This window comes from Algibacter lectus (assembly GCF_900112395.1).
In the GTDB taxonomy this organism is placed as follows: Bacteria; Bacteroidota; Bacteroidia; order Flavobacteriales; family Flavobacteriaceae; genus Algibacter; species Algibacter lectus.
The window spans coordinates 57,672-115,342 of record NZ_FOLN01000009.1; the positions used below are offsets into that span (position 1 = coordinate 57,672).

Sequence of the window (57,671 nt, forward strand, 5' to 3'; positions counted from 1 at the left end):
GTCTTTAGCCGTGTACAGTAGGCTTTGTAGTAATTCATTTTGAACTTCATTTGGGTATTTTAGGAACAATTCTATTTGATGAAATCGTTTTTTTAAAAACCAAGAAGCAATTGAATTTACTATAGGGATTGGCATAATTATTTTTATCTTTAATTTTTTAAAAATAAGACTTTTTTTTATGACTTACCAAGGTGTTTTGACAAAAATGGAAACCGAATTTTCTAACCCGATTCAGTATTATTTGGTTTTTGATTCTGATTTTATAAATATGAATCAATTACTAGGAAAAACGATATCTATTGAATTTGTAAAATATCAATGTTTAAACTGTGGATTAGACAAACCAATATTCCGCCAAGGCTATGATAAGCAATGTTTTTATAATACCGCACAAACTGGAGATTGGATTATGCGACCGGAATTAAGCACAGCGCATTTGGGGCAAGAAGATCGCGATTTGGAATATGAAAAACGTGTGCAATTACAGCCACATATTGTTTATTTAGCGAACTCTAGTAATGTGAAAGTAGGGGTAACGCGAAAAACGCAAGTACCTACACGTTGGATCGACCAGGGGGCACACGAAGCATTGGAAATTGTAGAAGTGCCTAATAGGTATTTAGCGGGCGTTACAGAGGTTGCTTTAAAGTCTTATGTAGCAGATAAGACAAACTGGCGTAAAATGCTTAAAAACGATAATGAAGACGAGAATTTAATAGAATGGCGGGATCGTTTAAAACAATACATTCCAGATGAAGCTGCTCAGTACTTTATTGAAAACAATACTGAAACTCATTTAGACTTCCCAGTAGATAAATATCCGCTTAAGCCTAAGAGTCTAAATATTAAAAAAGATTTAAAATATACAGGGAAGCTAGTTGGTATAAAAGGTCAATATCTCATTTTTGAAGATGAAACCGTGTTTAATATAAGATCTAACGAAGGTATAGTAGTAAAAATATCCGTTTAATTAAAAAATCCCATTACGACATAATCGAATGGGATTTTTTATAAGCTTCAAACTAAGCAAAGACTAAATTTCTTCTTGGTCTCTTAAGTTTTGAATGTAAGCTGCTTTCTTTACTTGACGACGTCTTTTTACAGATGGCTTAGTGAAAAACTGTCCTTCACGTAAATTCTGCATCACTTTGATGTTACGGTGTTTTCTTTTGTAGCGTTTTAAGGCACGCTCTATATTTTCACCATCTTTTACAATAATCTTTAACATAGATACTCTTTTAATTAATTGATTTTAAGTTTTAGGCTTATCCTAAATACGTTTTTAATACTTTACTTTTTGAGGTTTGTCGTAATCTACGAATACCTTTTTCTTTTATTTGTCTTACACGTTCCCGTGTTAAACCAAAAGAGTCACCAATTTCTTGGAGGCTCATAGGTTGTTTTTTACTAATACCATAATAATGACGAATAACCTCTGCTTCTTTTTCCGAAAGGGAATTTAAAGCACGGTTAACTTCTATATTCAAAGCGTCTTGCATTAAACCAGAATCTGGTCTAGGCGATTCGCTAGAATTCATTACATCATACAAGTTTGATGTTTCACCTTCTTGAAAAGGAGCATCCATAGAAACATGGCGCCCAGATATTTTCATAGACTGTTTAACATCGGTTAATGAAAGATCTAATTTGCTTGCAATTTCTTGCGCACTTGGTGGTCTTTCATTCTCTTGTTCTAAAAATGAATAGGCTTTATTAATTTTATTAATCGAGCCAATTTTGTTCAAAGGTAATCTAACTATTCGAGATTGTTCAGCTAAAGCTTGAAGAATTGCTTGACGAATCCACCAAACGGCATAAGAAATAAATTTAAATCCTCTGGTTTCGTCAAAGCGTTTCGCCGCTTTCACTAGGCCAGCATTGCCTTCGTTGATTAAATCGGGTAGAGTTAGCCCTTGATTTTGATATTGTTTTGAGACTGAAACTACGAACCTTAAATTAGCGGTTGTGAGTGTATCTAGAGCTTTTTGGTCGCCATTTTTAATTAATTGGGCTAGTTCGACCTCTTCTTCAGCAGTGATTAGTGGTATTTTACTAATGTCTTGAAGATATTTGTCTAGGGATTTTGACTCGCGGTTGGTAACTTGTTTCGTAATTTTTAATTGCCTCATGTAGTGTTTTTAAAGTTATACTAAAGGATAATATAACTAATTTGACGAGAAAACCTAATTGTTAGAGGTTTATCTTTAATTATGATGAAAATTGTAAAGTTTTCATTTGTTTTAACTTCGCTGCTGCTCAAAATTATTACTAGCGGATCGGAAGTTAAATATGGATCAAAAGGAATCGTTACCCTAGAAACTATTTTATAATTGGATAAATTTTGAGTTGAGATTATAGCTAAACCTTGAGCTTCAATGATTTTTTTAATTCTAATTAGTAAACCAGACGTGGTGTTATATTTACAGAATGATATAAATTGAAAATCCCCAAGAGTTTCAAACTCTTGAGGATTTTTAACTTTAACCATTATCGGTTATTTATAGCAATGTGCTATAGCTAATTAGTTGATAAATGGATTGTTTTGTACTTCTAATAAAGGAATTTCCAAAGTAAGACGATCGTCATTATAAGGAATTACTTCGCCTGCTAAGTATAAATGGTTAGTACCTCTTACAACATTCGCTTTGTTTCTTTTAAGAGCAAGTAAACTTTTTCCTTCGGCAAAAAACTCAATACGTGTTTGTAAGTATATTTCATCTATTAGTGCTTGTCCGGTTAAGGTGTCAACATAAGCATAGTCAGCTGCTGAGTCAAAACGTTCAGCTAAAATTTGCTTTAAACGAGTTTTAGCATCTTCTTCAGCTCCTATTTTTGCATTCATTTCGGCAGATAACATGTATAATTCATCAATACGCATGTAGATGTAATCATCTTCAATAACTCTTTGACCACCTCTAACTCTTGCAGCATTGTAAAACTTCTTGAAAGGAATTAATATATCTGAATCTTGTAATTGGTTTACCTCATCGTCAATATCTGCTTGAGTAGCAAATTGAATTTTACGTTGATCTGTATCTTTAATTTGATCGTATAATCCTTGATCAATTGCTTTTTTATCACCTGCCCATTGGTAGCTATATGTGTAGATATCCATTTGGCCCCACCATGATATCAAATCTAAGCCAGTATCTGTTGTGATATCTGCACCCCATAACCAACTTGGAGTTTCTACAGAGTTGAATCCTCCAATAGTTTCTGCCTTTGTTGTAATAGGAAGACCTGAATTTGCTATAACTTTTTCAGCTAAATCTCTAGCTAAAATATCTGTAGCGTTAGTATCCATAGATCCGTAAACATAAGCTAATAATGTGTTTGCAACATCTTCATTAACTTCAAATAATTCAGCTCTGCTGTAACCTTCTAAAAGTGTTGCTGCTTGTTCTAAATCATCTATCATTTGTGCATAAACCACTTGAGTTTCGCTTTGTTCTAAAGCATCTCCATCTGTGTTTATGTATAATGGCAATACTTTAGAAGTCGGATTGTATTCTGGGATATAAAGCTGAGTTAAGTAAAAGTACGCATACGCACGCATAGCTTTAGCTTGCCCCATTGTTGTTTTATTAGAGTCTGTAATAGTGGCATCGTTACCTCCTAATGCATCAATAATTTTGTTTGCAGATCCAATAATTCTGTAGTAATATCTCCAAGCTGAATAATTTGCTCTTGTAAACGTGTTATCTACAGTAATTAATAATGGTGCAAAATTGCTATATCTGTTATAGTTATTTGCTGTTAGAGCTAAATCTCCTGAAAGGAAATCTGAATAAATGTCATTACCTTTTTGCCCAAAATCGGCATGGTCAGTTGTTCCTCCAGTTCCCGTTGTGTACATAGAATTGAATAGACCACTAAGTGTACCGGCTAGTATGCCTGGGTATATTTCTCCAGTTTCACCAACATCCGAAATGGAAACGTATTGTGTAGGAGTTTCTTCAAGAAAATCTTCTCCACAACTAAAGGTAAACGTAGCAACCGCTACTACCAAAAGTGATTTTATATATTGTGTTTTCATATTATTTTTTTTTAAATTAGAATTTAATTCTTGCTCCTACCGTAATTGTAGATAATGGTGCGTAAGTATATGACGTTGTTGCTCCAGTCTCAGAAGTATTAGGATTAAAACCTGCTCTAGCACTGTTAATAAATAAATTATCACCCGAAACCCATAAGTTGATAGATTTGATTGTGTTATTTACTAGGAAGCGAGATGGTAAGTTATATCCAATTCTAGCATTGTTTAAAGATATGTAATCTGTTGAAGTAATGAAACGAGAAGACGTTGAGTTTACTTGAGTATTTACATCACTTATTAATTTAGGAACGTTAGTAACATCACCAGGAGCTTTCCAGCTGTCTCTAATATCTGTAGACCAGTTGTTAGAACCTGCTTGATCATTACTTACTAATCTAGCATAAGCAGCATCATAACCGTAACCACCTAAGCTATATGCAAATTGCGTACTAATTGTGAAATCTTTGATTCTTGCATTAAGTCTAAAAGCACCTCGGATATCTGGTATTGCAGAGTGTCCTGTGTATTTTTGAGTAGCATCGGCGTAAACATTTGTTGTTGTTTTCTTGATGTCTGTGTTGTTTGGATTATCATTTTGGTATTGAGATAAACTAGCGATAGATTCACCTGAATCTACAACGTCATTACCATTAGCATCAAAATAATATTGATTCCAAAGTGGATCTCCATTAGCAGTATCTACACCAGCCCATTCTCTAATATAAAAATCATATAAGCTATGTCCTTTTGAACGACCATAATTTCCACTTTGATCTAGCGTTTTTTCAAGACCAGTTGCTGTTTCAATAGGCATTTGTGTTAATTCATTATTTAATATCTCACCGTTAAAAGCAAAGTCTAAACTGTAGTCAGCTTTGTCAATGATATGTGTAGTGATATCAAATTCTAATCCTCTATTTACCAAAGAACCGTCATTAACTGTAATTAAAGATTCCGAAGAAGAAGGAGCTAATCGCTTATCAAATACTAAATCGTCAGTATTCTTAACGTAGTAATCAATGTTAGCATCAACGACATTATTGAAAGCTGTAAATTCAATACCTGTTTGGAACATTTTTGATGTTTCCCAGGTTAAATTAGGATCTTGAATAGAGTTAGGCACTAAAGAAATACCACCTAATAAGTTGTTTATTTCATAAGTGTTTTGTCCACTATAGTAATCAGCTCCAGCTTCATCACCAACTAAACCGTAACTCGCTTTTACTTTTAAAAAGTTTATTGCATTAGAACCCTTTAAGAATTGCTCATTACTCATTACCCATGAAGCTCCTACTGAACCAAATGTGCCCCATTTATCTTTAAAGAATCTTGAAGAACCATCTCTTCTGATAGACCCTGTTAAGTAGTAAGTATTGGCGAAGTTGTAGTTTGCTTGCGCGAAGTAACTTTCAATAGATCTTTGTAATCTGTATCCTGTAGGAGGAGAAGAACTTACAACATAGTTGTTTGCTTGATCAAGTCCGTTTTGAAGGTTTACAACATTAGATTTACTTACTGTAGCATATTCGTATTTGTTCTTGTTTGTTTCGTGTGCAGCTAAAATGCTTATGCTGTGAGATCCAAAAGTATTAGAATATCTAAGTAAGTTTAATAAGTTTTGTGTAATATCGGTTGTGTTCACTTTAAATAAACTACCGCTTTGTCCGGCTGCTGATCCATAAAAAGGATTGTTTATTACATTTCTAACTCTATTGTAATATTGAACACCATAACGTGTTTCATAAGTAAGGTTCTTAGTGATATCAAATTTCATTGAGAAACTACCATTTACCGAATGACGATTGTTACCATCTTGGTCATATTGAGAATCTGCAATAGCATTGGTTAATCCACCAAAACCTCTATTTACACCGTAATCATACTGGTTTCCACCATATTTTGTGTCTGGTATTGTATTACCATCAGCATCTCTTGTGAATAATGGGTAGATTGAAGGAATGTTATCTGAAAACCAAAATACACTACCTGAATCTTCAGATTGTCCGTTTGCTAAAGTTTCACCATAAGTATATCCTAAATTAGCAGTAGCTGTTAACCATTCTTTCGGTTTATGGTTTACGTTTAATCTTGCAGAGTAGCGTTTGTAAGATGAATTTTTTAAGAAACCTTTTTGATCTAAATATCCAAAAGATGAAAAGTACTTTGTTTTCTCAGTACCACCACTCATTTTTAAGTTAGCTTCAGTTAAGAAAGATGCTTGGAAACCATAATCAGCCCAGTCTTCAGGAGTGTATTTCGTTGTTACACCAGCACGAACTTTTCCAGTTGCAGGATCAATTAATTCTGAAACGTTATTTACGTTATAGTTGTTGTATTCTGAGTTAATACCTCTAGCAGAGTATAAATATTCATTCGCATAAGCAACAGCATCATTATTTGGGTCAAAACTTAACGTTCTGTTTCCCATAGCCATCCATGATAACTCTACATATTCGTTAGCGCTATCGATAACGTCATATCTAGGAATTAATTGAACATTTACACCAGTTTTTACATCAACTTCCACTGAAGAAGTTCCTTTTTTCCCTGATTTTGTAGTTATCAAAATAACTCCATTTGCACCTCTAGCTCCGTAAATAGCAGTAGCTGTAGCATCTTTTAAAACTGTTGTAGTTTCAATATCGGAAGGGTTTATTGAGTTTAAACTCCCGTTATCAAAACGATCTCCATCAGAATCAAAAGAAGATGTTGTCATTGGAACACCATCAACTACATATAAAGGATCTCTGTTTCCGTTAACAGAACCAAAACCTCTAATACGTATTGTTGCAACAGTACCTGGTTGACCTGAAGTGTTAATTACATTTACACCAGCAACCTCACCTGCAAGGGCTTGAGATACATTTGAGAAGGTTTTAGCTTCTAATACACCCGCTTTGATTTCTTTAATAGAACCAGAAAAGGCTTGTTTTGTACTTGTACCGTAACCAACAATTACAACTTCTTCTAAAGCTGCTGCATCTTCTTGCATTGTTACATTAACGGTGTTGGACTGTCCAACCTTTACTTCTGTGCTAGCATATCCAACAAAGCTAATTACAAGAACTGCTCCTTGATTAGCCTTAATAGCATATGCTCCATCGAAATCTGTTGAAGTACCTGTTGAAGTACCTTTTACTAAGACTGTAGCTCCTGGTAACGGTAAACCAGAATCATCTGATACTGTTCCTGAAATTGTCTTTTCTTGTGCAAACGTTAGTTGCACAACAAACGCTAATAGTAGCGTTAGTATTCCACTAAACTTTTTTTTCATTTTATAATTATTTGAATTAGTCGGTGCCAAAAATCACTATAAAAAGTTAATAAAACAATAAATAATGGTTAAAATTCTTGTTTTGTGTTATGATTTTGTAGAAAAACTTGTAAAAGAGTTGAAATCTGTAGTTTGACTGAAGGAAAGTTAATATTTAAGAGATTTATTTGGTAATTTGTTAATGCCTTTTAGTAAATTTTTAATTGTTTGAATAACTTTTTCTACTATTAGGGTTAAATATTTTTCTTTCAAATTTAAAGAGAAAAGGTTTCGGTGTCTTACTGTTTATTATTAAATAATAGTAAATGGTTTTAAAAGATAAGTAAGTGTTATTTTTAATAACGAATAATAATGTTTAATCTTAATTAATGGTTTAAATCAATCTCCTTTTTAAGTTTACTTAATTGAAAACTTGAAATGAAGCTGAACCTCTTAAATTACCTTCTCTTTTAAGTATAGTTTGTATTTTTGCGAGTTAAAGTAGATGCTTCTGGTCTGGCTAAATCATCTCCGTATTCACTATATACTACTAAGCTGTAACATCGCCCATCGCATAATGTTATAGAGATGCTAGTTGAAGCAGTTTAATCTAGAAAAGCTGTACTCGTACTGGGAACAACTATGACCTTCAACGTCAAAAATCTCATAAGATATTTCACTTCCATAGCTATCAAAATTAAAATTAAGAGTACCACTTACTTCTACGGTGCAAGTTTGCTTGGTTTGGATATTAAGTTGAAACTGATGTGTTAACTGGATTTACACCATTAGTAGGCATTAAATTAAAAACTACATCATTAAAGGAATTTAAGGTAATAATCTGCTATGGCTATAGTAAATATTCCTTTATTACTGTTTGCATATATAGTGAATGATGTAGGGATATTGTAAAACATTAATTGTTTGTTTTTTAAAAAATACTGTATAAAATAAAACGGTCGGTAAACATTTTGTTTACCGACCGTTTGGATACTAAATATAACTTTATTAAAAATTAGTTTTGTCTCACTAATTTTTCTAAGAATTCTCTAGTTGCACCTGTTCCTCTGTCATAACCTGTAGTTAATTCTACAATATGTTTTCCATCAGACATAAGTGTTTGTTTGTTTGTTGTATCATCACATGTAACCATTTCAAATACGCTTTTTGCACAATTCATGATTGGAGACCCGTTTAGTAACGTTGGTTCTCCTGCAAGATCAGTATCCAAAACAGTAATAACGTTTGTATCTGGATCTACAGTAAAGTAAAAATCATTATCATCTGGCCAAAATGCAATACCAACATGTTTGTATAAATCTGGAGATACGGCAGCAATAGATACAGTACCTGAATAGTTTGCAATAAAAGATCCAGAATTCCAATATTCACCTACTTCAACATCATAAGTTCCTGCTAAAGTAGTTTCAGGAAGTGCTTTTAATGTTAAAGCGATTGAGTTAACATCTGATACAGCTTCTGAAGATTCAACGATTTCTAAAACGATGTCCTTAAAATCGAAAGGAACAAGATTACCTGTTAATACAACTATCGATGCATTGGCAGTTTTTTCACCTGCAGGAATTGTAAATGTAGTTTCACCTAATTCAAACTCAACACCTTCTTTTGCTGGAGAATCTGGGCTAGCTGCAATAGTAACCGTTACATCTCTGTCTAAAGGAACATTTTTTCCTCCAAAGAAAGTAATTGGAATTTCATAATCTATTGATGTAACAGCAGGATCTAAAATAATGTTTAGTTCATCTGTTGTGTTTTCAAATTGAGCCAATATTGGACCTTGTCCAAAATCGATTTTTGTGTCGTCTAATAACGCATCACAAGAACTTAGGGTGATAAGACTCCCTAGAGCTAGGACAAAAAATGTCCTGATAAATTTAATTTTTTTCATTTTTATATTTTTTATTTCCAAAATGGAGCGTTAGTAAATACATCGTCTGCAGTTTGTGTAGGTACGTTGTTCACGTTTCTTGCGTATTCTGAAGATGGGTATAATAATCTTATTGGTCTAACACCATCAGATTCAGCAGGAATAGGTAATCCAGCAGGGTAACCTGTTCTTGTTAAATCAATCCAAGATTCGATAGAAGATGTTCCATTTAATGCTACCCATTTTTGAGTGATGATAGCTTGGATTTTGTCTGTTGAATCATCCCAACTAACATTAATGATATCTTGGTTATAATAGGTTTGAGCTTCATTTTCAGCATCTTCAACACCTAATTGTACGAAAGAAGCAGTAATTGCAGCTTCATATAAAGCTTGAGCAGCAGCATCTCCACCTGGTAAATATCCTCTTACAGTAGCTTCTGCTTGTACAAATAGAGCTTCAGCTTCAGACATGACAATTTGATCTTGGTCTGCACTTACTAATAATCCAGGTCCTACTTTTGATAAATCATCAGATGTAAATCCTACACCAGGTAAAATAGTAGACTGTTCAGCTCCTTTATAACCACCATTAGCAGCTTCTTCATAAAGTCTTTCTAGTCTTGGGTCGTTTGCATTTGTTAAAAAAGCAAGAGCATATTCTGAAGCAACAGTAAAATCTTTTCTGTTTTGTTGTGCTCCGTTTGGCTGTACAAAATAATCGAAGAATGGACTCTGTTGATTGTCACTAGCTGTATAGCCAGGGTTAACACCTGCAGTAGCATGTATAAAACCTCCACCATTAGCAGTAATATCTGCTATTTGAGAAGCGATGTAAGCATCTTGACCAGTGTTGCTCATTCTTACAAGCATTCTTAATCTGATACTGTTAGCAAATTCTACCCAGTAATCCATGTGACCTTCAAATAAAATATCTTGAGTTCCAGGGTCTTCTGCTGCAGCAGAATTATTAATTAAATCTACAGCAACACCTAAATCTTCGATTACACTTTTGTATATGGTCTCAGCGTCATCATAAGCAGGAGTTGTATTGTCTCCTCTTAAATTAGCTTCAGTATAAGGTACATCACCATATAGGTCTACTAACATTTGGTATTGAAAACCTTTTACAATTTTAGAAATTGCTTTGTAGTTAGAATAGTCAACAGCTCCAGAAGGATCTTCGTAATTTTCAATGTAAGTAAGGTTTTTGAAAATTGTAGCGTACGAAGTTTCAAAAATATTTGAAAAGTCGTCAGCACTAAAGTTATATCTACTGTATATAGCATTCGCAGACCAGTTAGAAGGTGTAGCCCAGTTAACAACTAACTGATTCCCTAAATAGGTCATTGTACGTCCGTTTAATTCTCCGAAATCTTCAAGAGCAACTGGTAGTGTTAAACTAGGAGTCGATATTGATGGATCATTAGGATTTTCGTTGACATCTAAAAAGTCATCGCAACTCACACTAACTATCGCTAGAGCAAAAAGGGATAAAATTGCTTTTTTCATTTTTATATTTTTCATTTTTATTTTTTTAGAATGTTAAGTTTACACTCATACCAAACTGTCTTGTAGGAGCTGTTTGATTTTGGTCACCTACACCAACTGCATTACCAGTGGTAAAGTTAAATTCAGGATCTGTAGTAACATTTGAAGCTGGTCTCCAAGTCACTAAATTTCTACCAAAAAGTCCGATAGATAAATCATCGACACCCATTGCTTTTAAGGCATCACCATCGAAAGTATAAGATAATAAAACTTCTCTAAGTTTTAATGTCGTTGCATCAGAAACATAGTTTTCTTTGATTTCACCATATGAATCCCAGAAAGCGTTACCACCACCACTTGTTAATCTATTATCGTTAGCTACATAACCACCATTACCATCAGAGTAAGAAGAGTTAGGGAAAACGAAAGGTTGTCTTCCTGCAGTAGCACTGTGTTGAGATAAACCTGTAAATTCGATAGCATCTACAATAGCATTGTAAAATACGTGACCTGTTCTATAATCTGTAACTGCATATAAGTTCCAGTTTTTATAGCTAATGTTTGTGTTAAGACCTAATATGTAATCAGGAGTTGTTTTACCTTGGATTTGGTTTGTTGGATCTTGAATTGGATCTCCATCATCACCAACAATAATTCTTCCTTGATCATCTTTTAAGTAAGATGTTGTTCTTAATTGTGGGTAAGGTTCTCCTACTTTAGCAATAACTTGAGCAGAATCAAAACCTCCAAGACTTAATTCATCAACACCATCAGCTAAAGAAATAACTTCAGACTTAATTGCTGCATAAGTTAAACCAACATCCCATTTAAAGTTGTCTGACTTTAAAATGACTCCGTTCAAGTCTAATTCTATACCTAAGTTTTCAATTTCACCTACGTTTACTACAGCTGTAGATGCTCCAGAGGCATAAGATATACCTGCATTTACGATTTGGTCTGTAGAGTTTGTTTTATATCCTGTTATGTTAGCAGTAAGTCTGTTTTTGAAAAAACCAGTTTCTAAATTTACTTCTAAAGAAGTTGTAAATTCAGGGTTTAAAGCAGGACTTGGCACTGTACTAGATTGAGATAAACCAACTGTTGTTCCATAAGGGAAGCCTGTTGGAGCAAAGAAGGTACCTTGAGTTCTGTAAAGCCCTGGATCGTTACCAGTTTTTGTTAAGTTAACACTTGCTTTTAAGTAGCTTAAGCCTCTGTCAGATGTAATATCGAAAGCATCTGTTGCAGCAAATGATAAACCTGCACCATAGTAAAAGAAAGAGTTACCATCTTTAGGTAAGGTTGAAGACCAGTCATTTCTACCAGTAGCAGATAAGAATAAGTAATCTTTAAAGCCTAAAGTGAAATCTCCATAAACACTCATTCTTCTATAGTTACGTGTTCTTTGGTTGCCAGAACCAGAGTCAGGGAAATCACCAGCTAAAATATTACCTGTAATTGTTGAAATGTTATAGAAATCAGGGATAATTAAGTCGTTTCCTGCAACTGCTATAGCGTTATCATCTTCGATTCTTGTGTTTTGTCCAGTAGTTAATTGAACATTGAAATCTTCAGAAATATCTTTGTTAAATTTTAACATGAAATCTGAGTTTAATCTAGAGCTTGTTAGCATAGCATCTGCTGTACGTGCACCATACTCATCCATTCTAGCATACGTATTTTCTAATTCGAAAGCGTATGTAAATGCTCCATATTCTCTTTTAGTAGTAGTATTAGATCCTGTATAACCAACATTTAAAGATGCAGTTAACCAATCTGTAATTTCATAATCAGCGAAAGCAAGAACGTTAAATTCATTGATATCACTTTTCAATCTTTGCGTGTCTACAATAAAGTAAGGATTTTCATAGAAAGCAAAGTAAGATGTTTCATTTCTTGTAAACTCTCCTGTTCTCCAGTTTTTCAATTGCTCCATTGGTAAGTGTAATGGAGTGTTTATAATATTCCAGTATAATGGTCTATCTTGACGTCCACCTGCTCCAACTACGTTTGAATGAGATCTAAAGAAAGATAAGTTACCACCAACACTTAGTTTGTTGTATTTTTTACTTCCTTTTAATCTAAAGTTTGTTCTGTTGTAAGCATCGTTAGGAACAATACCTTCAGTGTTTGTTTGATCTAAAGACATTAAAAATGTTCCATTATCATCACCACCACTTACAGTTATACCATGTCTCACTGTGCTACCTTGTCTGAAGAAATCTTTATGGTTATCTTCAATTGGTGTAAAAGGCACTTGCCATACATCTCCATTATCTAAAGTTTCACTAGCGTCAACTAAACGACCATCAAAACGAGGTCCCCAAGCAACATTTTCTAGAGGGAATAAAGTTCCATCAGGAAATCCACCAACACCAAATTCATTTTGGAATTCAGGTAAATAAGCAGCGTTTTCTACTTGGTAAGATCCGTTGTAAGTAACTTTTAATTTTCCTTTACCAGTTTTAGTTGTTACTAAAACAACACCGTTTGTTGCTTCAGAACCATAAAGTGCAGCTGCATTTGCTCCTTTAAGAACACTTACATTTTCAATGTCGTTTGGGTTAATACGGTCTAAAACACCTCTGTCTGATGGGAAACCATCAATAACAACAAGTGCTTCGTTGTTTCCTAATAAAGATCTGTTACCCCTTAATACAATTCTAGTACTTGGGTTAACACCGTTATTAGTTGTGTTAATTTGTAAACCTGCAACTTTACCAACCATTGCAGTTGTTACATTAACTGCTTTAGTTTTGGTGATGTCTTCATTTTTTAAAGTTGATACAGAGTAGGAAAGCTCTTTTGCATTTCTTTTAATACCTAATGCTGTAATTACAACTTCATCTAAAGCAGCGGCATCTTCTGCCATTGATACGTTAATTGAATTGGACGATCCAACAGCAATTTCTTTCGATGCATATCCAACAAAACTAAAAACCAAAGTAGCGCCTTGATTTGCTTTAATTGCATATTTTCCATCGAAATCTGTTGAAGTACCTGTTGAAGTACCTTTAACTAAGACTGTAGCTCCGGGTAACGGTAAACCAGAATCGTCTGATACTGTTCCTGAAATTGTCTTTTCTTGTGCAAACGTTAGTTGCACAACAAACGCTAGTAATAGCGTTAGCATTCCACTAAACTTTGTTTTCATTTTATAATTATTTGAATTAGTCAATGTCAAAAATCATAATAAAAAGTTAATAAAACAATAAATAATGGTTAAAATTTGCTTTTTAGATGTCAATTTTACTGAAAATTGTGGTGTTTGTTAGGAAATTGTAGTTAGATTTAATGAAATGATAAAAATATACATGCTAAATTTAGTATTCTGTAATTTGTTTAGTGTGAAGATTAAAAGATATTAATAAGAGTTTCTTCAAAACGCAGTCTTTGTGTAAGATTTTAACTATATAACAGCTGGTGTTATGGTGGTTAGCTATCAGTTTTTATTGAAAAGTTTTAATTAGCGAAATTTTATTCATGTTTGATTTGATAAGAATTACCTATTTATAAAATAGTTTGGTACCTATTGAAAAGGTATTAATTTTGAAAAGTCGATCACAAAAAAAAGAGACTATCTTTTCAGATAATCTCTTTTTAACATTTTGCAATTAAATTGTACTATTTTATTTCGGCTTCACCAAATTCAATATTAAGTTCAGTTAGGCTTGTTCCTCCGTTCGTTGAAACAACATCTCCTATTTTTATCATACCGTACTCCGTAACATCACGTGTAATTTTGTAGATATATAAATCGCCATTTGTAGCATCGGTAACTTCTGTTTCTTTTGTTCCAGCGTCATAAAGTCTTTGGGCTATTAGTAAATCTTTTTCTGCAAAAAGTTTGTCTATAGTATTATAGTATTCACTTTCACCAGATAAATCTCCAACTTTTACAAAATCTATATCAGTTGTTCCCTCTTTTTCAAAACCAGTAGGGCTTTTAAATTTAATTTCCGCATCTTCATTATTAGTGTCTGTGTAAAAAGTAGCAGTGTCTAAGTTTAATTTATTCTTGGTAAGATCTGAACTTAATATAACTTTTGAACTTGTATCAAAAGTTTGACTTATTATAGGTATATAGGTTTCTAGTGAATCTGTAAGTGTTCCACTGGTAGCTATAAATCTATAATATAATGTGTCTTTTACAGCAAGATTGTATCCGTAAGATGTATCTGTGAAATTGGTGAAAATAATAGTGTCACCATCTACATTTAAAGGAGAGCCAAGTGGAGTAGTAGGAGCGTAAGTTCCTTCTTTTCCTTTTTTCCACTCTAGAGATATGTTATCTATTACTGCAGATTTTGTAGATGCTTCAAATATTAAAGTATCTTCCACTGCTGTGTCATAAATAATGGCGTCTAACCCTTTTTCTAAAGAAAGTGCTTTAGTTATTTTTACAGTAAAATCTTTTGAATAAGGATTTCCATTAGAAAGTGTAGAAACAACGTTAATATCAATTCCGTCTTCTTCATTTCCAATTAATGTGCCTAGAAGAGACGAGTTGAAGGTAGCTGTTTCTGCAGAAACATTTGCATTAACAGTATTTGCTCCTTTTGTCACCGCCATATCTGTAACAATAACATCATCTGCTGTGATAATCGAAAATTCCATAGTATGATTTTCGTCTAGATTACTTATGCTAGACGTCTTTAATATTACGTTAGCGCCTAAATCTGCATAGTCAATTTCTCCCTCGTCTTCGTTACAAGAAATTAGTACGCATATAGGTAAAATAAAAAATATTTTAAGTTTTTTCATAATTTATATTTTTATGACTGTTTTAATTAAAGTTTATCAAAAAATAGTTTCGTTTCTAATTCATCTCCACCAATACTTGTGCTAGCGGCGTTTAAATTAGCTCCGTTCAAAGAAAGTTCAACCGTTGGATATGTAAATCTGTAAGGGGGTTGATCGTTATTTGTTTCAGCATCTGCAGGCGCTGTTAATACTGGAAAATCTAGACGTCTCCATTCAGTCCAGGATTCAAAACCTCTATTGTAAAGCGCTAGCCATTTTTGAGTTCCAATTTTCTGTTTATAATTACCTGCAGCGCTACTGTATGCTACGCTTCCTTGACCTAAGTAAGTGTCAACTTCTGCATCAGTTCCTCCCCAATATTTAATAGAGGCAGCGATTGCGTTATTGTAATTTGTTTCTGCAGTTCCTGTAATAAAGCCTCTTTCAATAGCTTCTGCTAATAAAAATTCAACTTCAAAATAAGTCATTAATGGAGCTTCCAATGTTGGATCTTTTCCAATTTTGTCAGACACGTGAGAGTATTGACTGAATGAGTTTAATTCTCCAGAAATACCACCTTTATAAACACCGTTATATAATGTGAAATAATCATCTCTGCGAGGATCGTTTAATGTAGTCATCATATCCACAATAGTATTTGTAGGAACATAATCATCACGACCAGATAATACTAATGCTGCGTAAACAGGGTTTGTATATGGTGCGGCAGTTTCAAAAGCTATTTTCATGTCATCATCAGCAGAAGTGAAAACACCCGCAGCAACTGCAGCGCTAACCACTGTTTCTGCTTTTGCAGGATCTGAATCGGCTATTAACATACCCATTTGAAGTTTCAATGAGTTCGCAAATTTTAACCATTTTTCAATATCTCCGTTGTAAACAATATCTTCTGATGCTGAAAAACCAACTTCATCAGTTATAAATTTAGAGATTACATTTGTATCTAGTCTGTCTAATAAATCATTGAAAACAGTTTCTTGATTATCAAAAACAGGATTTAAAATATCGATGTCTAATGCCTCTGTATATGGGATGTCTCCAAATGAAGTTACTAAAACGTAGTAAGTATAAATCTCATAAAGTTCTATAGTTGCTATTTTATTTGTTTGCACATCTGGAAGACCTGAAACTAAACTTTTAGATTCTTTAAAGTTTTTTAAAACATCACGATATAAAGTTTCCCAATGAAACTCGTCAATATTTCTTGTTTTTAAATCATAATTAGCTTCATCAGTATACGTTGTTTCTGTCCAGTTTTGAACAATAAGACGAAAAATGTTCTCATTAACACTTGTTTCCGTCATTTGATTAAATAACTTGTACTGTGCGCTTGTAAAAAGAGATGCATCAGTGGTTACTGCAAAATCTTTTTTGTTTACGTTAAGCTCTTCTAAATCTTTAGTACAAGAAAGTGCGACTAAAGCCAAAAGTGCGATTATTATATTTTTTTTCATTTTTCTATGTATTAAAATTGAAGTTTAACATTAAGTGCGTAGTTCTTCGTTGTAGGCAAAGAACCAGATGAAAGACCTTGAATATTACCAGCCCCAAAACCTGTTTCAGGATCTGCATCAGGAATGTTTTTGTGGATAATCCATAAGTTAGAACCTACAAGAGTTATAGATAGATTATCTAATGATAACTTAGATGTAATATCTTTTGGGAAGTTATAAGATAAACTAGCCTCACGTAATTTCACAAAAGAGGCGTCGTAAACAAATTCACTTAATGGTAGTGTTTGGTAACCTGTGCTTCCAAAACCACTAGCGTCTAACCTTGTTGTATTTGGTGTTCCATCTTCTAAAACACCTTCGTAGATAAACCCACCACCATTAGATAGTGTGTTTCTTACAGGGTTACCTAAATCGTTAATAAAATCTGAACTAGCTAAAACTCCTGTAGCTTGCCCATAACGTTGATCTAAAGAGAACATGTCTCCACCGCTTCTAATATCTATAAAGAAGCTAAATGTTAAGTTTTTATAAGAAAGCGTGTTTCTTATACCTCCTAACCAATCAGGATTACCATTACCGATAATTTGATCTGAAGCAGTAGCTAATGGTACGCCATCTGCATCTATTACTTTTTGACCATTTTCATTATACGTATAATCGCTTCCTTTTAAAGCTCCGTAAGATTCACCTATTCTTGCTACAACCTGAGCGTTAAAAGAACCTAATAATAATTCGTCTAATCCTTCAGCTAAAGACACAACAGTGTTTTCGTTCTTAGACCAGTTTACATTAACTTTCCATTTAAAATTGTCTGTTATATCAAATTCGGTAAAAGCGGATAGTTCAATACCTTTATTTTCTAATTCTCCGGCGTTTATAATCTTACTTAAGTAACCTGTAGTTTCACTAACAGAAACAGGTACAATTTGATCTGTTGTATTTGTTTTATAATAAGCAATATCAAAACCAAGATTTGCTTTTTCTAAAAACTTCATTTCTAAACCTATTTCATAAGATCTTGAAATTTCTGGTTTTAGATCTGGATTTTTCTTTGAATTACTTACGGCAGCAGCGGCATTTCCTTGGAAAGATGTTAAACTTGTGTAAGTGTCATTAATTTGATCAAAACCTGTAGCGTTTCCAATTTGTGCCCAGTTAGCTCTTAGTTTACCGAACTTGATTGCTGGTACATCGATGTTTTGAGAAAATATATAAGATCCAGAAACTGCAGGGTAGTAGTATGAGTTGTTAGCAGCAGGTAGTGTAGATGTTTTATCTCTACGCAAGGTACCTTCTATAAATAAGAAATTTTTATAACCAAGGGTTGCTCCAGCATAAAAACTTTGAACTTCTATTGTTTCATCTCTTTCTTTAGGGTTAGGTAATGCATCGGTTGAATTTTGAAGTGAATATACACCAGGTACTTTAAGTCCACCGTTTGTAGCGGCAGTAACCATATTTAAAGTGTTATTTCTAATATTTCCACCTAAAAATGCGCTAAAATCTAAATCATCAGTAATGTCTTTAGAGTAGTTTAAAATCACATCTAAATTTGTTTCTCTAGAATTAATGTTTCTTCTTAAGTATCCTGAAGTTTGGTCATTTCTATTATAACTACCATCACTTCCTTCATTAATACCAAAAGCAGTAGGTACAGATCCAGCAGCTCTTCGTTCTTCTTGTATTTCACTATATTGATCTACAGACGCTTTTCCTGTTATACTAAGGTCTTCTATAATGTCATATTTTAATTGAGCGTATCCTGTAAATCTATTTCTACCATCACTTTGATAGTTTTCGTAACGTGTCCAATATGGATTATCCCAATATATCGGTGTTAAGTCTGTTGGAGATTTTGGGTTCCATGTAATATTTTCACCTGTTTGAAAATAAGCTTCTCTTTGTCTTTGGTAATCAACATTATTTTGTCCCCATTGGCGCATAAAACCAACAATATTATCATTGTATCCTGTTGAGTTTCTACCTACAGTTTCGGTGTTAATGTATGTAGCATATCCCGTTGCTTCAAGTTTATCTGTTAATTGGGCAGTTGTAGCTAAAGAGAATGTGTTTTTGTTTTGAGAACTATTAGGAAGTAATCCACTAGCGTCATAATTAGAGTATGATAGTCTAAATGATCCGGCATCGAATCTTTTCGATACAGAAACAGAATTTGTAAAAGACGTAGGAGTTTGAAAGAAGGTTAATGGTCCGTTCTTTGAAGCTTCCCAAGGTCTTGCAACTCCGTAGGTGTCTGTTAATTGAGGGTATAATGCATCCCATTGAGTTAAGTATAAACTAGAGTCAAATTTAGGGCCAAAAGAAGCATCATCGTTTACGTTAGCGTAGTTATCAATAATTCCATCTCCATTAAAGTCTGATGATTCGAAATTATAATCGTTTCCGCCATAACCAGCTCCATAACCAGTTTGAAATTCAGGAAAAGTACTTCTGTCTATACTTCCAGTACTGACATTAGAAGATATTGTTACAGAGTAATCTTTAGTGTTAGATCCTTTCCCTTTTTTAGTGTTAATAACTATAACACCATTTGATGCTCTAGAACCGTATAAAGCTGTTGCAGCAGAACCTTTTAAAACATTCATAGATTCGATGTCGTCAGGGTTTAAATCCGAAACAGGGTTACCATAATCGTAACCAGTAGCTCCTTGAGATTGAGTTCCTGTGTTTGTGTTTCTATTAGAAATAGGTACACCATCAATAACAAATAAAGCCTGGTTTGATCCTGTTAGCGAGGTTTGACCTCTAATAACAACATTGGTAGAACCACCAAGGTTATTAGTTCTTTGTATAGAAAGACCAGCAACCTTACCAGAAAGTTGATTAAGAACATTGGCTTCTTTTACAGTAGAGATTTCTTCGTTTCCAATTTCCTGAGTTGCATACCCTAAAGATTTTTTACTTCTTTTAATACCTAATGCGGTTACAACAACTTCATCTAAAGTTGCCGCATCTTCGTCCATTGTTACGTTAATAATTTTGGATGCTCCAACAGTTATTTCTGTTTTAGTATATCCAACAAAACTAAAAACAAGGATTGCTCCTTGGTTAGCCGTTATTGAATAATTACCATCGAAATCACTTGAAGTTCCTGAAGAAGTTCCTTTTACTAAGACAGTAGCTCCGGGTAAGGGTAAACCTGCGTTGTCTGAGATTACTCCCGAAATTGTCTTTTCTTGTGCAAATGTTAGATGCACAACAAACGCTAGTAACAGCGTTAGCATTCCACTAAGCTTTGTTTTCATTTTATGATTATTTGAATTAATTAATGTCAAAAATAACTACAATATGTAGGAAAAACAATAAAAAATAGTTAAAATCCATTATTTAGGTAACAGTTTTATGTATAAATCAAAATAAGACTAAAAAACTGTAGTTAAACTTATGTGAATCTTAGAATTTGATAGTTTAAATTTCTGATTCTGTAATTTGCCGTTAGCGTAATTTAATTTAAAAACACCAGCTTTAGTTAAAATTCCAAATCCGAAACCGTATCCAAAGAGTTTTTCTTGGGTATTTAAAATGTTGTTTTCTAAATATGCTGCATCTATTATAGAGTGAACATAAATAGAGTTACTAATTTGGTATCTATATTCTGTGTTTAGTAGTCCATAGGTTGAAGCGTAAAGGCTATTCTCTTCAAATCCTCTTATTGAGTTTATGCCTCCAAATCTTGCTAGTTCATTTTCAAGATAGTTGTCTGAAGATAGTAAGGAACCATTTATTCGTGTGTAAAAACTGTTGGTAGAGTTTAAATTGAAAATTTTAGAAGCATCAATATATAGTTGAGTTTGTTTTCTTGATGAATTGGTTTGTTCGCGATTCCCAAAGTTCGTTTCAAAATAAAAATTACTATTAATAGGGAAAAGCAAATTATAAGATTGAGGTTTTATATACTCATAAGCTATAGTGTAATAAGATGTTTTGTAATCTGTAATGTTCGATGTGTTGATTGTGGATAGTAAATTGTTAGATTCTAAATTGGTTATACCCGTATAGATTTTATGCTTAGAGTTTATTTGGTAATGGAGTTTTATAGATTGATCTACGGTTGTAAAAGAAGAATCGCGCTTAAAAATTTGTAATTCAAAATCTAAACCTATTGGTGTTTTAAATATATAAGGAAGGGTTGCATTAACATTAAACGTTTTTTGGTCATTTTCATCACTTTTGTAAAGTAGCCGAAACGATTCGCCAAAATTTAAGTTGTTGGTTAAGTTTAAATTTAAATATCCGTCGAACTCAATATTGTTGGTTTCTTCATTGGTTCCAAAACCTAGAAAGCCATCAAAATTATTGCTTTGCGATTTTTCTAGATATAGATAAAGTGATGTTGAATCTTTCGAGAACAAAACTTCTGGTGATTTTATTTGGCTAGCGAAACGTAAATCATTGAGTTGTTCTGTTTTGTTTTTTATTGTTGTAATGTCAAAAGCTTGGTTTTTCTTTATTTTCAAATAGTGCTTTAAATAGGAGCGAGGGAATTTTTCGTAACCTTTAATAATTATTTCGTTAACTAATCTTTTTTCTTTGGGAGAGTCAATGTTTAAATTGGCTTTCAAATAAGTTTTATTTTCGATTGAAATGTTGTCGAGATGTAATGTTGAGAAGGGAAAGCCGTCTTCTGTTATTTTCGCATTGATAAATTTTAGCGCATTTTCTATTTGTTTAAAAGGTAATTCAAAGTAATTGCCAAAAACTTTAGTTGAAATTTGATGTAAGATGTTTTTGTTAATTAATTGATTGTTGTAATAGACGTGGACTGTTTTGTATTTTGTTCTTAAATTTATAGTGGTAGAAAATAGAGAGTCGTTTATTTTTGAAACTTCAGAAGTTTCATGTTCAATGTATCCTTTTTTAAAAAGGCTGTTTTGAATAAATTCAATTTCGGATTTAATCGAAAAATAATCTTTGTGAGTTTTTAAATAGTTTAGAGAATCTATAATCTTTGTTTCGGTCTCATTACTTCCGTTTATTTCTAAAAATAAAGTTTGACAAAACACTTCCGTAGAAAAGGTTAAATATATTAATATAAAGGTAAAGAGTGTTTTTTGCAAAATGAAGTTTCTGATTAAAATCTGATTTTTAGTTTAACTTTTTGTTGATTCAACTTTTTAATTTTGAGTGTTTTTAGAAAATTTTAGAAGGTTATCTCTTTTCATGTATTGATGTGTATTCTTTATGTAAATCTAACGGAAAAAGCGCAAAATTAATATCTTGAAGCCTTCTTTTTTGTAAAACTCTTAAAAATTAACGAATTACGATTTGAATAATTAATTTTAATTACTACATTTGCACCCCTCTAAGAAGAGGATTAACAAAAATTATATAGAAATATATGCCAACAATTTCACAATTAGTACGAAAAGGAAGAGCCAAAATAACCAAGAAGAGTAAATCGGCTGCTTTAAATTCGTGTCCACAAAGACGTGGTGTGTGTACTCGTGTTTACACAACGACACCTAAAAAACCTAACTCAGCAATGCGTAAGGTAGCAAGGGTTCGTTTAACAAACGGTAACGAGGTTAATGCATACATCGGTGGTGAAGGACACAATTTACAAGAGCACTCGATAGTATTGGTTAGAGGTGGAAGGGTAAAAGATTTGCCAGGAGTTAGATATCACATCGTTCGTGGTGCCTTAGACACAGCAGGTGTTGCAGGTAGAACACAACGTAGATCTAAGTATGGTGCAAAACGCCCTAAGAAGTAATTAAAACTTTAAGAAGAAGACATGAGAAAAAGAGCAGCGAAAAAAAGACCGCTTTTACCAGACCCTAAATTTAACGACCAGTTAGTAACTCGTTTCGTTAATATGATGATGTGGGATGGAAAAAAGTCGGTAGCTTTTAAAGTATTCTACGATGCGATTGCAATTGTAGAAGAAAAGAAAACAGACGAAGAAAAAACAGCTTTAGAAATCTGGAAAGATGCCTTATCTAACGTTATGCCTCACGTAGAAGTACGTAGTCGTCGTGTTGGGGGAGCAACATTCCAAATTCCAATGCAAATTCGTCCAGACCGTAAAGTATCTACGGCAATGAAATGGTTAATTAGCTATTCAAGAAAAAGAAACGAAAAATCTATGGCTTTACGTTTGGCTTCAGAGGTTTTAGCAGCAGCTAAAGAAGAAGGGGCAGCAGTTAAGAAAAGAGTAGATACTCACAAAATGGCAGAGGCAAACAAAGCATTCTCTCACTTTAGATTCTAAGACATGGCAAGAGATTTAAGATTAACAAGAAATATAGGTATTGCTGCACACATTGATGCAGGAAAAACTACAACTACAGAACGTATACTTTATTATACAGGAGTTTCTCATAAAATTGGTGAAGTACATGATGGTGCTGCAACAATGGACTGGATGGAGCAAGAGCAAGAACGTGGTATCACAATTACGTCTGCAGCTACAACTTGTGAGTGGAAATTTCCAATAGAAAATGGTGAGCCAACTGCAGATGCAATGGATTACCACTTCAATATTATTGATACTCCTGGTCACGTGGATTTTACTGTAGAGGTAAATAGATCTTTACGTGTATTAGATGGTTTAGTATTCTTATTTAGTGCAGTTGATGGTGTAGAACCACAATCTGAAACTAACTGGAGACTTGCAGACAACTATAAAGTGCCAAGAATTGGTTTCGTTAATAAAATGGACCGTCAAGGATCTGACTTTTTAGGTGTTTGTCAACAAGTAAAAGATATGTTAAAATCAAACGCGGTGCCAATCGTTTTAAACATTGGTGACGAAGATGATTTTAAAGGTATTATCGATTTAGTAAAAAACCGTGCTATTGTATGGCATGATGAAACTCAAGGAGCAACTTTTGATGTTATTGAGATTCCTGAAGATTTAAAAGAAGAAGCTCGTAAATACCGTGCACTACTTATTGAAGAAGTTGCTGGTTATGATGAGAACTTATTAGAGAAATTCATGGAAGATGAAGATTCTATTACAGAAGACGAAGTGCATGCTGCACTTAGAGCTGCTGTTATGGATATGGCTATCATTCCAATGATTTGTGGATCTGCTTTTAAAAATAAAGGTGTACAATTTTTATTAGATGCGGTTTGTCGTTACTTACCTTCTCCAATGGATAAGGAAGGTATTAGAGGAATGAATCCTGATACTGAAAAAGAAGAATTACGTAAGCCAGATGTAAAGGAGCCATTTGCTGCTTTAGCTTTTAAAATTGCTACTGATCCTTTTGTAGGTCGTTTAGCATTCTTTAGAGCATATTCTGGTCGTTTAGATGCAGGTTCTTACGTGTTAAATAACCGTTCTGGTAAAAAAGAACGTATTTCACGTATCTACCAAATGCATGCTAACAAGCAAAATGCAATTGACTTTATTGAAGCTGGAGATATTGGAGCTGCTGTTGGATTTAAATCTATCAAAACAGGAGATACACTTTCGGATCAAGCGCATCCAATTGTTTTAGAATCTATGGATTTCCCTGATCCCGTAATTGGTATCGCAGTGGAACCTAAAACTAAGGCTGATGTTGATAAATTAGGTATGGGCTTAGCTAAATTAGCTGAAGAAGATCCTACATTTACTGTACGTTCAGATGAAGCTTCAGGACAGACTATTATTTCTGGAATGGGTGAATTACACTTAGATGTAATTGTAGATCGTTTACGTCGTGAATTTAAAGTTGAAGTAAACCAAGGTCAACCACAAGTTGAATATAAAGAGGCTATTACTGCTTCTGCAGATCATAGAGAAGTTTATAAGAAACAATCTGGTGGTCGTGGTAAATTTGCTGATATCGTATTTACGGTTGAACCAGCTGATGAAGGCGTAGTAGGTCTTCAGTTTGAATCTGTAATTAAAGGTGGTAACGTTCCTAAGGAATTTATCCCTTCAATTGAAAAAGGATTTAAAATGGCAATGGTTAATGGACCTTTAGCAGGTTACGAAATAGATGCTATGAAAGTAACATTGAAAGATGGATCTTACCATGATGTGGATTCAGATCAACTTTCTTTCGAATTAGCAGCTAAATTAGGGTTTAAAAACTGTGCTAAAGCGGCTAAAGCTGTAATCATGGAGCCAATCATGAAACTTGAGGTTATTACTCCTGAAGAAAACATGGGTGACATTGTTGGAGATTTAAACAGAAGACGTGGTCAAATGAGTGATATGGGTGATAGAGCTGGTGCAAAAACTGTAAAAGCTACTGTTCCATTATCAGAAATGTTTGGTTATGTTACTACTTTAAGAACATTATCTTCTGGTAGAGCAACGTCAACAATGGAATTTTCACACTATGCTGAAACACCTTCTAATATATCAGAAGAAGTGATTAAAGCAGCTAAAGGAGAACAATCTTAAAAAGTTAAGAAAATGAGTCAAAAAATTAGAATAAAATTAAAGTCTTACGATCATAACTTAGTAGACAAGTCTGCTGATAAGATTGTAAAAACCGTAAAAAGTACAGGTGCTGTTGTAACTGGTCCAATTCCATTACCAACTCACAAGAAAATTTTCACTGTTTTACGTTCACCTCACGTTAACAAGAAGTCTAGAGAACAATTTCAATTAAGCTCTTATAAGAGATTATTAGATATTTACTCTTCATCTTCTAAAACCATTGATGCTTTAATGAAATTAGAGTTGCCAAGTGGTGTTGAAGTAGAGATTAAAGTATAATTTGATTATAAGCTTAGGCTTGTATAGATTAAATATTGAAGACATCAGGATATTTTTTATCCTGATGTTTTTTTTTTTTGGAATTGAAAATAAGCATTGATTTCATTAGGTTTTATGGGGTTTTGAAAGAATGATTGGAGTATACACTTTGAAATGAGATGTATTAATTATATGGTTATTACGTTTTTATACAGAATTAATTGAAAATCATTTTTTTAAACGGAAATAAAACTCTACATTTGCATGCTCAAAATATGGAGTTTTACTCCGTATTTACATGTCCCACCAATGCGGTTGCGGGAAAAACGGTAAAAATACACTTCAAGGCTGAAACGTATTTTCAGCCTTAAATGTTTTTAATAAATAGTAAATCATTAATAAATAATTAAATATGTCTGGGTTAATTGGAAAGAAAATCGGTATGACCAGCATCTTCGATGAAAACGGGAAAAATATTCCTTGTACAGTAATCGAAGCTGGGCCATGTATCGTTACCCAAGTCAGAACTGAAGAGGTTGACGGCTATGAAGCTATTCAACTTGGTTTCGATGACGCGACAGAAAAAAGCGCTACTAAAGCTGACTTAGGTCATGCTAAAAAGGCGGGTACTTCTGTGAAACGCAAAATCGTTGAATTCAAAAGTTTTGATTCGGAGTACAAATTAGGTGATGCAATCACTGTTGATCATTTCGCTGAAGGCGAATTTGTTGACGTTGCTGGTACATCAAAAGGTAAAGGATTTCAGGGTGTTGTAAAACGTCATGGTTTCGGTGGTGTAGGTCAAGCTACTCACGGTCAACATAACCGTTTAAGAGCGCCAGGATCTATTGGAGCTGCATCTTATCCTGCTCGTGTTTTTAAAGGCATGAAAATGGCAGGTAGAATGGGTGGAGACACAGTTAAAGTTCAAAATTTAAAAGTTTTAAAAGTAGTTGCTGAAAAGAATCTACTTGTGGTAAAAGGATGTGTTCCTGGCCATAAAAACTCTTATGTAATTATTAGAAAATAATGAAAGTAGCAGTTTTAGATATAAACGGAAAAGACACAGGTAGAAAGGCAGACCTTTCTAGCGATGTGTTTGCTATTGAGCCTAATAATCACGCGGTATACTTGGATGTTAAACAATACTTAGCAAACCAACGTCAAGGAACTCACAAGGCTAAAGAAAGAGCTGAGATTTCTGGATCTACTCGTAAGATTAAAAAGCAAAAAGGTACTGGTACAGCTCGTGCAGGTTCTATTAAGTCTGGTGTATTCAAAGGTGGTGGTCGTATGTTCGGTCCAAGACCAAGAAATTACAGCTTTAAACTTAATAAAAACCTTAAGAGATTAGCTCGTAAATCAGCACTAAGTATTAAAGCAGGAGAGAAATCAATTGTAGTTTTAGAAGATTTTAACTTTGAATCTCCAAAAACTAAAAATTTTACAGCTGTTTTAAAAGCTCTTGATTTAGAAAACAAAAAGTCACTGTTTGTATTGGGTGAGGCTAATAAAAACGTATATTTGTCTTCTCGTAATTTAAAAGGCTCTGAAGTAATAACTTCTTCAGAAATAAGTACTTATAAAATACTAAATGCAAATCAAGTGATTCTTTTAGAAGGCGCTTTAGAAGGAATTCAAACAAACTTAAGTAAATAGAAACAATGAGTATCTTAATTAAACCTATAATCACAGAAAAGGCGACAGCTAATAGCGAGTTGAGAAACTGCTATACGTTCTCAGTGAAGACTAAGGCGAACAAGGTAGAAATCAAAAAAGCGGTGGAAGCTGCTTATGGTGTTTCTGTTGAAAAAGTTCGTACTATAAATGTCCGTCCAGATCGTAGTACCAAGTTTACTAAAACTGGTATTCAACATGGTAAAACAAATGCAGTTAAAAAAGCAATTGTACAACTGGCGGAAGGTGAAATGATTGATTTATACAGTAACATGTAATTAAAGACAGATGTCAGTAAGAAAATTAAAACCAATCACCCCAGGACAGCGATTTAGAGTAGTAAATGGATATGATGCCATTACTACTGATAAGCCGGAAAAGAGTTTACTCGTTCCGAACAAAAGATCTGGTGGTAGAAACAGTGAAGGAAAAATGACTATGCGCTACATTGGTGGTGGTCATAAAAGAAAGTATCGTATTATCGATTTTAAAAGAGACAAAGCTGGGATTCCTGGTGAAGTTGCTTCAATCCAATACGATCCAAACAGAACAGCTTTTATTGCATTATTGAATTATCAAGATGGCGAGAAAAGATATATTATTGCGCAAAATGGACTTCAAGTTGGGCAAAATGTAGTATCTGGTAAAGAAGGTATTGCTCCAGAAATTGGAAATGCAATGCCATTAAGTGAAATTCCATTAGGAACTATAATTTCTTGTTTAGAGTTACGTCCTGGTCAAGGTGCTGTTATGGCGCGTAGTGCAGGAGCTTTTGCTCAATTAATGGCAAGAGATGGTAAATTTGCTACGGTAAAATTACCATCTGGTGAGACAAGATTAATTCTTGTTAACTGTATGGCAACTATCGGTGTTGTATCTAACTCTGATCACCAATTATTAGTAGGTGGTAAAGCAGGTAGAACAAGATGGTTAGGTAGAAGACCTCGTACTAGACCAGTAGTAATGAATCCAGTTGATCACCCAATGGGTGGTGGTGAAGGTAAATCTTCAGGTGGACATCCTCGTTCTAGAAATGGTATACCAGCTAAAGGTTACAGAACCCGTTCTAAGACTAAAGCAAGTAATAAATATATTGTAGAACGTAGAAAGAAATAAGACATGGCAAGATCACTAAAAAAAGGACCTTACGTTCATTATAAATTAGAAAAGAAAGTAGCTGTTAATGTTGAGTCTAACAAGAAAACAGTTATCAAAACTTGGTCTAGAGCAAGTATGATAACTCCGGATTTCGTTGGACAAACTATCGCAGTACACAATGGCCGTCAATTTGTTCCAGTATATGTTACTGAAAACATGGTAGGTCATAAATTAGGAGAATTTTCACCAACACGTTCATTCCGTGGACATGCAGGTGCTAAAAATAAAGGTAAAAAGTAGTAAGCTATGGGAAGTCGTAAAAAACAAATGGCAGACGCTATTAAGGAAGCAAAAAAACACGTTGCTTTTGCTAAACTTAATAACTGTCCTACATCACCGAGAAAAATGCGCTTAGTAGCTGATTTAGTAAGAGGCGAAAAGGTAGAACATGCACTTAATATTTTAAAATTCAACCAAAAGGAAGCTTCTGGACGTTTAGAGAAATTGTTATTGTCTGCAATTGCAAACTGGCAAGCAAAAAACGAAGAAGCTAATTTAGAAGAGGCTGAATTGATTGTAAAGGAAATAACTGTTGACAGCGGATCTATGTTAAAAAGATTACGTCCAGCACCTCAAGGTCGTGCACACAGAATTAGAAAACGTTCGAACCACGTAACAATCGTTGTTGGAGCAAAAAATAACACACAAAGCTAAGATAGAAGTATGGGACAAAAAACAAATCCAATCGGAAATCGCTTAGGTATTATCAGAGGATGGGAATCTAACTGGTACGGAGGTAATGATTATGGAGATAAGCTTGCCGAAGACGATAAAATTAGAAAATACGTTCACGCGCGTTTATCTAAAGCTAGTGTTAGTAGAGTAATTATCGAAAGAACTCTTAAACTTGTAACCGTTACTATCACAACGGCTCGCCCAGGTATCATTATTGGTAAAGGCGGTCAAGAGGTAGACAAGTTAAAAGAAGAACTTAAGAAAATTACTGAAAAAGAAGTTCAGATCAATATTTTTGAGATCAAAAGACCTGAACTTGATGCATTTTTAGTAGGATCAAGCATCGCTCGTCAAATTGAAAATAGAATTTCATACAGACGTGCAATTAAGATGGCTATTGCTGCTACAATGCGTATGAATGCTGAAGGGATTAAAATCCAGATTAGTGGTCGTTTAAACGGGGCAGAGATGGCACGTTCAGAACACTACAAAGAAGGACGTATTCCTTTATCAACCTTTAGAGCCGATATTGATTATGCTTTAGTTGAGGCACACACTACTTATGGTAGATTGGGTGTAAAAGTATGGATCATGAAAGGTGAAGTATATGGTAAAAGAGAACTTTCTCCGCTTGTTGGATTATCTAAGAAGCAAGGAAAAGGTGGAGCCGGAGGACGTGGCGGAAACAGAGATAACAAACCTCGTCGTAGAAAGTAATTTTTTATAAATAAAGAAAAATGTTACAGCCTAAAAGAACAAAATTTCGTAAGCAACAAAAGGGACGTATGAAAGGTAATGCCGGAAGAGGGCACCAACTTTCAAGTGGAACTTTTGGAATAAAATCGTTAGACTCGAATTTTTTAACATCACGTCAAATTGAAGCAGCACGTATCGCAGCTACACGTTACATGAAAAGAGAAGGGCAACTTTGGATTAAGATATTTCCAGACAAGCCTATTACAAAGAAACCTCTTGAAGTACGTATGGGTAAAGGTAAAGGTGCCGTAGAATATTGGGTAGCTGTTGTTAAGCCAGGAAGAGTATTATTTGAAATAGGTGGAGTGCCTTTAGACGTTGCAAAAGAAGCATTACGTTTAGCAGCACAGAAACTACCTGTAAAAACTAAGTTTTTAATCGCTAGAGATTACGAAGCATAATTTATTTGATATTATGAAACAATCAGAAATTAAAGAATTATCTGTAGCTGAGTTACAAGAGAAACTTGGTGAAACAAAAAAGAGTTATTCAGACCTAAAATTGGCTCATGCAATATCTCCTTTAGAAAATCCAATTCAATTACGTTCTATAAGAAGAACTGTAGCTAGAATTGCGACCGAATTAACTAAAAGAGAATTACAATAATTCTGCTGAAAGATGGAAACAAGAAATTTAAGAAAAGAACGTATAGGAGTTGTTACTAGTAACAAAATGCAAAAATCAATAGTTGTTGCAGAGGTTAAAAAAGTAAAACATCCTATGTATGGAAAATTCGTATTAAAAACGAAAAAGTACGTAGCACACGACGAAACAAACGACTGTAATATTGGTGATAAAGTAAAGATCATGGAAACAAGACCTTTATCTAAATCTAAATGTTGGAGATTAGTAGAAATCCTAGAAAGAGCTAAATAATTATGTTACAACAAGAATCAAGATTAAAAGTAGCAGATAACACCGGAGCAAAAGAAGTTTTAGTCATCCGTGTTTTAGGAGGAACTAAAAGAAGATATGCTTCTGTAGGAGATAAAATAGTTGTTTCTGTTAAAGATGCAACTCCTAATGGAAACATTAAGAAAAAAGCAGTTTCTACGGCAGTTGTTGTGCGTACAAAGAAGGAAGTAAGAAGACCAGATGGATCTTATATAAGATTTGATGATAACGCTTGTGTTTTATTAAACCCAACGGGTGAGATGAGAGGAACACGTGTTTTTGGTCCTGTTGCTAGAGAGCTTCGTGATAAATCATTCATGAAGATTGTATCATTAGCACCAGAGGTGCTTTAATACAGAAAATATTAAGATGGGAAAGCTTAAAATAAAAACTGGAGATACTGTAAGAGTAATTGCTGGAGATCACAAGGGATCGGAAGGTACTGTTCAAAAAGTATTAATAGAAAAGAACAAAGCGATTGTTGAGGGTGTAAACATGGTTAAGAAACATACTAAACCAAGTGCACAAAATCCTCAAGGAGGAATCGTAGAAAAAGAAGCATCTATTCATATTTCTAACTTATCTTTGCTAACTTCGAAAGGAGAAGCAACTAGAGTTGGTTACAGAGTAGAAGGCGATAAAAAAGTAAGATTTTCATTAAAATCTAATGAAGTAATATAGTTATGGCATATTCACCAAGACTTAAAGAAGAGTATAAAAGCAAAGTAATTGCAACTCTTACAGACGAATTTGGATATAAAAATGTGATGCAAGTTCCTAAACTAACTAAGATAGTAATATCTAAAGGTGTAGGTGCTGCAGTTGCAGATAAAAAACTAATCGACTACGCAGTAGAAGAATTAAGTATTATATCCGGACAAAAAGCTATTTCGACATTATCTAAAAAGGATGTTGCAACGTTCAAATTACGTAAAGGTATGCCAATTGGGGCAAAAGTTACTTTACGTGGAGAACGTATGTACGAATTTTTAGATCGTTTAGTTACTTCTGCACTTCCACGTGTTAGAGATTTCAACGGAATTAAAGCTACAGGATTTGACGGACGTGGTAATTACAATTTAGGAATTACTGAACAAATTATTTTTCCAGAGATAAATATTGATAAAGTTAATAAAATCTCAGGAATGGATATTACATTTGTAACGACTGCCGAAACTGATAAAGAAGCAAAATCATTATTAACCGAATTAGGATTACCTTTTCAAAAGAACTAAGATATGGCTAAAGAATCAATGAAAGCCCGTGAGGTAAAAAGATCAAAAACAGTTGCTAAGTATGCTGAAAAACGTAAAGCTTTAAAAGAAGCTGGAGATTACGAAGCATTACAAAAGTTACCTAAAAATGCATCTCCTATTCGTCAACATAATAGATGTAAATTAACAGGAAGACCAAAAGGATACATGAGAACTTTTGGTATTTCACGTGTAACATTCAGAGAAATGGCCAATCAAGGTCTTATCCCTGGTGTAAGAAAAGCTAGTTGGTAATATTATTTAAATAATCGGATTTTAGGTTCAACACCAACGTTGAAAACCGAAATCACAAAATCAATTCATTATGTACTCAGATCCAATTGCGGATTATTTGACAAGAATTAGAAACGCGGTGCGTGCTAACCACAGAGTGGTAGAGATTCCAGCATCTAATTTAAAAAAAGACATCACTAAAATATTATTCGAGCAAGGATATATTTTAAGTTACAAGTTTGATGACTCTTCAGTACAAGGTTCTATTAAAATAGCACTTAAGTACAACAAAGAGACAAAAGAGCCGGTAATCAAAAAACTTCAACGTATTAGTACTCCAGGTTTACGTAAGTATGCTAGTTCTAATGATATGCCTAGAATCTTAAATGGACTTGGTGTTGCTATTGTTTCTACTTCTCACGGAGTAATGACTGGCAAACAAGCCAAAAGAGATAATGTAGGTGGCGAAGTATTATGTTACGTTCACTAATTTTTAAACCAGAAAGAAATGTCAAGAATAGGAAATAATCCAGTAGCCATTCCAGAAGGTGTAACAGTTGACGTTAAAGATAACGTAGTAACTGTAAAGGGAAAATTAGGTGAATTAACACAAAATTACGATTCTATTGAAATTAAAGTAGAAGATGGTAATGTGATGGTAGCACGTTCTTCAGATTCGAAAGATCAAAAAGCCAAACATGGTTTATACAGATCTTTAATGAATAACATGGTAGAAGGTGTATCTAAAGGTTGGACTAAAGAATTAGAATTAGTTGGTGTAGGTTATAGAGCATCAAACCAAGGACAAAAATTAGACCTTGCCTTAGGATTTTCTCATAACATTGTTTTAGATATTGCTCCAGAAGTAAAGGTTGAAACAGTTTCAGAAAAAGGAAAAAACCCAATTATAAAATTAACGTCATTCGATAAACAATTAGTTGGTCAAGTAGCTGCTAAGATACGTGGATTTAGACCACCAGAGCCTTATAAAGGAAAAGGTGTGAAGTTTGTTGGTGAAGTATTAAGAAGAAAAGCTGGTAAATCAGCATAATAATTTAGTTATGGCATTGACAAAGAACGAAAGACGACTAAGAATAAAAAACAGAATTCGCAAGGTAGTTTCTGGAACAGAAGCTAGACCTAGATTAGCTGTTTATAGAAGTAATAAAGAAATTTATGCTCAGGTAGTTGATGATGTAAACGGTAAAACGATAGCATCTTCTTCTTCTAGAGATAAAGACATAAGTGCTGCAAAAGGTAATAAATCTGAAATCGCTGAACTAGTTGGTAAGGCATTAGGAGAAAAAGCTTTAAAAGCGGGTGTTGAAACTATTGCTTTTGATAGAGGTGGATATTTATACCACGGAAGAATTAAATCATTAGCTGATGGCGCTAGAGCCGCAGGACTTAAATTTTAAGAAATTATGTTCAAAAAATATAAAAGCGCAGAATTAGTAAAACCAGGTGGATTAGATCTTAAGGATCGTTTAGTTGGTGTGCAAAGGGTTACTAAAGTAACTAAAGGTGGTAGAGCATTTGGTTTTTCGGCAATCGTTGTGGTTGGTGATGAAGCTGGTGTTGTAGGACAAGGTTTAGGTAAATCTAAAGATGTAGCTAGTGCAATTGCAAAAGCTGTTGAAGATGCTAAGAAAAACCTAGTTAGAATCCCTATCATTAAAGGAACTTTACCTCACGAACAAAAAGGTAAATTTGGTGGAGCAAGAGTAAATATTATTCCTGCTGCTCCTGGTACAGGTGTAATTGCTGGTGGTGCTGTACGTACAGTATTAGAGGCCGTTGGTATTCACGATGTATTATCTAAATCTCAAGGATCTTCAAACCCTCATAACGTAGTAAAAGCAACTTTTGATGCTTTATTACAATTAAGAGATGCGAATGCCATTGCAAGAGACAGAGGTATTTCACTTCAACAAGTTTTTAACGCTTAATAACGACAGAGATGGCAAAAATTAAAGTAACAAAGGTTAAAAGCGCAATCAATCGTACGCTAAGACAAAAAAGAACTTTAGAAGCTCTTGGTCTTAAAAAGATTGGTCAGGTAAAAGAGCATGAAGCTACACCAAATATTCTTGGTATGGTTGCTAAAGTTTCACATTTAGTTTCTGTTGAAGAAACAAAATAATATAACTGAAAATGGATTTAAGTAATTTAAAACCTGCAGAAGGTTCAGTAAAAAATCAAGGAAAAAGAATAGGTCGTGGACAAGGTTCTGGTAAAGGTGGGACTGCTACACGTGGTCACAAAGGTGCTAAATCTCGTTCTGGATATTCTAAGAAATTAGGTTTTGAAGGAGGTCAAATGCCTCTTCAAAGACGTGTTCCTAAATTTGGTTTTACAAATATTAACCGTATTGAGCACCAAGGTATCAATTTAGATACTTTGCAACAATTGGTTGATGACAAGAAAATTGAAGGTACAGTTAATTTTGAAACATTATTCACAAACCGTTTAGTAGATAAGAACGATTTAGTTAAGATCTTAGGACGTGGAGAATTGAAAGCAAAATTAAAAGTAACTGCTCATAAGTTTACTGCTTCAGCAAAAGCTGCTATTGAAGCTGCTGGAGGAGAAGCTGTAACTTTATAAGACTTATTTTAAGTATGAAATTTATAGAATCGTTAAAAAATGTTTGGAAAATAGAGGAACTAAGAAACAGAATTCTTATTACATTAAGTTTGTTATTAGTTTATCGTTTTGGAGCTCAAATAGTTTTACCTGGAATTGATGCTACGCTATTAGGTAGTTTAGCTGATAAAACAGATAGTGGAATATTAGGGATTCTTAATGCCTTTACTGGTGGTGCTTTTGCTAATGCTTCGGTATTTGCTTTAGGTATCATGCCTTACATTTCGGCTTCTATTGTTGTTCAGTTAATGGGGATTGCAATTCCTTATTTGCAAAAGCTTCAAAAGGAAGGCGCAAGTGGTCAAAAGAAAATCACTCAAATTACGCGTTGGTTAACAATAGCAATTTGTTTGTTACAAGCGCCTGGATATTTAGCTAGTTTACCAGCTTTAGGTATTCCTGAAAGCGCATTCTTACTAGGGCAAGGTCCATTATTTTATTTTTCATCTGTATCAATTTTAGTTACTGGTTGTATATTCGCTATGTGGCTAGGAGAGAAAATTACAGATAAAGGTATTGGTAATGGTATATCTCTTTTAATTATGGTTGGTATTATCGCAAGATTACCACAAGTGTTTTTACAAAATGCCGCTACTAGATTAGAAGGTAATAACGTAATGCTTATTCTTTTTGAATTAGTAATTTGGTTTGTAATTATCCTTGGTTCTATTATGTTGGTTATGGGAGTTAGAAAAATTGCCGTACAATATGCTAGAAGAACAGCAACAGGAGGTTATGAAAAAGCTGCAATGGCTGGATCAAGACAGTACATTCCGTTAAAGCTTAATGCATCTGGTGTAATGCCAATTATATTTGCTCAAGCGATAATGTTTGTTCCTAGTTTAATTGGTGGTTCTTCATTCTTAAAAGAAACTGCAACCGGAATATGGATGCAAACTAATTATTCTGATATATTCGGTTTTTGGTACAATGTTACATTTGCTTTATTAATTATTGTGTTTACATATTTTTATACTGCAATTACCGTTCCAACAAACAAGATGGCAGACGATTTAAAACGTAGCGGTGGATTTATCCCGGGTATACGTCCAGGATCTGAAACATCTGAATACTTAGATAAAATAATGTCTCAAATTACCTTACCAGGTTCTATATTTTTAGCTCTATTAGCTGTATTTCCGGCGTTTATTGTTAAACTTATGGGAGTACAACAAGGTTGGGCTTTATTTTTCGGAGGAACATCATTATTAATTATGGTTGGTGTTGCAATTGATACTATGCAACAAATAAATTCTTATTTGTTAAATAGACATTATGATGGTTTGATGAAGACAGGTAAAAATAGAAAAGCAGTAGCTTAATATATACTATGGCAAAACAAGCAGCAATAGAGCAAGACGGAACAATTATAGAAGCATTATCTAATGCGATGTTCCGAGTGGAATTAGAAAACGGTCACATTGTGACAGCACACATCTCTGGTAAAATGCGTATGCATTACATTAAGTTATTACCAGGTGATAAAGTGAAATTAGAAATGAGTCCTTATGATTTAACTAAGGCTCGAATAACTTATAGATACTAATACGAATACGATGAAAGTAAGAGCATCAGTTAAAAAGAGAAGTGCAGATTGCAAGATCGTGCGCAGAAAAGGCAGACTTTACGTGATAAACAAAAAGAATCCTAGATTTAAACAAAGACAAGGGTAATTATGGCAAGAATTGCAGGTGTAGACATACCGAAAAACAAAAGAGGAGTAATTTCCTTAACTTATATCTACGGAGTAGGTAGAAGTAGATCAAAAGAGATTTTAGCTGAAGCTAAAGTTGATGAAAGTATTAAAGTTCAAGATTGGAATGATGACCAAATAGCAGCCATTCGTGATGCTGTTGGAACATTTACAATTGAAGGTGAATTACGTTCTGAAACTCAATTAAACATTAAGCGATTAATGGATATTGGATGTTACAGAGGTATTCGTCATAGATCTGGTCTTCCATTAAGAGGGCAACGTACTAAGAACAACTCTAGAACCAGAAAAGGTAGAAGAAAAACTGTTGCTAACAAGAAAAAGGCAACTAAATAATAATTAGTCTTTGGTATTTAGACGTTGGAAGGAATCTGTTTGAAATTATAATAGTTTAGGATTCTAGCGACTATCACTAAAACTAAAAGCTAAAAGAAAATGGCAAAAACAAGCACAAAAAAACGTAAAGTTATTGTTGATGCAGTTGGAGAAGCTCACGTTACAGCTTCTTTCAATAACATCATTATTTCACTTACCAACAAAAAAGGAGACGTAATTTCTTGGTCTTCTGCTGGTAAAATGGGATTTAGAGGGTCGAAAAAAAACACACCTTATGCAGCTCAATTAGCTGCTGAAGATGCTGCAGGCGTAGCAACTGAAGCTGGCTTAAAGAAGGTAAAGGTTTATGTTAAAGGACCAGGGAATGGTAGAGAATCTGCTATTCGTTCTATTCATAATGCAGGTATTGAAGTAACAGAAATTATTGATGTTACACCATTACCACATAATGGATGTCGTCCTCCAAAAAGAAGAAGAGTTTAATCACGTTTTAAATAGCGTGCTTTAAATGAAGCAAGTATAAAAAATTAATATCACCTCGTATGTAGGTGGTATTAATTTTTTGTGTAAATTTGCAAACTGAAATTATTAACAAGTATCAATACGGGAGATCAACGATTATCGAAGGATAAGATTAAGACCTTAATTCATAATCACTCTTAAAAACAATTTATTATGGCAAGATATACTGGTCCTAAAACTAAAATAGCTCGTAAATTTGGCGAGGCAATTTTTGGAGAAGATAAATCTTTTGAAAAAAGAAATTATCCTCCAGGACAACACGGAAACGCTAGACGTCGTGGAAAAAAATCTGAATACGCAATCCAATTAATGGAAAAACAAAAAGCTAAATATACTTATGGTATTTTAGAGCGTCAATTTAGAGGTTTATTTAAGAAAGCAAGAGCTGCTCAAGGTATTACAGGTGAGGTTTTATTACAACTTTGCGAGTCTAGATTAGACAATGTAGTATTTAGAATGGGAATTGCTCCAACAAGAAGTGCTGCTAGACAATTAGTATCTCACAGACATATTACGGTTAATGGTGAATTGGTAAATATACCTTCTTATTCATTAAAAGCTGGAGATGTTGTTGCTGTTAGAGAAAAGTCTAAATCACTTGAAGCGATCGATAGGTCTCTTTCAAACTCAAGTCAAGTATTCGAATGGATTACTTGGAATACGGCTACTATGCAAGGTACTTATGTTTCTGTTCCTGCTAGAATCCAAATTCCAGAAAACATCAACGAGCAATTCATCGTCGAATTATACTCTAAATAATAATTAATTATATTGGTATTTAGCCAAAGGATTTATTAGTCTTCTTCATACTTTTAAATCGCGCAACTAAATAACAATTAAAACGAAGAACAATATGGCAGTATTTAATTTTCAGAAACCTGATAAAGTAATCATGATTGATTCTACTGATTTCGAAGGTAAATTCGAATTCAGACCATTAGAACCAGGTTACGGTCTAACAGTAGGTAATGCACTTAGAAGAGTTTTATTATCTTCTTTAGAAGGTTTTGCTATCACGTCTGTTAGAATAGAAGGTGTAGATCATGAGTTTTCAGCAATTGCTGGAGTAGTGGAAGATGTAACAGAAATCATCTTAAACTTAAAACAAGCTCGTTTTAAAAGACAAATTGAAGATATTGATAACGAGTCTATCTCTATTTCAATTTCTGGTCAAGATAAAATTACAGCTGGTGATTTTCAGAAGTTTATTTCTGGTTTCCAAGTATTAAATACAGAATTAGTAATCTGTAACTTAGACCCAAAAGTTAATTTCAATATGGAAATTACAATTGAAAAAGGTAGAGGATATGTTCCTGCTGAAGAAAATAAGAAAGCTTCTGCACCAATTGGAACTATTTTTACTGATTCAATTTACACGCCAATAAAGAATGTTAAGTATAGTATTGAAAACTATCGTGTTGAGCAGAAAACTGATTATGAAAAATTAGTTTTTGAAATCATTACTGATGGATCAATTACTCCACAAGACGCTTTAACGGAGGGCGCTAAAACATTAATTCACCACTTCATGTTATTCTCTGATGAGCGTATCACATTAGAAGCTGATGAAATTGCACAAACTGAAACTTATGATGAGGAATCTCTTCACATGCGTCAGTTACTTAAAACTAAGTTAATCGATATGGATTTATCGGTTCGTGCTCTTAATTGTTTAAAAGCTGCTGAAGTAGATACTTTAGGTGACTTAGTATCTTTCAATAAAAATGATTTAATGAAATTCAGAAACTTCGGTAAGAAGTCTTTAACTGAGCTAGAAGAGCTTGTAAATGTTAAAGGTTTAAACTTCGGAATGGACTTAAGTAAATATAAATTAGATAAAGATTAATTAATCATATTTTGCTCCTCGATGTCGAGTTTAGTAGCAAGATGATAACACAAATGTCATGAGACACGGAAAAAAAATAAACCACTTAGGTAGAAAAACTGCCCACAGAAAATCAATGTTAGCTAATATGGCTTGTTCTCTAATAGAGCACAAACGTATTAATACAACGGTTGCAAAAGCAAAAGCTTTAAAACAATTTGTTGAGCCAATGATTACTAAGTCTAAAGAAGATACAACACATAACAGACGTATTGTGATGGCTCGTTTAAGACAGAAGGAAGCTGTAGCAGAATTATTCAGAGATGTTGCTGCTAAAATTGGTGACAGACCAGGTGGATATACAAGAATTATTAAACTTGGAAATCGTTTAGGTGATAACGCTGATATGGCGATGATAGAGCTTGTTGATTATAACGAGATTTATAACGCTGATAAAGCTAAGAAGAAAACAACAAGAAGAAGTAGAAGAGGTGGTTCTAAACCAGCTGCTGCGCCTGTTGAAACTCAAGCATCAAACGAAGAAGAATAAATGTTAATAAGCATTTAATATATTAAGGATAAACTATTTTAGTTTATCCTTTTTTTTGCGCAAATTTGTAAAACTTTTGTTCCTTATGTAAGGAATTTTATCTCAACTATATGAAATATCAAAAAAGACAAAAAGCCATCATTCTATTAGCCGATGGTACCATTTTTTACGGTAAGGCAGTTGCAAACAAGCAAGGCACTGCATTTGGAGAAGTATGTTTTAATACTGGAATGACCGGTTATCAAGAAATTTTTACAGATCCATCGTACTATGGTCAATTAATGGTTGCCACCAATGCACATATTGGTAATTATGGTACTAATAACAATGAAGTGGAGTCTGACTCTATTAAAATTGCTGGACTTATTGTTAAAAACTTTAGTTACGAGTATTCTAGAGATGACTCTGATGGCTCATTAGAGGAGTTTTTAGATAAGAATAATCTACTAGCTATATCTGATGTAGATACACGTGCCTTAGTAAGTTATATTCGTGACAACGGAGCTATGAATGCGGTTATTTCTACCGATGTAGATAATGTTGAAGGTTTAAAAAAACAATTAGCAGAGCAGCCTAAAATGGAAGGTTTAGAGTTAGCTTCTAAAGTTTCTACTAAAGAACCTTATTTCTTTGGAGATGAAAACGCAACTTATAAAGTAGCAGCTTTAGACATTGGTATCAAAAAGAACATCCTTAGAAATATAGCAAAAAGAGATGCTTACATAAAAGTCTTTCCTTATAATGCTAAATTTGAAGAGTTGGAAGCTTTTAATCCCGATGGTTATTTCTTGTCTAATGGACCTGGAGATCCAGAACCTTTAGTAGAAGCTCAAGAAGTTGCTAAAGAAATTATAAAAAGAGACTTACCTTTATTTGGTATTTGTCTTGGACACCAAGTCATTGCTTTGGCAAACGGAGTATCTACATATAAAATGCATAATGGACATAGAGGGATTAACCATCCTGTAAAGAATATTAAAACAGGTAAAGGAGAAGTAACCTCTCAAAATCATGGTTTTGCTGTTAATAGAGAAGAGGCTGAAGCAAATGCCGATTTAGAAATTACACACGTACATTTAAATGATGATACAGTAGCTGGTTTGGCAATGAAAAATAAAAACTGTTTTTCTGTACAATACCATCCTGAAGCAAGTCCAGGACCACACGATTCAGATTATCTGTTCGATCAGTTTATCGAAAACATTAAGAATAAATAATTTTAAGAAACCTCAAATAGTCAACCGATTATTTGGGGTTTTCTTTTACTAAAACGTTGTAGATATGTTTTTACAAATTTCTTCTAAAACATATAAAAAATAACAAGATTTAACCGTAAATTTGAAATAATTAAAAGATTAAAATAAACAAAATTATGAGCATAATAATTAATATTCACGCTAGACAAATTTTAGATTCTAGAGGAAATCCTACTGTTGAAGTAGATGTTGTAACAGAAAATGATGTTTTAGGAAGAGCTGCTGTACCATCAGGAGCATCAACAGGAGAACATGAAGCCGTTGAGTTAAGAGATGGTGGTGATGCTTACATGGGAAAAGGTGTTTTAAAAGCCGTTGACAATGTAAATTCTATTATTGCTCAAGAATTATTAGGTGTTTCTGTATTCGAACAAAATCTAATCGATAAGATTATGATTGAGTTAGACGGAACTCCAAACAAATCTAAACTAGGAGCCAATGCTATTTTAGGTGTGTCTTTAGCAGTAGCTAAAGCAGCAGCAGGAGAGTTAGGTTTACCTTTATACCGCTACGTAGGTGGTGTTTCTGCTAATACGTTACCATTACCAATGATGAACATTATTAACGGTGGTTCTCATAGTGATGCTCCAATTGCATTTCAAGAGTTTATGATTATGCCTGTAAAAGCTAAAAACTTTACACACGCTATGCAAATGGGAACGGAAATTTTCCATAACCTTAAAAAAGTATTACACGATAGAGGTTTAAGTACTGCTGTTGGTGATGAAGGTGGTTTTGCTCCAAACCTAGCTGGAGGAACAGAAGACGCTTTAGAAACTATTGCAAAAGCTGTTGAAAATGCTGGTTACAAATATGGCGAAGAAGTAAAAATCGCATTAGATTGTGCTTCTGCTGAATTTTTTGAAAACGGACAGTACGATTATAAAAAATTCGAAGGTGATTCTGGAGTTGTAAGAACTTCTAAAGAACAAGCAGAATATTTAGCTGAATTAGTATCTAAATATCCAATTATCTCTATTGAAGATGGTATGGATGAAAACGATTGGGAAGGTTGGAAATACCTAACTGAATTAGTTGGTGATAAAGTTCAATTAGTTGGTGATGATTTATTTGTAACTAACGTAGAGCGCTTATCTCGCGGTATTAAAGAAGGTATTGCAAATTCAATTTTAATTAAAGTAAACCAAATTGGAACTTTAACTGAAACTATTGCAGCTGTAAATATGGCACACAATGCTGGTTACACTTCTGTAATGTCTCACCGTTCTGGTGAAACTGAAGATAACACTATTGCAGATTTAGCAGTAGCATTAAACACAGGACAAATTAAAACAGGATCTGCGTCTCGTAGTGATCGTATGGCTAAATACAACCAATTACTTCGTATAGAAGAAGAATTAGGTGAAGTAGCTTATTTTCCTCAAGAAAATGCATTCAAAATAAAGTAAACTTCATTTTAAGTTTATAAGTAAAAAGCGATTATTTTTTAATAATCGCTTTTTTATTTCCTATAGATGTTAATAATTCTTAAATCGACGAAATCGTTTGCGATATTCTCAAATAAATAAATAGATATTTTGTAAATTAGCGCAACTTAAATTAAAACTTTTTTAAAAAATTATGTCAGATAAAGCTATACTAGAAATAAACGGCAAAAAACACGAGTTCCCGTTAGTAACAGGAACAGAAAATGAAGTAGCCATGGATATTAAAACGCTTAGAAGCGTTACTGGTGGTGTAACAACAATAGACCCAGGTTATAAAAATACAGGATCGTGTGAGAGTGCTATTACATTTTTAGATGGTGAAAAAGGTATCTTGAGATACAGAGGGTATTCTATTGAAGAGTTGGCTGAAAAAGCAGACTTCTTAGAGGTAGCATTTCTTTTAATCTTTGGAGAGCTTCCTAATAAGGCTCAACTTGATAAGTTTCACGATGATATCAAGAAAAACTCAATAGTTGACGAGGATGTTCATAAAATTTTGGATGCATTTCCTAAATCAGCACACCCAATGGGCGTGTTATCATCTTTAACAAGTGCATTAACAGCTTTTAACCCAAGTTGTGTTAATGTAGATTCTGAAGAAGATATGTACCAATCTGTAGTACGTCTTTTAGGTAAATTCCCTGTTTTAGTAGCATGGACAATGCGTAAAAAGAGTGGATTACCACTTGATTACGGAGATAAAAATTTAGGTTATGTTGAGAACATCTTAAAAATGATGTTTAAAGAACCTAACGAGGAGTATACTCAAAGCAAAATATTAGTAAATGCCTTAGATAAATTATTAATCTTACATGCAGATCATGAGCAAAACTGTTCTACATCCACAGTAAGAATTGTTGGTTCATCTCATGCCGGATTATTTGCTTCTATTTCTGCTGGTATTTCTGCACTTTGGGGACCACTTCATGGGGGAGCTAACCAAGCAGTTTTAGAAATGCTTGAAGGTATTAAAGCAGATGGTGGAGATACTAAAAAATATATGGCAAAAGCTAAAGACAAGGAAGATCCTTTCCGTTTAATGGGCTTTGGTCACCGTGTTTATAAAAACTTCGATCCACGTGCAAAAATAATTAAAGTTGCTGCCGATGAAGTATTAGGAGACTTAGGAGTAGAAGATCCTATTTTAGATATCGCTAAAGGTCTTGAAAAAGAGGCTTTAGAAGATCCGTATTTCGTTGATAGAAAATTATACCCGAACGTAGATTTCTATTCAGGAATTATATACAGAGGTATGGGGATCCCAACAGATATGTTTACAGTAATGTTTGCATTAGGTCGTTTACCAGGATGGATAGCGCAATGGCGTGAAATGCGTTTAAAGAAAGAACCAATTGGTCGTCCAAGACAGTTATATGTAGGTGAAACTTTAAGAGGTTTTAAACCTTTAGAGGAAAGATAAAATAGTGTTTTATAAAAATAAAGAAAGGTCTATAACTTAATTGTTATAGACCTTTTTTATATTTACAACATGATAAAACTTAATATTAAAAACGAAACATCTAGACTTCGCGCTGTTATTTTAGGAACAGCTAAAAGTAATGGCCCTATACCGGCTGTAGAAGATTGTTATGACCCTAAAAGTGTGGAGCATGTATTATCTGGTACTTATCCAAAAGAAGCTGATATGATTGCTGAAATGGATGTCGTTTTAGAGGTTTTTAAAAAGTACGATGTAAAAGTTTATCGCCCAGAAGTTATTGAAAATTGTAACCAAATTTTCTCTAGAGATATTGCTTTTGTAATTGAAGATAAAATAATAAGAGCTAATATTTTACCAGATAGAGAAGAAGAGGTAGAAGCTATTCAATATATCTGCGATCAAATAGATGTAAATAATAGAATTATTCTACCAGAAGATTGCCATGTTGAGGGTGGTGATGTGATGCCGTGGAACGATTATATTTTTATTGGTACATATTCTGGTGAAGATTATCCGGATTTAATTACAGCGCGCACCAATATGGATGCTGTTATTGCCATACAAGAATTGTTTCCAGAAAAAACAGTAAAATCTTTCGAGCTTAGAAAATCAAATACTAATGCCAAAGAAAACGCTCTGCATTTAGATTGTTGTTTTCAACCAATAGGAAAAGGAAAAGCTATCATTCATAAAAATGGTTTTTTAGTTCAAAAAGAATACCAATGGTTAGTCGATTTCTTCGGAAAGGATAACGTTTTTGAAATCACTAAAGATGAAATGTATCAAATGAATAGTAATGTTTTTTCAATTTCCGAAGATGTTATTATTTCAGAAAAAAACTTCACACGTTTAAATACTTGGTTAAGGTCTGAAGGCTTCACTGTTGAAGAAGTACCTTATGCCGAAATAAGTAAACAAGAAGGTTTGTTGCGCTGTACAACCATGCCTTTAATTAGAGATTAAATTTTCAACTATATATTTAATAATACTTTTGTAATACATTATGCAACAAACTACAAATACAATTTTAATGATTCGTCCGGTTAATTTTAGGATGAATGAGCAAACGGCTGTAAATAATTATTATCAAAAGGATTTAGAAAATACTTTACCTAAAACGGTTAATGCAAAAGCACAGCAGGAATTCGATACTTATGTTGATAAGTTAAGAAACATTGGGGTAAACGTAATTGTGGTTAATGATACAGAGGATACTGATACGCCAGATTCTATTTTTCCTAATAACTGGGTGTCATTTCACGAAAACGGGAATGTTGGTTTATACCCTATGTTTGCCGAAAACCGTCGTGTAGAGCGTCGTGAAGATATTTTGGAAACTCTCGAAGAAAATGGATTTGTAATAAATAACGTTATAGATTATACAACGGCGGAAGATGAAGATATTTTTTTAGAAGGAACTGGAAGTGTAATTCTAGATCGTGTAAATCGTAAGGCTTATTGTGCGTTATCTCCAAGGGCAGATGAAGATTTATTTATAGAATTCTGCGAAGACTTTGAGTTTTTCCCTGTTATTTTTAACGCAAATCAAACTGTTGAAGGAGAAAGAAAAGCTATTTATCATACAAATGTAATGATGTGTGTTGGTGAAACTTTTGCGGTAATTTGTTTAAGCAGTATTGATGATAAAAAGGAACGCAAAAATGTGTTAAAGCATTTAAAAGAAGACGGAAAAACCATTATTGATATTACGGAAGATCAGGTCAATAATTTTGCGGGCAATATGCTTCAGGTAAAAGGAAGTGATGATACTTCATATTTAATAATGAGTCAGTCGGCTTTTGATAGCTTAACAAAACAACAAATAAATACTATAGAACAACATACTAAAATACTATCGAGTTCTTTAAGTACTATAGAATTTTGTGGAGGTGGTAGTGCACGCTGCATGATGGCCGAAGTATTTCTACCAAAAGCTTAGTTTTATTCTTCTGGTTTCGATTTGGGTAACTGTATGTAAAATGTTGTACCAACGTTTACCATACTTTCTACCCAAATTTTACCGTTGTTTAGTTCAACCAGTTCTTTACAAATAGGTAAGCCTAAGCCTGTGCCTTTTTCATTGTTTGTGCCAGAAGTTGTAAACGGAGTGCTTTTAAAGAGTTTATTAATATTTTCTTCAGGAATTCCAATACCAGTATCAGCAATACTCACAATACAACTTCCATTATTTATATGGTTGGTAATACTAATCACATCACCTTTTTTACAGAATTTAAGTGCATTGGCTAATAGGTTTTGTATTACTATTTCAAACATGCTTCTATCCGCGAAAGCGAAATCACGAAGAGAATTATTCATTAGCGTGATACCTTTCTTTTCCATTCTTTGTTCAATAAGTTGCACTTTGTCTTTAAATACTTCCTGAACATCAAATAGAGTTGGCTTAGGCTCTAAAGATTGCATTTGAGACTTAGACCAGTTTAATAGATTAAAAAGAAGTAGTGACGCGTTATTGGCATTTTCACTTAATTCTGGTATTAAGGCATCGAACTCTTCTTTTGTTAACGAACCGTCTTTTAGTAAATTAATAAAACCTGTGATAGACGATAGCGAATCTTTTAAATCGTGAGAAATAATTGAGAACAATTTATCTTTCACATTTATAACATTCTCAAGGTTTTGTGTTTCCTCTAGTAATGCAGCATTTTCTAATTCAACTAAAGTATTTCTTTCTTCAAGTTCTGTTGCTCTTTTAGCATTTTTATTTCCTTTAAGGTAAATAACTATTAAGATTAGAACAGCTATACAAAGTGCGGATACTAAAAAATATACATAGAAGTTATAGTGATTAAATTTTAATCGGCTACCAGATGCACTTTTGTCAATACTTTTAATGTCTTGTGTTAAGTTTGACGATGTCAATGTATCAATAACTTCAGAATCAAAGTCTATCGTAGTTGGGCTTGTTGCAGGAGCTTGCACAACTTCAACAGGAGCCTGCAAATCAGCTTTTAATTCATAATATTTACCTTGCCAGATAAAAGCATTATAGAAATTCCGTTGCGTAGAGTCTACGGCTTTCATTAACTTGTATTGCTTAAGTAATTCGGATTTATTATTTAAGTTTTTTGCAATTTCTCCAGCTTCGAGTAGTTGGTTTTTAGCTGTCTTTAATCGGTTTTTCTGTAAGTTTAAATCACCAAGGTTATTTAATACAGTAAGTAAATTATGCTTGTTGTTACTAGCTCTGTTTAAGTTGTAGCCTTTTATTAGGTAATTTGTAGCCTTATCATAATTTTTAATAGCCAAATACTCCCCACCTAATTTAGGATATATGGACGCTCTTAATGTATCCGAATATCCTTTTAAACTCAGTAACTTTTCAAAATAAAATATAGATTTTTTATGTTCTTTCTTTTTATAATAAAGGTCAGAAAGTCTTTGGTACGTTTTATTTACTCCACTAGAATCTTTTAATTGTTCCTGTAGAGCTAAAGCTTTTATGTTGTAGGTTATAGCGAGATCTTGTGCATTTGTGTGGTAATAACTTTCGGCTAACGTATTGTATGCTATGCTAAGTTCTTCTTTTAAATCACTGTTTTCTAGTGTTTTTGTTGCAGCCAAAGCATGTTCTATACCTTTAGTAAAGTTGCCGCGGCTACTTTCTAGTGTGCCAATACTGTTGTGTACTTTGGCAACAGCAATAGTGTCGCGTTGTTCAATAAATAAGTTTTTGGCTTTTGCAAAGCCACTTATAGCATTGATGTAGTCGTTCTTTTCGGCATAATACAAGGCTTTGTAAAATGTAGTTTCTGCAATACCTTTTTGGTAGTTGAAAGAATAGGATAGTTTTTCACTAGCCTGAACATATTTCATACCTCTATCATACTCCTTTAGAGCATACAGCGATTTAATTAAATGTAAATAGGGAACAACCTTGGTGGAATCTTGTTTTTGAAAAGCAAGTTCAATAAACAGACTATCTATTTCTTTGGTTTGTGAAAAACCAAGAAACATAGTGAAAAATAGAAAAGCCGTGATTATTTTCCTCATAAAACGTCGCAATCACTTTTAAGCTAAACTATAAAACAACCGTGTAGTATTGAGAGCGGTTATAGTTGTTTTGGCTACTAGAGAACTGTTAGTTAGGTGTTATAAAAAATTAATTTATTTTTTGTTGTAATAGCATTACGTTGCTAATTTTATAAAAAGCATGTTTATAATCTAATTTTTAGGGCTTATTGCCAATATATTAGATGAAATACGACTTAAGTTTTTTCGAATATTCGACGAATAGTTAAAAGACAATAAATACTGATGAAATACAATTTGGATAGCTAATTATTTTTGAACCCTTTACTCAGTAATCCCTTTAAAAACATAGGGTTATGCCTACAAATAAAGTTTGTTTTTTTGTGTAGAAGAGTTCGTTTTTACTTTTATATATTAAGACAAGTTTTTACAATTAGGCATAAATAAAAATTTTATCTTTGCAGACTTAAAGTTACAAGACATGAATCTTCAAGAAACCTTATCAAATCAAGTAAAACAAGCTGTTTTATCTTCATATAAAGTAGAATTAGACACTGTAGAATTTCAAGCAACAAGAAAAGAATTTGCTGGAGATATTACGGTAGTTGTTTTTCCTATGCTACGTGTTGTAAAAGGAAACCCAGTTCAAATTGGTGAAACAATTGGAAACTATTTAGTAGATAATGTTAGCAGTGTAAAAGCTTTTAATGTCGTTAAGGGCTTTTTAAATATTGAAATTAGCGATTCTTATTTTATCGATTTCTTTAATGAAATAAAACAAGAATCTGCATATGGTTTGGTTGCTCCAACGGCAGGTGATAAGGCGGTTATGGTAGAGTATTCTTCACCTAACACAAATAAGCCATTGCACTTAGGCCATGTTAGAAATAACTTGTTAGGCTATAGTGTAGCCGAAATTTTAAAAGCTTCGGGTAAAAAAGTATATAAAACTCAAATTATAAACGATCGTGGTATACATATTTGTAAAAGTATGTTGGCTTGGCAGAAGTTTGGCGAAGGAGAAACACCGGAATCTACAGGGTTGAAAGGAGATAAGTTAGTTGGTAACTATTATGTAAAATTCGACCAAGAGTATAAAAAAGAAATTCAAGATTTAATTACTAAAGGAAGTTCTGAGGAAGAAGCTAAGAAAAATGCACCTATTTTATTAGAAGCTCAAAATATGCTTTTGAAATGGGAAGCTGGTGATGAGGAAGTGGTTAAGCTTTGGAAGGAAATGAATAGTTGGGTTTACGATGGTTTTAATGTTACTTACAAGAATTTGGGAGTAGATTTTGATACTTTATATTATGAGAGTAATACTTATTTATTAGGAAAGGAGTTTGTTGAGCAAGGCTTGAAATCTGGTGTTTTTGTTAAAGAAGAAGATGGATCGGTTTGGTGTGATTTAACAGAAGACGGACTTGATAAGAAAATTGTACAACGATCGGACGGTACTGCTGTTTACATGACCCAAGATATAGGTACAGCCATACAACGTATTAAAGATTTTCCTGATGTTGGCGGTATGGTTTACACCGTAGGAAACGAGCAAGATTATCACTTTAAAGTGTTGTTTTTAATTCTGAAGAAACTCGGGTTCGATTGGGCTAAAAACCTGTACCATTTAAGTTATGGTATGGTAGATTTACCTAGCGGAAAAATGAAAAGTCGTGAAGGAACTGTTGTTGATGCTGATGATTTGGTTGAAGAAATGGCTAAAACAGCTGGAGAAATTTCTGAAGAATTAGGAAAACTTGACGGTTACTCTGATGAAGAGAAACAAGAACTTTATAAGACAATTGGTTTAGGCGCCTTAAAATACCATATTTTAAAAGTGGATCCTAAAAAACGTATTCTGTTTGATCCTAAAGAATCTATCGATTTCCAAGGAAATACCGGGCCTTTTATTCAGTATACTTATGCTAGAATTCAGTCTATTTTAAGAAAGGCAGAGATAGAAAATTCAGATTTAAAAAGCACGGATTTACATCCAAAAGAAAAAGAACTAATAAAGCAACTTCAATTATTTCCAGAAGTTGTACAAAATGCGGCAGAACAACATAGTCCTGCTTTAATAGCTAATTATACTTACGATTTGGTTAAGGAGTTTAATTCATTCTACCAAAATGTATCTATTTTAGGAGCAGATAACGATGTTGAAAAACAATTGAGAGTACAACTATCAAACACGGTTGCAAACACTATAAAAAATGCTTTTTCACTATTAGGAATTCAAGTTCCTGAGCGTATGTAGGACCATGGTTTAATAATATAGATTAAAAAAAAATCGGCTTTTCTTTATAGGAAAGCCGATTTTTTTGTTTTTGATAATTGCTTACTTGCTAAGCTTCTTCATTAAAAAACACTTTGTAGTAGTGCATTTTTTTTTCCTCATCATAACCACGTTCTAAATATTCTTCCGAGGCATCGGGCGCATCAATATCGAGTTTAATTTGGATGTTGGTGTCTAACTTTATATCAGTTTTAATCTTTCTTTTTTCTTTGGTAACAACAGCTTCTGCAACATCAAATTGATTTCTAATAATGTAGCTTTGTTCACCTTCAAACTCCTTTTTGTAAGAGTCGAATTCTTTTTTGTGTTTATCCTCTTCGAACAATTCGTCTTTAAAACGCTCGATGTTTACAATTTCATTTTCTTTAAAAAAATCTATCGATTTAGCTAAAAAAGTGTTTTGCTCTTTAGCTCCATAATTAGGTTTTAAAACATCGGTAGAAAAGTCTTTTAATAGTTCTATATATTGTTGTGTATGGTTGTTAGCATCATCAGCATACTTAATATTTAAAAAGTGATTTAACCAATAAGCAGCATCATAACTATTATTGTCTACACTTAAAATAATATTGCCTTCACCATCAGATTGATTTAAAATTAAACAACCCTTATCTACCTTTTTAGAACTTATTCCGTTTTGTACCAAAACATCATAACTATTGTTTTCTAAATACGTTTGAAAGAAATTCACTTTGCTTTCAATTTTAAAAATACCAATAGCATTTGTGGTAATATCTCTAAATTCGATGCCTTCAAACATCACAATTAAAACATCACCTGTTTTTATCTGTGCAGAACTCGATTGCTCGTATAGGTGCGTGACAATGTGTTTAGAAACTTCAACAAAAGCCTCTTCATCATTAAACATTTGAGCCGAGTAGCTGTTTATTTCGTTTAGTGTAATATTGGCATGGTGGTTAAAACGGTAACTTTGTACAACACTGCCAAAAGGACGAAGTAAAAAAGGGAGCATCAGCTCGTAACTAGCTTCATCAAATTCAACGGGGTTGTCGGAAAATGCATTTTTAGTATCGTTAAATTTATTACCAACTTTATGAATTATGAATTTTGATATTTCGGCATTTTTTCTTGTAATCATTTGCGTTTTTTTAAGTAGAGTAGTTTGAGTTTAAATTAATGGAATAGATTAATTAATTTGATAAAGTAAAACCGAATTAGAGTCTCCTTTAGTAATAAACTCTAGGTTTTTGTCTTTATCACTATTTGCTAAGTCTATTTTAGAGTTGGCATACACCGGGAAATTTGGTAGCAACTTGGCTTGGCTATCGAACAAATACGTTTTTTGCAACTGTAAGTCGGTAATGGAAACGTAAATTTTATTGTTTAGAATAAATATTTCGGCATCGGCATAATTTCCATAATCTAAGTTTATGGTTTTATTTCTAATAGTTAATTTGTTTTCCGATTGATATACTAATGTTTTACTTGTAGTAGCGATGTTGTTTTTGCTAGATAAATTGAGGTTTTGGGTAGTAACATTACCTTTTGTATCAATACTTATTAAATCGCCTTTATTGGTGGTAGTTGTAAATTTACTGAGGTATATATAAATAGGTTTTCTTGAAAACGAAAGTGTAGTTTTCGGTGTTACTCTGGTTTTTCCAACACGATCTAATATTAAAAGTTTGTTTTCGGTTGTTATGGTAATATAATCTTTATTCCCAATTCTAAAGTGTTGTGGTTGCGAAATAATAGTGTTTTTGGCTGCTTTAAAGGTAAATCCTTTTACAATTTTTCCTTTAGCATCGTACATTAAAACGTTTTTACCTTGAGTTACTAAAAGACGATATTTTTTGTTGTTATCATAATCAAAAACAGAAAGTGGCTGTGTAATAGCATCGCTGAATTTTAAAGGGAAGGAAGAAACATCTTTGCCTTTTCGGTCTAAAATATAAACGCGGTTTGGTGTAGCAAAGACAAGTTGTAGTCTTCCATTTTTATAGATGTCAATTTGTTCAATTTTACCTAAAACAGGACCTTGTAACTGTTTTTTCCACTGTATTTTTCCACTGTTAGAAATTAAGTATAGGTTATTCTCAATATCTTGAACTACAATATCTTTTTGCTTTGTAATATGGTTGGTTACAAATTGTGGAGTGTTTAGTAAATCGGCATCTAGCTTGATGTTGAATTCTTCGGAAATAGATTGTTCTACGGCCTTCGTTTTATTCTTTTTTATGATAGCATTTACATGCGAAAAATTAGTGTCGTATATAAATTGAAGTGCCGATGTTTTGTATGCTTCTAATGTTAAGCTAGGCGTTTCTGTTAGGTTTTTATTTATAATTGTTTCTAAGCTATTTGAATTGGTTATCATTAAAATTGAAGCAGCATCGCTTAATTCTTCCTGAACATCTTTGAAATAATTTCGAGAGCCTAAAGTTGTTTTGTTTTGATAGTTAGAGATAATGTTCTGAAGCATTTCTAAATCTGCTGCAAAAACAAAAAACTGATCTAAAACACAATATAGTTTAGCTTGGTTTGAAGAAATTAAAGGTGAGAATGTTTCAAGAAATAGGCTAGAATTACTAAAGTTATAAATAGAAATATCTCTATAGGTTTCTTCTGTATTTTGTTCTGCAAGTAAAGCATCTTTAGTAGCGATTATATCTGTTGAATTTAAAACGATAGCTCGTTTTTCATCTTCATAAATAACACCAATTTCGATAACGTCATCAAAAAGATTAGTAGTGCTCGTTATAGTGTCTTTTTCTCTAAAAAGAGCTAGATTATGTTTTAATACTTTAAAATCGTTAAAAGTGAAGCTCATAAAGGCATCACTATTCGAAGGTGTAATATGTTGAATTGTGTTAACCTGCGGAATGGTGTTTTTAAAAATATTTACTAAACTTTTTGTAGAATCGGTGGCTTTAGTAATTCCATTAAATTTTAAAGTGTTTTGGCTCGCGTCTATATCTAAGGCCAAATAATTTGTAAATGTTTTTAAAGGGATAGAATCTTCAATAAAAATTGAACTTATAACGTTGGCTTTAGTATCGATTATTACAGATAGATTTTCCTTGTCTGTACTTTTGTAAATCTTTTGTTTTTCGTTGTCGATGCTAACTGGAGTAAAAGCTAATTCGATTGTTTTTTTAGAAGAGGACGCTATAAATATACTATCTATAATTGCGCTGTAAAAAACGTTTTTGTTAAGCGTACTTTTTATAATGGTACTCTTTTTAAAAGGAAAAGATTCTTCTTTATAATTTTTTAGAGAATCTGTAACAAATAGACTATCGTGGTATTTGGTAATTAGGGTGTAGTTTAAACTATCTTCTTTTGTTTTTGAAAAGCAAATTAGTAGTGGGCTATTTGATTTTAAAATATCTAAATTTTCGAATTGGGTCTCTAAATTCTGATAGATATTAGCTTTGGAAAACTGCTGAATGAGTTCGCTATTGCTTAAAGTGCTTTGCAGACTTTCAATGTTTCTAGCCTTTAAAACAACGGCACTGTTTTTAGGTATAAAATCGATTAAGCTAGTCCGTTTTTTTTTAGTATTGGTACAGCTTAAAGTGATAAATAATAAAAGAATTATTGAAAGAAAACGCATGAATAAATTAATTTTTACAAACCTACGATTTTTCGGTTTTATAATATTAAAAAAGTATTAATTACTAATGTAGCTAGATAAGGTTTAAACTGCCTCGGGCAAAAGTCTAAACGATTTTCTATGGTATTTTGTAATGCCAAATTCTGCAATAGCACGTCGATGCTCTTTAGTAGGATAACCTTTGTTTTGTTTCCAATTATACATAGGGAACTCTTCATGAATTTTATTCATATATAGATCTCTATATGTTTTTGCTAAAATAGATGCTGCAGCAATGCTTAAGTACTTACCATCACCTTTAATAATGGTTTCAAAAGGGATGTCTTTAAAAGGTTTAAACCTGTTACCATCTACAATAATAAATTCTGGCTGTGGTTCTAGTTGCTGAATAGATTTATGCATCGCTAAAATTGATGCGTTTAATATATTTATATGGTCAATTTCTTCTTGAAAAACGTGGGAGACTCCAAAGGTTAATGCTTTTGCCTCAATAATAGGTTTTAAAATATCACGCTTTTTCTCACTAAGCTGCTTGGAATCGTTTAAGATGATGTTTTTAAAATTTTTAGGCAAGATAACTGCGGCAGCGGTAACTGGTCCGGCTAAACAGCCTCGTCCAGCTTCGTCTGTGCCACATTCTAGGAGTATGTTTGAGTGGGTGTTTAAAAGCATATGGCTAAAATAGAATAAAGCCAATAAAGATTCAAGATGAGTAGTGATAATTTTGTAGATATAGAAAAAGCCCAAGGTTAAATTTTAACCTTGGGCTTTTTTTAGGTTTATTAGCGATACTGATAAACGTTAGTTTTATATACAGTTTATTTTCTAATAGTAAACCAAACGTCTGGATCTACTGTACTAGTTAATTTAACGACTGTGGGGTCATCAGCAGGTGTGCCTTCTACTTCGTAGGGTTCATTATCCACAATTAGTGTTATTAGAGGATCTAAATGTCCATACCACTGCCAGTTGAAGCCTGCACCTTTTCTAGCTATAGACAATAATTCGGGATTACTAAAAAGTAAAGGGAATGTAACGTTATATTCTGCGTAATATCCAGATGAATAGAACTGGATGCCAGTAGGTGTTATTGTATTCCCAAATTCTATATCTGTAGACAACGTTTCTCCATATATAGCGCCATTGTTATTATAAATATTAACAAAAGTATTAAAAAAGGTATCAGAAACTTCACCAGCGCCAATAACATTAATTATCCAATTTTGACTTGTATTAAGAGGAGGGAATACAATGTCTAAAACTGTGCTGCCATCTAAAGAAATTAATTGATTAGCATCTTTGTCTAGCGTGAATTCAGTCACTTCATTTCCATTAATAGTGGTAGTTTCGTATAGCTTTATACCTGTGTCAGTATAAATAAAAGCTACTACCGTGTCTTCTTCAAGATCCTCACCAGGGAATGTAATGTTACGATTTGATACAGGAATTTGTGTTATTTCCCCGTCTGTAGACATTATATAAACAGCTCCATCTAAATAATCGACAATCTCTTTTACTTTTGTTAAGTAAGATTGAGGTGATTCTGTTAATTTAATTAATTTTAAATTATTGTCAGAAACAGTCCCTCTAGCATTCAAAACGTCTTCAACATCAGTATGAGATAAGATAAACTCATAGTCTCCACCTTTTGCCTGGTATTCCGCAGCCGATGGTGTAGAAAACTCATGCATCACAGAGTTGTAAGTGTCAAAGGTTAAAACAGGTCCTCCTATAGATAGTATATCATAGCTAGAGGTCTCTGGGATAGAGAAGTCAGCTTGGCGTTCTGAATATACATCTACCATGTTGTTATCGTCAAAAGATAAAATGTAATTGTAACCACCATATATTTGTAAATCATGTGGGTAGTATTCAAATATCCAACCCTCAGTAGGTTCTGTTAATGTTGCTTTAATTTCAGTTACAGCTTCTGAAGATCTTTCAGAGGCTGAAGTATCAAATGCAGGATCATCACCAATTTCGGTGCAAGAAAATGCAACCAAAAGGATTAGTGTGCAAAATTTAAATTTATTTATAATTGTTTTCATATTTCTTAGTTTATGTTATCTAAATCTTGATCATTTAAGTTCGCAGATCTTGTTTGGATTTCATCACGTAAATCATCAATGTTTATTGACCAAGTTGTTTGAAGATATTTTTTTACAAGTTCCATTTTTTGAGTAATAATTGGACCACCTGTATCACCAGCCGCCGCTATTATGTCATCCCATGTGGAGGTAGAACTTGTTATATAATGAGCAATTAACTCAACAAAATCTTCAGTTGCTTCTTTACTTGCGTAGTTACTAATATAACCAGCGGCGTTAGATGGGTTAGCAGCTGTCCAGCTTTCATTCCATGAATCACCTACGTAAGTTGTTTCAGTGATGGCATCAAAATCAGAAGAGAAATCAACGTTTTGATGTAATATGTGAGAAAACTCGTGATAAATAGTTCTGAAATAAAGAGCATTTAATGTTTCAATATTAGTTACATCTAAGTTGTTGATTTCAAATAAAGAAATTTTTAAACCACCTTCGGCTGTACCAATAATTCTAGTACCATTATTTTGATAAGCAGCAGAGCCAACCATTAATAATTGTTTAGGAAAGAATTTTTTCATAAAAAATTCTGGTGCAACAGCATCATAAGGTTCTAAACATAAGTATTTAACTAGGTTAGACATCTTAATTGAGTTTTCTAGAGTCGCAGGTACCAATGTGTGATTGAAATTGGTTTCGATATCTGGTAATTTGTATAAAAAACTGATATTGTATGGGTCTACATATTCTCTATCAAGATAGAGGTCAAATTGAGTTTTTTCACCATCATCTCCATTTACTACGCTCACATTTCTATCTAATGCATCTGTGTTTTCACATGAATTGAAAATGACAGATGAAAATATAAGGAGTATTAAAAAATTTATTTTTTTCATATTTATATATTTTAAAATTACTTTTTATCTTGGGTTTGGAGTAATACCAGCACTAACAACATCTTGAGGTATTTGTAGCGCTTTACGGGGATCATCAGCTTCCAATTCTGCATTAACACTTATTGCGTTATTTAAACCAATTAAAAAACGAGAAACTGGAATACCATAACGTTTAATATCAAACCATCTTAAACCTTCGTGTAAAGTAAGTACACGTCTGCATTGCAGTACATAGTGTATCAAGTTTTCTTGATCACCAGCGGTAACTGTAAATTTAGGGTTTAATTCTTTCTTTTGAGTAATGTTCGTTCCAGAAGAATAATCTAGGCTGTTGTAAAAACTATTTACATCTGCTAAGGTTACAGTTCCTGGGTTTGCGTAAAAATTAGTACTCCAAGTATTAATGTCATCTAGTCCAGCATCAAACAAGCCAAGCATAATATTTGCTTCAGCTCTTACCAAAAGAGTTTCATCTGTAGTGAAAGGTACTAAAATGGTTTTGCTATATCCAATTTGTGCAACAGGATCTGTATACTCAAACCTGTAAGGTATTTTGTAAAGTAACGATTTATCTAAATTTGTTGCAGAATAGTTAAAAGGACGAAATTTATGTGCAAATGTAGATAAACTAGATGTTGGATTCCATGGTAAAGGAGCAAGAGAGGTTTGCTCATCTGCTATTTTACGGCTATGGTTAAAACGAGCTCCAGAATAGTAAGCGCCAAATACAACTCCCATACTTGAAGTATAAGCTTGTACTAATAAATTACTGTTATCTTCTATATATGCATTGGTTACTACGGTGGTCGTTCTTGGTAAGTTACCTAAAGCATTCCAATCTCTTAATGCGTTTGCAGGATTAGAACCAAGTGCAGCAGTAGCATAATCTTTTGCTTTTTGCCATTTTTGGTAGTATAAATTAAATCTTGCAGCGAAGG

Annotated in this window: 59 protein-coding genes (2 of these 59 cut by a window edge); 39 read left to right on the forward strand and 20 right to left on the reverse strand. The window is 33.3% G+C overall.

Features of this window, described 5'->3' with window-relative positions; all coding sequences use genetic code 11:
* Positions 1–135, reverse strand: partial view of a GH3 auxin-responsive promoter family protein gene (locus tag BM246_RS14925; protein ID WP_074938978.1) — the start only. It extends 1,389 nt beyond the left edge of the window; only the first 135 of its 1,524 coding nucleotides appear in the window; it begins with the start codon at positions 133–135; its stop codon lies beyond the left edge, outside the window.
* A 43-nt stretch (positions 136–178) separates the two neighbouring features.
* Between BM246_RS14925 and BM246_RS14930 the strand changes: the two genes are divergently transcribed.
* Positions 179–970, forward strand: coding sequence for a DUF2797 domain-containing protein (locus BM246_RS14930; protein ID WP_074938980.1), 792 nt, complete (start codon positions 179–181; stop codon positions 968–970).
* 63 nt (positions 971–1,033) lie between these two features.
* On the opposite strand, the gene rpsU is transcribed toward BM246_RS14930, so the two are convergent.
* The 12 genes from rpsU to BM246_RS14990 form a co-directional block, all read right to left on the reverse strand.
* Entirely contained in the window at positions 1,034–1,228 is a 195-nt protein-coding gene (gene rpsU / locus BM246_RS14935) for a 30S ribosomal protein S21 (protein ID WP_042499099.1), read from the reverse strand.
* Between the two features lie 37 nt (positions 1,229–1,265).
* Positions 1,266–2,129: a sigma-70 family RNA polymerase sigma factor gene (locus tag BM246_RS14940; RefSeq protein ID WP_042499100.1), complete on the reverse strand. Its 864-nt coding sequence runs from the start codon at positions 2,127–2,129 to the stop codon at positions 1,266–1,268.
* 20 nt (positions 2,130–2,149) lie between these two features.
* The gene (locus BM246_RS14945; RefSeq protein ID WP_042505228.1) at positions 2,150–2,488 is read right to left on the reverse strand and encodes a hypothetical protein; all 339 of its coding nucleotides are present in this window, start codon (positions 2,486–2,488) and stop codon (positions 2,150–2,152) included.
* Positions 2,489–2,521: 33 nt separating this feature from the next.
* Positions 2,522–4,036 carry a RagB/SusD family nutrient uptake outer membrane protein gene (locus BM246_RS14950; protein ID WP_074938982.1) on the reverse strand — a complete coding sequence of 505 codons (1,515 nt, stop codon included), beginning with the start codon at positions 4,034–4,036 and terminating at the stop codon, positions 2,522–2,524.
* Between the two features lie 16 nt (positions 4,037–4,052).
* Complete coding sequence (locus BM246_RS14955) at positions 4,053–7,310, reverse strand: SusC/RagA family TonB-linked outer membrane protein (protein ID WP_074938984.1); 3,258 nt, start codon at positions 7,308–7,310, stop codon at positions 4,053–4,055.
* A gap of 994 nt (positions 7,311–8,304) precedes the next feature.
* Positions 8,305–9,198 (reverse strand): hypothetical protein, encoded by an 894-nt coding sequence (locus BM246_RS14960; protein WP_133969166.1) that lies wholly within the window; start codon positions 9,196–9,198, stop codon positions 8,305–8,307.
* An 11-nt stretch (positions 9,199–9,209) separates the two neighbouring features.
* The gene (locus BM246_RS14965; protein ID WP_042499106.1) at positions 9,210–10,703 is read right to left on the reverse strand and encodes a SusD/RagB family nutrient-binding outer membrane lipoprotein; all 1,494 of its coding nucleotides are present in this window, start codon (positions 10,701–10,703) and stop codon (positions 9,210–9,212) included.
* Positions 10,704–10,713: 10 nt separating this feature from the next.
* Entirely contained in the window at positions 10,714–13,821 is a 3,108-nt protein-coding gene (locus BM246_RS14970; protein WP_042505224.1) for a SusC/RagA family TonB-linked outer membrane protein, read from the reverse strand.
* Between the two features lie 470 nt (positions 13,822–14,291).
* The gene (locus BM246_RS14975; protein ID WP_042505222.1) at positions 14,292–15,431 is read right to left on the reverse strand and encodes a hypothetical protein; all 1,140 of its coding nucleotides are present in this window, start codon (positions 15,429–15,431) and stop codon (positions 14,292–14,294) included.
* A gap of 26 nt (positions 15,432–15,457) precedes the next feature.
* Positions 15,458–16,885: a SusD/RagB family nutrient-binding outer membrane lipoprotein gene (locus tag BM246_RS14980; protein WP_074938986.1), complete on the reverse strand. Its 1,428-nt coding sequence runs from the start codon at positions 16,883–16,885 to the stop codon at positions 15,458–15,460.
* A gap of 11 nt (positions 16,886–16,896) precedes the next feature.
* Positions 16,897–20,151, reverse strand: coding sequence for a SusC/RagA family TonB-linked outer membrane protein (locus tag BM246_RS14985; RefSeq protein ID WP_074938988.1), 3,255 nt, complete (start codon positions 20,149–20,151; stop codon positions 16,897–16,899).
* A 117-nt stretch (positions 20,152–20,268) separates the two neighbouring features.
* On the reverse strand, positions 20,269–21,963 hold the full coding sequence (locus BM246_RS14990; RefSeq protein ID WP_083415822.1) for a POTRA domain-containing protein: 1,695 nt from the start codon (positions 21,961–21,963) through the stop codon (positions 20,269–20,271).
* Positions 21,964–22,244: 281 nt separating this feature from the next.
* Between BM246_RS14990 and rpsL the strand changes: the two genes are divergently transcribed.
* The 37 genes from rpsL to ctlX all read left to right on the forward strand — a co-directional run bounded on the left by rpsL (position 22,245) and on the right by ctlX (position 45,868).
* Complete coding sequence (gene rpsL, locus BM246_RS14995) at positions 22,245–22,619, forward strand: 30S ribosomal protein S12 (protein WP_042499114.1); 375 nt, start codon at positions 22,245–22,247, stop codon at positions 22,617–22,619.
* 21 nt (positions 22,620–22,640) lie between these two features.
* Positions 22,641–23,117: a 30S ribosomal protein S7 gene (gene rpsG / locus BM246_RS15000; protein ID WP_074938990.1), complete on the forward strand. Its 477-nt coding sequence runs from the start codon at positions 22,641–22,643 to the stop codon at positions 23,115–23,117.
* A gap of 3 nt (positions 23,118–23,120) precedes the next feature.
* A complete protein-coding gene (gene fusA, locus BM246_RS15005; RefSeq protein ID WP_042499117.1) occupies positions 23,121–25,247 on the forward strand; it encodes an elongation factor G in 2,127 nt (708 codons plus the stop codon).
* A 12-nt stretch (positions 25,248–25,259) separates the two neighbouring features.
* Positions 25,260–25,565, forward strand: coding sequence for a 30S ribosomal protein S10 (gene rpsJ, locus BM246_RS15010; RefSeq protein WP_007650482.1), 306 nt, complete (start codon positions 25,260–25,262; stop codon positions 25,563–25,565).
* A 391-nt stretch (positions 25,566–25,956) separates the two neighbouring features.
* The gene (gene rplC / locus BM246_RS15015) at positions 25,957–26,574 is read left to right on the forward strand and encodes a 50S ribosomal protein L3 (RefSeq protein WP_042499120.1); all 618 of its coding nucleotides are present in this window, start codon (positions 25,957–25,959) and stop codon (positions 26,572–26,574) included.
* Positions 26,574–27,203 carry a 50S ribosomal protein L4 gene (gene rplD / locus BM246_RS15020; RefSeq protein WP_042499122.1) on the forward strand — a complete coding sequence of 210 codons (630 nt, stop codon included), beginning with the start codon at positions 26,574–26,576 and terminating at the stop codon, positions 27,201–27,203. The genes rplC and rplD overlap by 1 nt, the downstream gene beginning before the upstream one ends.
* Positions 27,204–27,208: 5 nt before the next feature.
* Positions 27,209–27,499: a 50S ribosomal protein L23 gene (rplW, locus tag BM246_RS15025; protein WP_042499124.1), complete on the forward strand. Its 291-nt coding sequence runs from the start codon at positions 27,209–27,211 to the stop codon at positions 27,497–27,499.
* 10 nt (positions 27,500–27,509) lie between these two features.
* Positions 27,510–28,337, forward strand: coding sequence for a 50S ribosomal protein L2 (gene rplB / locus BM246_RS15030; protein ID WP_042505216.1), 828 nt, complete (start codon positions 27,510–27,512; stop codon positions 28,335–28,337).
* Positions 28,338–28,340: 3 nt separating this feature from the next.
* Positions 28,341–28,619, forward strand: a complete 279-nt coding sequence (gene rpsS, locus BM246_RS15035; RefSeq protein ID WP_042499126.1) for a 30S ribosomal protein S19 — start codon at positions 28,341–28,343, stop codon at positions 28,617–28,619.
* A 6-nt stretch (positions 28,620–28,625) separates the two neighbouring features.
* A complete protein-coding gene (gene rplV / locus BM246_RS15040; protein WP_042499128.1) occupies positions 28,626–29,033 on the forward strand; it encodes a 50S ribosomal protein L22 in 408 nt (135 codons plus the stop codon).
* Positions 29,034–29,042: 9 nt separating this feature from the next.
* Positions 29,043–29,771 (forward strand): 30S ribosomal protein S3, encoded by a 729-nt coding sequence (rpsC, locus tag BM246_RS15045; protein WP_042499130.1) that lies wholly within the window; start codon positions 29,043–29,045, stop codon positions 29,769–29,771.
* 20 nt (positions 29,772–29,791) lie between these two features.
* On the forward strand, positions 29,792–30,211 hold the full coding sequence (gene rplP, locus BM246_RS15050) for a 50S ribosomal protein L16 (RefSeq protein WP_042499131.1): 420 nt from the start codon (positions 29,792–29,794) through the stop codon (positions 30,209–30,211).
* 13 nt (positions 30,212–30,224) lie between these two features.
* Complete coding sequence (gene rpmC / locus BM246_RS15055; RefSeq protein WP_034043309.1) at positions 30,225–30,416, forward strand: 50S ribosomal protein L29; 192 nt, start codon at positions 30,225–30,227, stop codon at positions 30,414–30,416.
* 12 nt (positions 30,417–30,428) lie between these two features.
* The gene (gene rpsQ / locus BM246_RS15060; RefSeq protein WP_034043311.1) at positions 30,429–30,686 is read left to right on the forward strand and encodes a 30S ribosomal protein S17; all 258 of its coding nucleotides are present in this window, start codon (positions 30,429–30,431) and stop codon (positions 30,684–30,686) included.
* 2 nt (positions 30,687–30,688) lie between these two features.
* The gene (rplN, locus tag BM246_RS15065; protein ID WP_042499135.1) at positions 30,689–31,057 is read left to right on the forward strand and encodes a 50S ribosomal protein L14; all 369 of its coding nucleotides are present in this window, start codon (positions 30,689–30,691) and stop codon (positions 31,055–31,057) included.
* Between the two features lie 16 nt (positions 31,058–31,073).
* Positions 31,074–31,385 (forward strand): 50S ribosomal protein L24, encoded by a 312-nt coding sequence (gene rplX / locus BM246_RS15070; RefSeq protein ID WP_074938992.1) that lies wholly within the window; start codon positions 31,074–31,076, stop codon positions 31,383–31,385.
* Between the two features lie 2 nt (positions 31,386–31,387).
* Positions 31,388–31,939 (forward strand): 50S ribosomal protein L5, encoded by a 552-nt coding sequence (gene rplE, locus BM246_RS15075; protein ID WP_042505214.1) that lies wholly within the window; start codon positions 31,388–31,390, stop codon positions 31,937–31,939.
* 3 nt (positions 31,940–31,942) lie between these two features.
* On the forward strand, positions 31,943–32,212 hold the full coding sequence (gene rpsN, locus BM246_RS15080; RefSeq protein WP_042499141.1) for a 30S ribosomal protein S14: 270 nt from the start codon (positions 31,943–31,945) through the stop codon (positions 32,210–32,212).
* A 70-nt stretch (positions 32,213–32,282) separates the two neighbouring features.
* On the forward strand, positions 32,283–32,681 hold the full coding sequence (gene rpsH / locus BM246_RS15085; protein ID WP_042499143.1) for a 30S ribosomal protein S8: 399 nt from the start codon (positions 32,283–32,285) through the stop codon (positions 32,679–32,681).
* Between the two features lie 18 nt (positions 32,682–32,699).
* Positions 32,700–33,242 carry a 50S ribosomal protein L6 gene (rplF, locus tag BM246_RS15090; RefSeq protein WP_042499145.1) on the forward strand — a complete coding sequence of 181 codons (543 nt, stop codon included), beginning with the start codon at positions 32,700–32,702 and terminating at the stop codon, positions 33,240–33,242.
* A 10-nt stretch (positions 33,243–33,252) separates the two neighbouring features.
* A complete protein-coding gene (gene rplR, locus BM246_RS15095) occupies positions 33,253–33,609 on the forward strand; it encodes a 50S ribosomal protein L18 (protein ID WP_042499147.1) in 357 nt (118 codons plus the stop codon).
* A 6-nt stretch (positions 33,610–33,615) separates the two neighbouring features.
* Complete coding sequence (rpsE, locus tag BM246_RS15100; RefSeq protein WP_042499149.1) at positions 33,616–34,140, forward strand: 30S ribosomal protein S5; 525 nt, start codon at positions 33,616–33,618, stop codon at positions 34,138–34,140.
* Between the two features lie 11 nt (positions 34,141–34,151).
* Positions 34,152–34,334 (forward strand): 50S ribosomal protein L30, encoded by a 183-nt coding sequence (gene rpmD / locus BM246_RS15105; protein WP_042499151.1) that lies wholly within the window; start codon positions 34,152–34,154, stop codon positions 34,332–34,334.
* Between the two features lie 11 nt (positions 34,335–34,345).
* On the forward strand, positions 34,346–34,798 hold the full coding sequence (gene rplO / locus BM246_RS15110; protein ID WP_074938994.1) for a 50S ribosomal protein L15: 453 nt from the start codon (positions 34,346–34,348) through the stop codon (positions 34,796–34,798).
* A 14-nt stretch (positions 34,799–34,812) separates the two neighbouring features.
* Positions 34,813–36,159: a preprotein translocase subunit SecY gene (gene secY, locus BM246_RS15115; protein ID WP_074938996.1), complete on the forward strand. Its 1,347-nt coding sequence runs from the start codon at positions 34,813–34,815 to the stop codon at positions 36,157–36,159.
* Positions 36,160–36,167: 8 nt separating this feature from the next.
* Positions 36,168–36,383: a translation initiation factor IF-1 gene (gene infA, locus BM246_RS15120; RefSeq protein WP_007094967.1), complete on the forward strand. Its 216-nt coding sequence runs from the start codon at positions 36,168–36,170 to the stop codon at positions 36,381–36,383.
* Between the two features lie 10 nt (positions 36,384–36,393).
* A complete protein-coding gene (gene ykgO, locus BM246_RS15125; RefSeq protein ID WP_013305171.1) occupies positions 36,394–36,510 on the forward strand; it encodes a type B 50S ribosomal protein L36 in 117 nt (38 codons plus the stop codon).
* A gap of 2 nt (positions 36,511–36,512) precedes the next feature.
* Positions 36,513–36,887: a 30S ribosomal protein S13 gene (rpsM, locus tag BM246_RS15130; protein WP_042499155.1), complete on the forward strand. Its 375-nt coding sequence runs from the start codon at positions 36,513–36,515 to the stop codon at positions 36,885–36,887.
* Between the two features lie 99 nt (positions 36,888–36,986).
* Positions 36,987–37,370, forward strand: coding sequence for a 30S ribosomal protein S11 (gene rpsK / locus BM246_RS15135; protein ID WP_042499157.1), 384 nt, complete (start codon positions 36,987–36,989; stop codon positions 37,368–37,370).
* A 192-nt stretch (positions 37,371–37,562) separates the two neighbouring features.
* Entirely contained in the window at positions 37,563–38,168 is a 606-nt protein-coding gene (gene rpsD, locus BM246_RS15140; protein ID WP_042499160.1) for a 30S ribosomal protein S4, read from the forward strand.
* A gap of 94 nt (positions 38,169–38,262) precedes the next feature.
* Positions 38,263–39,255 carry a DNA-directed RNA polymerase subunit alpha gene (locus BM246_RS15145; RefSeq protein ID WP_042505212.1) on the forward strand — a complete coding sequence of 331 codons (993 nt, stop codon included), beginning with the start codon at positions 38,263–38,265 and terminating at the stop codon, positions 39,253–39,255.
* Positions 39,256–39,313: 58 nt separating this feature from the next.
* Entirely contained in the window at positions 39,314–39,784 is a 471-nt protein-coding gene (rplQ, locus tag BM246_RS15150) for a 50S ribosomal protein L17 (RefSeq protein WP_042499162.1), read from the forward strand.
* Positions 39,785–39,894: 110 nt separating this feature from the next.
* On the forward strand, positions 39,895–41,001 hold the full coding sequence (gene carA / locus BM246_RS15155) for a glutamine-hydrolyzing carbamoyl-phosphate synthase small subunit (protein WP_074938997.1): 1,107 nt from the start codon (positions 39,895–39,897) through the stop codon (positions 40,999–41,001).
* 155 nt (positions 41,002–41,156) lie between these two features.
* On the forward strand, positions 41,157–42,449 hold the full coding sequence (eno, locus tag BM246_RS15160) for a phosphopyruvate hydratase (RefSeq protein ID WP_042499166.1): 1,293 nt from the start codon (positions 41,157–41,159) through the stop codon (positions 42,447–42,449).
* Positions 42,450–42,621: 172 nt separating this feature from the next.
* Positions 42,622–43,908, forward strand: a complete 1,287-nt coding sequence (locus BM246_RS15165) for a citrate synthase (RefSeq protein ID WP_042505209.1) — start codon at positions 42,622–42,624, stop codon at positions 43,906–43,908.
* Between the two features lie 69 nt (positions 43,909–43,977).
* On the forward strand, positions 43,978–44,892 hold the full coding sequence (locus tag BM246_RS15170; protein WP_074938998.1) for a dimethylarginine dimethylaminohydrolase family protein: 915 nt from the start codon (positions 43,978–43,980) through the stop codon (positions 44,890–44,892).
* A gap of 40 nt (positions 44,893–44,932) precedes the next feature.
* Positions 44,933–45,868: a citrulline utilization hydrolase CtlX gene (gene ctlX / locus BM246_RS15175; protein ID WP_042505208.1), complete on the forward strand. Its 936-nt coding sequence runs from the start codon at positions 44,933–44,935 to the stop codon at positions 45,866–45,868.
* A 2-nt stretch (positions 45,869–45,870) separates the two neighbouring features.
* On the opposite strand, the gene BM246_RS15180 is transcribed toward ctlX, so the two are convergent.
* A complete protein-coding gene (locus BM246_RS15180) occupies positions 45,871–47,943 on the reverse strand; it encodes a tetratricopeptide repeat-containing sensor histidine kinase (protein WP_074939000.1) in 2,073 nt (690 codons plus the stop codon).
* Between the two features lie 460 nt (positions 47,944–48,403).
* Between BM246_RS15180 and argS the strand changes: the two genes are divergently transcribed.
* Positions 48,404–50,179 carry an arginine--tRNA ligase gene (gene argS, locus BM246_RS15185; RefSeq protein WP_042505206.1) on the forward strand — a complete coding sequence of 592 codons (1,776 nt, stop codon included), beginning with the start codon at positions 48,404–48,406 and terminating at the stop codon, positions 50,177–50,179.
* Between the two features lie 88 nt (positions 50,180–50,267).
* Here argS and BM246_RS15190 read toward each other — a convergent pair whose 3' ends face one another.
* The 6 genes from BM246_RS15190 to BM246_RS15215 form a co-directional block, all read right to left on the reverse strand.
* Positions 50,268–51,317 carry a nucleoid-associated protein gene (locus BM246_RS15190; RefSeq protein WP_074939002.1) on the reverse strand — a complete coding sequence of 350 codons (1,050 nt, stop codon included), beginning with the start codon at positions 51,315–51,317 and terminating at the stop codon, positions 50,268–50,270.
* A 48-nt stretch (positions 51,318–51,365) separates the two neighbouring features.
* On the reverse strand, positions 51,366–53,795 hold the full coding sequence (locus tag BM246_RS15195; RefSeq protein ID WP_074939004.1) for a ribonuclease HII: 2,430 nt from the start codon (positions 53,793–53,795) through the stop codon (positions 51,366–51,368).
* A gap of 84 nt (positions 53,796–53,879) precedes the next feature.
* Positions 53,880–54,467 (reverse strand): ribonuclease HII, encoded by a 588-nt coding sequence (locus tag BM246_RS15200; RefSeq protein WP_074939006.1) that lies wholly within the window; start codon positions 54,465–54,467, stop codon positions 53,880–53,882.
* 146 nt (positions 54,468–54,613) lie between these two features.
* Positions 54,614–55,843 (reverse strand): DUF4302 domain-containing protein, encoded by a 1,230-nt coding sequence (locus BM246_RS15205; RefSeq protein ID WP_083415823.1) that lies wholly within the window; start codon positions 55,841–55,843, stop codon positions 54,614–54,616.
* A 5-nt stretch (positions 55,844–55,848) separates the two neighbouring features.
* A complete protein-coding gene (locus tag BM246_RS15210; protein ID WP_042499179.1) occupies positions 55,849–56,733 on the reverse strand; it encodes a zinc-binding metallopeptidase in 885 nt (294 codons plus the stop codon).
* Between the two features lie 24 nt (positions 56,734–56,757).
* A protein-coding gene (locus BM246_RS15215) for a RagB/SusD family nutrient uptake outer membrane protein (RefSeq protein WP_074939010.1) crosses the window boundary here: on the reverse strand, positions 56,758–57,671 show its 3' portion. 652 nt of this gene lie beyond the right edge of the window; only the last 914 of its 1,566 coding nucleotides appear in the window; the start codon falls outside the window, past its right edge — the gene reads right to left on this strand; the stop codon is at positions 56,758–56,760.

Coding starts and splice junctions, on each gene's coding strand:
- BM246_RS14930 (WP_074938980.1), top strand. CDS start 179: ATGACTTACCAAGGTGTTTTGACAAAAATGGAAACCGAATTTTCTAAC.
- rpsU (WP_042499099.1), bottom strand. CDS start 1,228: ATGTTAAAGATTATTGTAAAAGATGGTGAAAATATAGAGCGTGCCTTA.
- BM246_RS14940 (WP_042499100.1), bottom strand. CDS start 2,129: ATGAGGCAATTAAAAATTACGAAACAAGTTACCAACCGCGAGTCAAAA.
- BM246_RS14945 (WP_042505228.1), bottom strand. CDS start 2,488: ATGGTTAAAGTTAAAAATCCTCAAGAGTTTGAAACTCTTGGGGATTTT.
- BM246_RS14950 (WP_074938982.1), bottom strand. CDS start 4,036: ATGAAAACACAATATATAAAATCACTTTTGGTAGTAGCGGTTGCTACG.
- BM246_RS14955 (WP_074938984.1), bottom strand. CDS start 7,310: ATGAAAAAAAAGTTTAGTGGAATACTAACGCTACTATTAGCGTTTGTT.
- BM246_RS14960 (WP_133969166.1), bottom strand. CDS start 9,198: ATGAAAAAAATTAAATTTATCAGGACATTTTTTGTCCTAGCTCTAGGG.
- BM246_RS14965 (WP_042499106.1), bottom strand. CDS start 10,703: ATGAAAAATATAAAAATGAAAAAAGCAATTTTATCCCTTTTTGCTCTA.
- BM246_RS14970 (WP_042505224.1), bottom strand. CDS start 13,821: ATGAAAACAAAGTTTAGTGGAATGCTAACGCTATTACTAGCGTTTGTT.
- BM246_RS14975 (WP_042505222.1), bottom strand. CDS start 15,431: ATGAAAAAACTTAAAATATTTTTTATTTTACCTATATGCGTACTAATT.
- BM246_RS14980 (WP_074938986.1), bottom strand. CDS start 16,885: ATGAAAAAAAATATAATAATCGCACTTTTGGCTTTAGTCGCACTTTCT.
- BM246_RS14985 (WP_074938988.1), bottom strand. CDS start 20,151: ATGAAAACAAAGCTTAGTGGAATGCTAACGCTGTTACTAGCGTTTGTT.
- rpsL (WP_042499114.1), top strand. CDS start 22,245: ATGCCAACAATTTCACAATTAGTACGAAAAGGAAGAGCCAAAATAACC.
- rpsG (WP_074938990.1), top strand. CDS start 22,641: ATGAGAAAAAGAGCAGCGAAAAAAAGACCGCTTTTACCAGACCCTAAA.
- fusA (WP_042499117.1), top strand. CDS start 23,121: ATGGCAAGAGATTTAAGATTAACAAGAAATATAGGTATTGCTGCACAC.
- rpsJ (WP_007650482.1), top strand. CDS start 25,260: ATGAGTCAAAAAATTAGAATAAAATTAAAGTCTTACGATCATAACTTA.
- rplC (WP_042499120.1), top strand. CDS start 25,957: ATGTCTGGGTTAATTGGAAAGAAAATCGGTATGACCAGCATCTTCGAT.
- rplD (WP_042499122.1), top strand. CDS start 26,574: ATGAAAGTAGCAGTTTTAGATATAAACGGAAAAGACACAGGTAGAAAG.
- rplW (WP_042499124.1), top strand. CDS start 27,209: ATGAGTATCTTAATTAAACCTATAATCACAGAAAAGGCGACAGCTAAT.
- rplB (WP_042505216.1), top strand. CDS start 27,510: ATGTCAGTAAGAAAATTAAAACCAATCACCCCAGGACAGCGATTTAGA.
- rpsS (WP_042499126.1), top strand. CDS start 28,341: ATGGCAAGATCACTAAAAAAAGGACCTTACGTTCATTATAAATTAGAA.
- rplV (WP_042499128.1), top strand. CDS start 28,626: ATGGGAAGTCGTAAAAAACAAATGGCAGACGCTATTAAGGAAGCAAAA.
- rpsC (WP_042499130.1), top strand. CDS start 29,043: ATGGGACAAAAAACAAATCCAATCGGAAATCGCTTAGGTATTATCAGA.
- rplP (WP_042499131.1), top strand. CDS start 29,792: ATGTTACAGCCTAAAAGAACAAAATTTCGTAAGCAACAAAAGGGACGT.
- rpmC (WP_034043309.1), top strand. CDS start 30,225: ATGAAACAATCAGAAATTAAAGAATTATCTGTAGCTGAGTTACAAGAG.
- rpsQ (WP_034043311.1), top strand. CDS start 30,429: ATGGAAACAAGAAATTTAAGAAAAGAACGTATAGGAGTTGTTACTAGT.
- rplN (WP_042499135.1), top strand. CDS start 30,689: ATGTTACAACAAGAATCAAGATTAAAAGTAGCAGATAACACCGGAGCA.
- rplX (WP_074938992.1), top strand. CDS start 31,074: ATGGGAAAGCTTAAAATAAAAACTGGAGATACTGTAAGAGTAATTGCT.
- rplE (WP_042505214.1), top strand. CDS start 31,388: ATGGCATATTCACCAAGACTTAAAGAAGAGTATAAAAGCAAAGTAATT.
- rpsN (WP_042499141.1), top strand. CDS start 31,943: ATGGCTAAAGAATCAATGAAAGCCCGTGAGGTAAAAAGATCAAAAACA.
- rpsH (WP_042499143.1), top strand. CDS start 32,283: ATGTACTCAGATCCAATTGCGGATTATTTGACAAGAATTAGAAACGCG.
- rplF (WP_042499145.1), top strand. CDS start 32,700: ATGTCAAGAATAGGAAATAATCCAGTAGCCATTCCAGAAGGTGTAACA.
- rplR (WP_042499147.1), top strand. CDS start 33,253: ATGGCATTGACAAAGAACGAAAGACGACTAAGAATAAAAAACAGAATT.
- rpsE (WP_042499149.1), top strand. CDS start 33,616: ATGTTCAAAAAATATAAAAGCGCAGAATTAGTAAAACCAGGTGGATTA.
- rpmD (WP_042499151.1), top strand. CDS start 34,152: ATGGCAAAAATTAAAGTAACAAAGGTTAAAAGCGCAATCAATCGTACG.
- rplO (WP_074938994.1), top strand. CDS start 34,346: ATGGATTTAAGTAATTTAAAACCTGCAGAAGGTTCAGTAAAAAATCAA.
- secY (WP_074938996.1), top strand. CDS start 34,813: ATGAAATTTATAGAATCGTTAAAAAATGTTTGGAAAATAGAGGAACTA.
- infA (WP_007094967.1), top strand. CDS start 36,168: ATGGCAAAACAAGCAGCAATAGAGCAAGACGGAACAATTATAGAAGCA.
- ykgO (WP_013305171.1), top strand. CDS start 36,394: ATGAAAGTAAGAGCATCAGTTAAAAAGAGAAGTGCAGATTGCAAGATC.
- rpsM (WP_042499155.1), top strand. CDS start 36,513: ATGGCAAGAATTGCAGGTGTAGACATACCGAAAAACAAAAGAGGAGTA.
- rpsK (WP_042499157.1), top strand. CDS start 36,987: ATGGCAAAAACAAGCACAAAAAAACGTAAAGTTATTGTTGATGCAGTT.
- rpsD (WP_042499160.1), top strand. CDS start 37,563: ATGGCAAGATATACTGGTCCTAAAACTAAAATAGCTCGTAAATTTGGC.
- BM246_RS15145 (WP_042505212.1), top strand. CDS start 38,263: ATGGCAGTATTTAATTTTCAGAAACCTGATAAAGTAATCATGATTGAT.
- rplQ (WP_042499162.1), top strand. CDS start 39,314: ATGAGACACGGAAAAAAAATAAACCACTTAGGTAGAAAAACTGCCCAC.
- carA (WP_074938997.1), top strand. CDS start 39,895: ATGAAATATCAAAAAAGACAAAAAGCCATCATTCTATTAGCCGATGGT.
- eno (WP_042499166.1), top strand. CDS start 41,157: ATGAGCATAATAATTAATATTCACGCTAGACAAATTTTAGATTCTAGA.
- BM246_RS15165 (WP_042505209.1), top strand. CDS start 42,622: ATGTCAGATAAAGCTATACTAGAAATAAACGGCAAAAAACACGAGTTC.
- BM246_RS15170 (WP_074938998.1), top strand. CDS start 43,978: ATGATAAAACTTAATATTAAAAACGAAACATCTAGACTTCGCGCTGTT.
- ctlX (WP_042505208.1), top strand. CDS start 44,933: ATGCAACAAACTACAAATACAATTTTAATGATTCGTCCGGTTAATTTT.
- BM246_RS15180 (WP_074939000.1), bottom strand. CDS start 47,943: ATGAGGAAAATAATCACGGCTTTTCTATTTTTCACTATGTTTCTTGGT.
- argS (WP_042505206.1), top strand. CDS start 48,404: ATGAATCTTCAAGAAACCTTATCAAATCAAGTAAAACAAGCTGTTTTA.
- BM246_RS15190 (WP_074939002.1), bottom strand. CDS start 51,317: ATGATTACAAGAAAAAATGCCGAAATATCAAAATTCATAATTCATAAA.
- BM246_RS15195 (WP_074939004.1), bottom strand. CDS start 53,795: ATGCGTTTTCTTTCAATAATTCTTTTATTATTTATCACTTTAAGCTGT.
- BM246_RS15200 (WP_074939006.1), bottom strand. CDS start 54,467: ATGCTTTTAAACACCCACTCAAACATACTCCTAGAATGTGGCACAGAC.
- BM246_RS15205 (WP_083415823.1), bottom strand. CDS start 55,843: ATGAAAACAATTATAAATAAATTTAAATTTTGCACACTAATCCTTTTG.
- BM246_RS15210 (WP_042499179.1), bottom strand. CDS start 56,733: ATGAAAAAAATAAATTTTTTAATACTCCTTATATTTTCATCTGTCATT.